This is a genomic window from Ensifer sp. ENS08 (assembly GCF_014852195.1).
GTDB classification, from domain to species: Bacteria; Pseudomonadota; Alphaproteobacteria; order Rhizobiales; family Rhizobiaceae; genus Ensifer; species Ensifer adhaerens.
On sequence record NZ_JACVBF010000011.1, the window covers coordinates 56,367 to 114,037 of the forward strand.

General features: G+C 64.1%; 47 protein-coding genes (2 of these 47 cut by a window edge). 28 read left to right on the top strand and 19 right to left on the bottom strand.

Going from position 1 to position 57,671, the window contains the following annotated elements:
* The 3 genes in view from IB272_RS21910 to IB272_RS21920 are tightly spaced (at most 24 nt apart) and all read left to right on the top strand, a layout consistent with a single transcriptional unit that may run on beyond the window.
* On the top strand, positions 1-695 hold the 3' portion of the coding sequence (locus IB272_RS21910) for a sugar ABC transporter permease (protein ID WP_083523550.1). It extends 268 nt beyond the left edge of the window; only the last 695 of its 963 coding nucleotides appear in the window; its start codon lies off the left edge, out of view; its stop codon occupies positions 693-695.
* Positions 692-1,525: a carbohydrate ABC transporter permease gene (locus IB272_RS21915; RefSeq protein ID WP_192445048.1), complete on the top strand. Its 834-nt coding sequence runs from the start codon at positions 692-694 to the stop codon at positions 1,523-1,525. The genes IB272_RS21910 and IB272_RS21915 overlap by 4 nt, the downstream gene beginning before the upstream one ends.
* 24 nt (positions 1,526-1,549) lie before the next feature.
* Positions 1,550-2,815, top strand: a complete 1,266-nt coding sequence (locus tag IB272_RS21920) for an ABC transporter substrate-binding protein (RefSeq protein WP_134886647.1) — start codon at positions 1,550-1,552, stop codon at positions 2,813-2,815.
* Between the two features lie 64 nt (positions 2,816-2,879).
* On the opposite strand, the gene IB272_RS21925 is transcribed toward IB272_RS21920, so the two are convergent.
* Positions 2,880-3,866 (bottom strand): substrate-binding domain-containing protein, encoded by a 987-nt coding sequence (locus IB272_RS21925; protein WP_060521959.1) that lies wholly within the window; start codon positions 3,864-3,866, stop codon positions 2,880-2,882.
* A gap of 235 nt (positions 3,867-4,101) precedes the next feature.
* Here IB272_RS21925 and IB272_RS21930 point away from each other — a divergent pair, with 235 nt between their 5' ends.
* The 8 genes from IB272_RS21930 to IB272_RS21965 all read left to right on the top strand — a co-directional run bounded on the left by IB272_RS21930 (position 4,102) and on the right by IB272_RS21965 (position 13,979).
* Positions 4,102-5,130: a substrate-binding domain-containing protein gene (locus IB272_RS21930; protein WP_034805587.1), complete on the top strand. Its 1,029-nt coding sequence runs from the start codon at positions 4,102-4,104 to the stop codon at positions 5,128-5,130.
* Between the two features lie 59 nt (positions 5,131-5,189).
* Complete coding sequence (locus tag IB272_RS21935) at positions 5,190-6,731, top strand: sugar ABC transporter ATP-binding protein (RefSeq protein WP_060581047.1); 1,542 nt, start codon at positions 5,190-5,192, stop codon at positions 6,729-6,731.
* Between the two features lie 28 nt (positions 6,732-6,759).
* Positions 6,760-7,749 carry an ABC transporter permease gene (locus IB272_RS21940; RefSeq protein ID WP_060521961.1) on the top strand — a complete coding sequence of 330 codons (990 nt, stop codon included), beginning with the start codon at positions 6,760-6,762 and terminating at the stop codon, positions 7,747-7,749.
* A gap of 2 nt (positions 7,750-7,751) precedes the next feature.
* A complete protein-coding gene (locus tag IB272_RS21945; protein ID WP_034805596.1) occupies positions 7,752-8,762 on the top strand; it encodes a sugar-binding transcriptional regulator in 1,011 nt (336 codons plus the stop codon).
* Entirely contained in the window at positions 8,759-9,754 is a 996-nt protein-coding gene (locus IB272_RS21950) for an aldo/keto reductase (RefSeq protein ID WP_192445050.1), read from the top strand. Before IB272_RS21945 ends, IB272_RS21950 begins: the two co-directional genes overlap by 4 nt.
* A gap of 12 nt (positions 9,755-9,766) precedes the next feature.
* Entirely contained in the window at positions 9,767-11,515 is a 1,749-nt protein-coding gene (locus IB272_RS21955; RefSeq protein ID WP_060581044.1) for a glycerol-3-phosphate dehydrogenase/oxidase, read from the top strand.
* Entirely contained in the window at positions 11,512-12,330 is an 819-nt protein-coding gene (locus tag IB272_RS21960; RefSeq protein WP_180316482.1) for an aldolase, read from the top strand. The genes IB272_RS21955 and IB272_RS21960 overlap by 4 nt, the downstream gene beginning before the upstream one ends.
* 119 nt (positions 12,331-12,449) lie before the next feature.
* A complete protein-coding gene (locus IB272_RS21965; protein WP_060581042.1) occupies positions 12,450-13,979 on the top strand; it encodes an FGGY-family carbohydrate kinase in 1,530 nt (509 codons plus the stop codon).
* A 75-nt stretch (positions 13,980-14,054) separates the two neighbouring features.
* On the opposite strand, the gene IB272_RS21970 is transcribed toward IB272_RS21965, so the two are convergent.
* The 9 genes from IB272_RS21970 to IB272_RS22010 form a co-directional block, all read right to left on the bottom strand.
* Positions 14,055-14,681, bottom strand: a complete 627-nt coding sequence (locus IB272_RS21970; protein ID WP_051659706.1) for an outer membrane protein — start codon at positions 14,679-14,681, stop codon at positions 14,055-14,057.
* A gap of 202 nt (positions 14,682-14,883) precedes the next feature.
* The gene (locus IB272_RS21975) at positions 14,884-16,221 is read right to left on the bottom strand and encodes a HAMP domain-containing sensor histidine kinase (protein WP_060581041.1); all 1,338 of its coding nucleotides are present in this window, start codon (positions 16,219-16,221) and stop codon (positions 14,884-14,886) included.
* Positions 16,218-16,892: a response regulator transcription factor gene (locus IB272_RS21980; protein WP_060521968.1), complete on the bottom strand. Its 675-nt coding sequence runs from the start codon at positions 16,890-16,892 to the stop codon at positions 16,218-16,220. The genes IB272_RS21975 and IB272_RS21980 overlap by 4 nt, the downstream gene beginning before the upstream one ends.
* A 315-nt stretch (positions 16,893-17,207) precedes the next feature.
* Entirely contained in the window at positions 17,208-18,947 is a 1,740-nt protein-coding gene (locus tag IB272_RS21985) for a hypothetical protein (RefSeq protein WP_060581040.1), read from the bottom strand.
* Positions 18,944-19,798 carry an ABC transporter permease gene (locus IB272_RS21990; protein ID WP_060644790.1) on the bottom strand — a complete coding sequence of 285 codons (855 nt, stop codon included), beginning with the start codon at positions 19,796-19,798 and terminating at the stop codon, positions 18,944-18,946. Before IB272_RS21990 ends, IB272_RS21985 begins: the two co-directional genes overlap by 4 nt.
* Before the next feature lie 4 nt (positions 19,799-19,802).
* Positions 19,803-20,726, bottom strand: a complete 924-nt coding sequence (locus IB272_RS21995; RefSeq protein ID WP_060581038.1) for an ABC transporter permease — start codon at positions 20,724-20,726, stop codon at positions 19,803-19,805.
* Between the two features lie 63 nt (positions 20,727-20,789).
* Positions 20,790-22,322, bottom strand: coding sequence for an ABC transporter substrate-binding protein (locus tag IB272_RS22000; protein WP_060521971.1), 1,533 nt, complete (start codon positions 22,320-22,322; stop codon positions 20,790-20,792).
* Between the two features lie 45 nt (positions 22,323-22,367).
* Positions 22,368-24,200 (bottom strand): dipeptide ABC transporter ATP-binding protein, encoded by a 1,833-nt coding sequence (locus tag IB272_RS22005; protein ID WP_034805626.1) that lies wholly within the window; start codon positions 24,198-24,200, stop codon positions 22,368-22,370.
* 13 nt (positions 24,201-24,213) lie between these two features.
* Positions 24,214-24,798: a winged helix DNA-binding protein gene (locus IB272_RS22010; protein WP_043622645.1), complete on the bottom strand. Its 585-nt coding sequence runs from the start codon at positions 24,796-24,798 to the stop codon at positions 24,214-24,216.
* 121 nt (positions 24,799-24,919) lie between these two features.
* Between IB272_RS22010 and IB272_RS22015 the strand changes: the two genes are divergently transcribed.
* The 4 genes from IB272_RS22015 to IB272_RS22030 all read left to right on the top strand — a co-directional run bounded on the left by IB272_RS22015 (position 24,920) and on the right by IB272_RS22030 (position 34,900).
* On the top strand, positions 24,920-28,540 hold the full coding sequence (locus IB272_RS22015) for a hydantoinase B/oxoprolinase family protein (protein WP_112976655.1): 3,621 nt from the start codon (positions 24,920-24,922) through the stop codon (positions 28,538-28,540).
* Positions 28,541-28,832: 292 nt separating this feature from the next.
* Positions 28,833-30,734, top strand: coding sequence for a methyl-accepting chemotaxis protein (locus tag IB272_RS22020; protein ID WP_060644639.1), 1,902 nt, complete (start codon positions 28,833-28,835; stop codon positions 30,732-30,734).
* Positions 30,735-30,986: 252 nt separating this feature from the next.
* Positions 30,987-31,946 carry a 3'-5' exonuclease gene (locus IB272_RS22025; protein ID WP_034805639.1) on the top strand — a complete coding sequence of 320 codons (960 nt, stop codon included), beginning with the start codon at positions 30,987-30,989 and terminating at the stop codon, positions 31,944-31,946.
* A 746-nt stretch (positions 31,947-32,692) separates the two neighbouring features.
* Entirely contained in the window at positions 32,693-34,900 is a 2,208-nt protein-coding gene (locus IB272_RS22030) for a TonB-dependent siderophore receptor (protein ID WP_192445080.1), read from the top strand.
* 75 nt (positions 34,901-34,975) lie between these two features.
* Here IB272_RS22030 and IB272_RS22035 read toward each other — a convergent pair whose 3' ends face one another.
* The 6 genes from IB272_RS22035 to IB272_RS22060 form a co-directional block, all read right to left on the bottom strand.
* Positions 34,976-36,502: an aldehyde dehydrogenase family protein gene (locus IB272_RS22035; RefSeq protein WP_246810403.1), complete on the bottom strand. Its 1,527-nt coding sequence runs from the start codon at positions 36,500-36,502 to the stop codon at positions 34,976-34,978.
* A 33-nt stretch (positions 36,503-36,535) separates the two neighbouring features.
* Positions 36,536-37,420 carry an NAD(P)-dependent oxidoreductase gene (locus IB272_RS22040; RefSeq protein WP_034805645.1) on the bottom strand — a complete coding sequence of 295 codons (885 nt, stop codon included), beginning with the start codon at positions 37,418-37,420 and terminating at the stop codon, positions 36,536-36,538.
* Between the two features lie 178 nt (positions 37,421-37,598).
* Positions 37,599-38,516, bottom strand: coding sequence for a LysR family transcriptional regulator (locus IB272_RS22045; protein WP_234798789.1), 918 nt, complete (start codon positions 38,514-38,516; stop codon positions 37,599-37,601).
* A 24-nt stretch (positions 38,517-38,540) separates the two neighbouring features.
* Positions 38,541-39,698, bottom strand: coding sequence for a M20 aminoacylase family protein (locus tag IB272_RS22050; RefSeq protein WP_034805651.1), 1,158 nt, complete (start codon positions 39,696-39,698; stop codon positions 38,541-38,543).
* A 105-nt stretch (positions 39,699-39,803) separates the two neighbouring features.
* Positions 39,804-40,316, bottom strand: a complete 513-nt coding sequence (locus IB272_RS22055; protein WP_034805654.1) for a hypothetical protein — start codon at positions 40,314-40,316, stop codon at positions 39,804-39,806.
* Between the two features lie 15 nt (positions 40,317-40,331).
* Positions 40,332-41,150 (bottom strand): DUF3100 domain-containing protein, encoded by an 819-nt coding sequence (locus IB272_RS22060; protein ID WP_034805657.1) that lies wholly within the window; start codon positions 41,148-41,150, stop codon positions 40,332-40,334.
* Positions 41,151-41,600: 450 nt separating this feature from the next.
* Between IB272_RS22060 and IB272_RS22065 the strand changes: the two genes are divergently transcribed.
* From IB272_RS22065 to IB272_RS22095, 7 genes are all read left to right on the top strand, one after another.
* Positions 41,601-42,626, top strand: coding sequence for an ABC transporter substrate-binding protein (locus IB272_RS22065; RefSeq protein ID WP_192445053.1), 1,026 nt, complete (start codon positions 41,601-41,603; stop codon positions 42,624-42,626).
* A 164-nt stretch (positions 42,627-42,790) separates the two neighbouring features.
* Positions 42,791-44,284 (top strand): sugar ABC transporter ATP-binding protein, encoded by a 1,494-nt coding sequence (locus IB272_RS22070; RefSeq protein WP_192445055.1) that lies wholly within the window; start codon positions 42,791-42,793, stop codon positions 44,282-44,284.
* Entirely contained in the window at positions 44,284-45,276 is a 993-nt protein-coding gene (locus IB272_RS22075; protein WP_034805955.1) for an ABC transporter permease, read from the top strand. The genes IB272_RS22070 and IB272_RS22075 overlap by 1 nt, the downstream gene beginning before the upstream one ends.
* The gene (locus IB272_RS22080; protein WP_034805661.1) at positions 45,273-46,229 is read left to right on the top strand and encodes an ABC transporter permease; all 957 of its coding nucleotides are present in this window, start codon (positions 45,273-45,275) and stop codon (positions 46,227-46,229) included. Before IB272_RS22075 ends, IB272_RS22080 begins: the two co-directional genes overlap by 4 nt.
* The gene (locus IB272_RS22085; RefSeq protein ID WP_034805663.1) at positions 46,226-47,245 is read left to right on the top strand and encodes a LacI family DNA-binding transcriptional regulator; all 1,020 of its coding nucleotides are present in this window, start codon (positions 46,226-46,228) and stop codon (positions 47,243-47,245) included. The genes IB272_RS22080 and IB272_RS22085 overlap by 4 nt, the downstream gene beginning before the upstream one ends.
* An 81-nt stretch (positions 47,246-47,326) precedes the next feature.
* Complete coding sequence (locus IB272_RS22090) at positions 47,327-48,571, top strand: Gfo/Idh/MocA family oxidoreductase (RefSeq protein WP_034805665.1); 1,245 nt, start codon at positions 47,327-47,329, stop codon at positions 48,569-48,571.
* A gap of 249 nt (positions 48,572-48,820) precedes the next feature.
* Positions 48,821-49,657 carry a universal stress protein gene (locus tag IB272_RS22095; RefSeq protein WP_034805667.1) on the top strand — a complete coding sequence of 279 codons (837 nt, stop codon included), beginning with the start codon at positions 48,821-48,823 and terminating at the stop codon, positions 49,655-49,657.
* A gap of 46 nt (positions 49,658-49,703) precedes the next feature.
* On the opposite strand, the gene IB272_RS22100 is transcribed toward IB272_RS22095, so the two are convergent.
* Complete coding sequence (locus IB272_RS22100) at positions 49,704-50,153, bottom strand: pyridoxamine 5'-phosphate oxidase family protein (RefSeq protein WP_034805669.1); 450 nt, start codon at positions 50,151-50,153, stop codon at positions 49,704-49,706.
* Positions 50,154-50,381: 228 nt separating this feature from the next.
* Between IB272_RS22100 and IB272_RS22105 the strand changes: the two genes are divergently transcribed.
* The 3 genes from IB272_RS22105 (at position 50,382) to IB272_RS22115 (ending at position 54,050) form a co-directional block, all read left to right on the top strand.
* Complete coding sequence (locus IB272_RS22105) at positions 50,382-51,860, top strand: SLC13 family permease (RefSeq protein ID WP_234798788.1); 1,479 nt, start codon at positions 50,382-50,384, stop codon at positions 51,858-51,860.
* 172 nt (positions 51,861-52,032) lie between these two features.
* Positions 52,033-53,205 carry a glycerate kinase gene (locus tag IB272_RS22110; RefSeq protein ID WP_034805670.1) on the top strand — a complete coding sequence of 391 codons (1,173 nt, stop codon included), beginning with the start codon at positions 52,033-52,035 and terminating at the stop codon, positions 53,203-53,205.
* Between the two features lie 137 nt (positions 53,206-53,342).
* Positions 53,343-54,050 (top strand): class I SAM-dependent methyltransferase, encoded by a 708-nt coding sequence (locus tag IB272_RS22115; RefSeq protein ID WP_034805671.1) that lies wholly within the window; start codon positions 53,343-53,345, stop codon positions 54,048-54,050.
* Between the two features lie 24 nt (positions 54,051-54,074).
* On the opposite strand, the gene IB272_RS22120 is transcribed toward IB272_RS22115, so the two are convergent.
* Positions 54,075-55,457: a S8 family serine peptidase gene (locus tag IB272_RS22120; protein ID WP_226020775.1), complete on the bottom strand. Its 1,383-nt coding sequence runs from the start codon at positions 55,455-55,457 to the stop codon at positions 54,075-54,077.
* A 157-nt stretch (positions 55,458-55,614) separates the two neighbouring features.
* Here IB272_RS22120 and IB272_RS22125 point away from each other — a divergent pair, with 157 nt between their 5' ends.
* Together IB272_RS22125 and IB272_RS22130 are read left to right on the top strand one after the other, a co-directional pair.
* Positions 55,615-56,157 (top strand): RNA polymerase sigma factor, encoded by a 543-nt coding sequence (locus IB272_RS22125; protein WP_034805673.1) that lies wholly within the window; start codon positions 55,615-55,617, stop codon positions 56,155-56,157.
* Complete coding sequence (locus IB272_RS22130; RefSeq protein ID WP_192445057.1) at positions 56,154-56,966, top strand: anti-sigma factor; 813 nt, start codon at positions 56,154-56,156, stop codon at positions 56,964-56,966. Before IB272_RS22125 ends, IB272_RS22130 begins: the two co-directional genes overlap by 4 nt.
* A 52-nt stretch (positions 56,967-57,018) precedes the next feature.
* Here the strand turns inward: IB272_RS22130 and IB272_RS22135 are convergent, their stop codons facing one another.
* Entirely contained in the window at positions 57,019-57,501 is a 483-nt protein-coding gene (locus IB272_RS22135) for an Lrp/AsnC family transcriptional regulator (protein WP_034805679.1), read from the bottom strand.
* A 156-nt stretch (positions 57,502-57,657) separates the two neighbouring features.
* Between IB272_RS22135 and IB272_RS22140 the strand changes: the two genes are divergently transcribed.
* On the top strand, positions 57,658-57,671 hold the start of the coding sequence (locus IB272_RS22140; RefSeq protein ID WP_060644651.1) for a diaminopropionate ammonia-lyase. The gene runs 1,192 nt beyond the window's last position; 14 of the gene's 1,206 nt are visible here — the first part of the coding sequence; it begins with the start codon at positions 57,658-57,660; its stop codon lies off the right edge, out of view.

Below are 57,671 nucleotides of genomic sequence, written 5' to 3' on the forward strand. Positions count from 1 at the left end.
GCACCTTCCGGCGCTCGCTCTGGAATACCACCATCTACACCGCGATCGTCACGCCGGTTTCGATCGTGCTGGCGCTGGCGATCGCCATGCTGATCGAGGCGGAAACCAAGGGCCGGGCGTTCTTCCGCACGGTCTATTTCCTGCCGGTGGCCTCGCTGCTCGTCGCCATGGCGACGGTCTGGCAATTCCTGTTTCACCCAACCATCGGCCCGATCAACACCTTCTTGGCCGTTTTCGGCATTGCCGGCCCCAACTGGCTCGGCGCCTCCGGCACGGTGCTCTACGGCCTGTCGATCATCGGCATCTGGCAGTCGGTCGGCTTCAACATGGTGCTGTTCCTCGCCGGTCTCACCGCCATCCCGCGCGAGCTCTATGCCGCAGCGGAAGTCGACGGCGCCAAGACCTGGTTCGATCGTTTCCGGCTGGTGACCTGGCCGATGCTCGGGCCGACGACGCTGTTCGTCACCACCATCAGCATCATCAACTCGGTTAAGGTGTTCGAGACGGTGAAGACGCTGACCGAGGGCGGTCCGAACAAGGCGTCGGAGGTGCTGCTCTTCACCATCTACCAGGAGGGCTTCGTCTATCTGCGCGTCGGCTATGCCTCGGCCATGACCGTCGTCTTCCTCGCCATCCTCGTCGTCCTGATGTTCCTGCAGTACCGCGTGCTCGACCGGAAGGTGCACTACGCATGACCAACACCATCTCCGTCACCCGCCTCATTCGCCTCGCCGTTCTCTCGTTTGGCGCGCTCATCTTCCTCGCGCCCTACATCTTCATGGTCTCGACCGCCGGCAAGGCTCAGAGCGAGATCTTCTCCTCGTCGCTGTCGCTGATCCCTGAGCAGTGGTCCTATGTCGAGAACTTTTCCAAGGCGCTGTCGCGCGTCTCGATGACGACCCTGCTCTTCAACGGCGTTGTCGTCTGCGCGCTGATCTTCGTCATCCAGATCGTCGTCGCCATCCCTTGCGCCTATGCCATGGCGAAGCTGAAGTTTCGGGCGTCCCGCACCATGATGGTGCTGGTCATGCTCGGCCTCCTGGTACCGATCCACGCAACCGCGCTGCCCATTTACGTGGCCTTCGACAGGTTGTCGGTGCTGAACAGCTACGCAGCGCTAGTGGCGCCGTTCTCGATCTCGGTATTCGCGATCTTCCTCTTCCTGCAGTTTTTCCGCGCCATGCCCGACGATCTGATCCATGCGGCACGCCTCGACGGTATGTCTGAAGCCGGCATCGTCGCGCGCGTCATCGTGCCAAACGCCTGGCCGGCGATCACCGCCTTTGCAATCTTCTCCGTCGTCGCCCACTGGAACGATCTCTTCTGGCCGCTGATCGTCGTCACCAACCAGGACTATGCGACCCCGCCACTCGGCCTTCTCTACTTCCGCGCCGCGGAAGCCGGCGACGACTACGGCGCGCTGATGGCCGCGACCCTCATCATCACCCTTCCCCTCGTGACCGCGTTTTTGCTGGCGCAGAAGCGTTTTGTCGAGGGCATCACCATGACCGGTCTCAAAGGCTGAACGGTCCAACCTGGAGCGCAACCCATGACACATCTGAGACAGCTTTTCACCGCGGCTGCCGCATCGCTGATGCTCGCAGCCCCCGCCGACGCCGAGACCCAGCTGACGGTGCATTATCCGATGCCCGGCTTCTTCAAGGACGTGATGGATACGATCTCGAAGAAGTTCATGGAAGAAAACCCGGATATCAAGATCACCTTCGCCAATCCGTCGGCGACTTATGAGGAAGGCATCCAGACGATCATGCGTCAGGCCGGAACGGCCGAGATGCCCGATCTCACCTTCATCGGCCTCAACCGCCTGCGCATGGTCAACGAGCGCGACGTCCCCGTTGATCTCGGCCCGTTCATCGCCAAGGACGGCAACATGGCCGAGCAGGGCTTTTCCGAAAACATCCTGAAGCTCGCCCAGGTGGGCGGCAAGCAGGTGGGCCTTGCCTTCGCCACCTCCAACCCGATCATGTATTACAACGCCGATCTCGTGCGCAAAGCCGGCGGCGACCCGGAAAACCCGCCGAAGACCTGGGACGAGGTCATTGCGCTCGGCGGCAAGATCAAGGCGCTTGGCGACGGCAACGAGGGCATCGATTTCCGCTGGCAGGGCGATGACTGGATGTTCTCCGCGCTGCTCTTCGGCGCCGGCGGCGAGATGCTGAGCGAAGACGAAAGCAAGGTTGCCTTCAACGGTCCCGAAGGTGAGAAGGCCGTCGAAGTGCTGGACCGCATGGTCAAGGAAGGCGGTCTGCCGGTTTTGACCAAGCAGGCCGGCGAGCAGGCCTTCGTTGCCGGCAAGGTCGGTTTCGCCTTCCAGACGACGGGCGCGCTGCGCAACACCATCAAGAATGTCGGCGACAAGTTCGACCTGCGCACTGCCCATATCCCGCTCATTGACCCGGCAAAGGGCAAGCTGCCGACCGGCGGCAACGCCGTCGTTATCCTGACGCGCGACGTCGAAAAGCAGGAAGCCGCCTGGAAGTTCGCGAAGTTCGCAGCCGGCCCCTATGGCGCCTCGGTTGTCGTTCCCGGCACCGGCTATGTGCCGAACAACGAGCTGGCCGCCAAGTCGCCTGAGTATCTCGCCAACTTCTACAAGGAAAACCCGCTGTTCCGCGCTGGTCTCGAGCAGATGGCGCTGATGCGCCCCTGGTATGCCTTCCCCGGTAGCAACGGGGTGAAGGTGACGCAGACGATCGTCGAGAACCTGTCGCGCATCGTCGAGCAGCAGGCCTCGCCGAAGGAAGCGCTGGACGAGGCCGCGGCCGAAGTCGAAAGCCTGCTGCCGCGCAGCTGATCCTGTAACCAAATCGATCGACGCCGCCCCGAAGGAAACTTCGAGGCGGTGTTTTCGTGTTTGCTCACGCGAGGTGGCGAACAGTCCCGCCTGCGTAGAGTCGGCAGTCGAGATTGAGATGGCGGCAGCCCGACGCATTCTCGGCCATATCGAGCAGCAGCGCCGCCGCTGCGAGCCCCATGTCGCCGTCGGGCATCGAGATGGTGGTGAGTGTTGGCGTCATCAGCCGGCCAAGCGCGATGCCGTCGAAGCCGGCGACGGAGACATCGTCAGGCACGGAAAGGCCTTCACGCCGCAGCGCTGCTATCACGCCGAGCGCCAGCAGATCGTTGGAAGCAATGATTGCGGTCGGGCGGTGCTGCGCAAGAACCGTCGCGAGGTCGAGGTTTTCATAGCCGTCGACGAAGGGGATCTCGACCGCCTCCATCGGCCGGGCGCCGGCTTCCTGCATAGCGGCCAAATAGCCGTCATAGCGCAGGCGCGCCCGGTCGGATGAACGGAAGTGGCCGGAGACGACGAGGATGCGGCGGTGACCGTGGTCGAGGATGTGGCGGGTGAGATCGAAACCGGCCCGGTAATTGTCGACGGTGACGGCGGCAGCGAAGCGTGCAACCGGCCGGTTGTTGAGAAGCACCGTCGGCGGCAGCGCCGCCGAAAGCGCCTCGCTGGTCTTGGCGTCGCAGAGCGTCAGGATCAGACCGGTCGGCCGCTGTTCGAGCAGCGAGCGCACGGCGCGCGCCTCGAGTGCGGGATCATAATTGGATTGGGCGATCAGCACGCCATGGTTCGCCGCCTGCAAACGGTGCTGGATGCCGCCGAGCGAGGCGGCAAACACCGGGTTGGTGACGCTTGGCACCAGCACGCCGACGACGGGCTGGCTGCGGTTGGTGGCGCGTCCCGTGGCCGGCGACGGCCGGTAGCCGAGTTCGGCCGCCGCCCGGCGCACGCGACGCACCATCTCGTCGCTGACGGGACCTTCGCCCTTGAGCGCCCGCGATACGGTTGCCAGCGAGCAGCCGGCATGAAAGGCGATCTGTTGCAGGGTAACCATGATCGCGCTCTAACGGGTCTGCGTGACAGCTGATTGAAGGACCGGACCCGAGGTTTTCCACGTCGCGCGTGAATTATTATTCATGCTGTGAATTATATTGACATAAGCCGAGTCCGCGGCTTAAATCGCAATCGTCGGAAGTCGAGGAGGAGTTCCGGCGAACTCATACATTCAGCGGCCGCAAACAAACGGCCCTATCGGTTTTTGGGAGGGGCTTCGGCCTCGAGGAGGACGCGTGCGCAAATTTCTCAGCACGACCGCTCTGGCGGTCATTGCAGCTTCGTTTTGGGCAGGTTCGGCAAGCGCCGAAACGGCGAACCCGTTTCGCTGCCAGCCCGGCGAAAAATACGTCATGAACGTCATGGTATCCGGCGTCGAATACTGGTTCCCGGTCTATGAAATGTTCAAGCAGGCCGGCCAGCAGTTCGGCTGCGAGACCGAATATACCGGCACGCCGGAATATGACGTCAACAAGCAGATCGCCACTTTCGACCAGGCGCTTGCCCAGAACCCGGCCGGCATTCTGGTGCACCCGATGAACTCCGATCCGTTCATCGAGCCGATCAACCGGGCGATCGATCAGGGCACGGCAGTCGTCACCTTCGCTGCGGACTCGCCGCTGTCGAAGCGCGTCTCCTTCATCACCTCGGACAACACCCGCGAAGGCATCTATGCCGCCGACGCGATCGCCGAGAAGATGGGCGGCAAGGGCGAATATGCCGTTCTTGAAAACCCCGGCCAGGACAACCACGACAAGCGCATTACCGCCTTCGTCAATCGCATGGCCGAGAAGTGGCCCGACATGAAACTCGTCGGTCGCGCCGCCTCGAACCAGGATCCGAACAAGGCCTATCAGGGTCTGATGAGCCTCATCCAGGCCAATCCGAACCTCGGCGCCGTGTTCATGCCGGAAGCCAACTCCGCGATCGGTGCGGCCCAGGCCAGCAAGGAAAGCGGCGGCAAGGTCCTCGTCATGTGCGCCGACGTGAACGCCAACATCCTCGACATGATCAAGGCCGGCGAAGTCTTCGGTTCGATCAACCCGAACCAGGGCATGCAGGGCTATATGGGCTTCATGCTCCTGTGGATGGCCAAGCACCCGGAACTGATCGACCCGATGAACGACGCCAAGCGTTCCGGCTTCAACCCGATGAGCATCCCCTTCGTCGACAACGGCCTTTCGATCGTTACCGCCGAAAATGCCGATGACTTCTACTGGGACAAGTACCTGAAGCGTCGTGGCACCAAGGGCATCGACGAGTAAGATTGTGAATTGGCTGCCCGGTCGTTTCCGGGCAGCCAGGACTGCGGGTGGAGGACAGCATGACAGCACAACCGGTTCTGGAGGTCCGGCGCGTCACCAAGCATTTCGGTGCGGTGAAGGCGCTGACGGAGGTGGATTTTCGCCTCGAGCGGGGAGAGATCCACGCACTCTGCGGCGAAAACGGCGCAGGCAAATCCACGCTGATGAACATCATTGCCGGTGTGCTGCAGCCGAATGACGGCGAGGTGCTGGTGGATGGAGCGCCCGTGAAAATCGCCTCGCCGGCGACCGCCCAGACGCTCGGCATCGGCCTCGTCCACCAGGAAATCGCGCTCTGCCCGGATGCGACGGTGGCGGAAAACATGTTCATGGCGGCCACCAACCGCCGGCGCTCGCCGCTGATGAATTACGGCGCGCTCGAACGCGAAGCCCAGGTAGTGATGAACCGGCTGGCGCCGATCGACGTCCGCCGCAAGGTCGCCGACCTCGCCATTTCCAGCCAGCAGCTGGTCGAGATTGCCAAGGCGCTGACGCTCGACTGCCGCGTACTGATCCTCGATGAGCCGACCGCGGCGCTGACGGAAGCAGAAGCGCAGGCGCTGTTCGCCATCATCCGCGACCTGAAGGCCGCGGGCATATCGATCATCTATATCAGCCACCGCATGGCCGAGATTTTTTCGCTCTGCGACCGCGTCACCGTGTTTCGTGATGGCCGCCATGTGGTCACCGAGAAGATCGCCGACGTGACTGCTGACGATGTCGTGCGCCGCATGGTCGGCCGCGAGATCAGCCAGCTCTATCCGCAAAAGCAGGCGCCGGAGGCGCGGACGGACGAGACCATTCTCTCTGTGCGTGGCTTGAGCGATGACGACCGCATCGACACCGTTTCCTTCGATCTGAAGCGGGGCGAAATTCTTGGCATCGGCGGTCTGATCGGCTCCGGTCGTACCGAGATCGCCGAAGCGATCTGCGGTCTGAGGGCCAAGTCGAAGGGCGACATTACGCTGCGCGGAAAGCCGCAGCGCATCGGCAACTACCGCGACGCGGTCGATGCCGGCATCGTCTATCTCTCGGAGGATCGCAAGGGCTCCGGCGTCTTCGTCGACCTGTCGATCGCGCAGAATATTTCGGTGCTTGATCTGAAGACGCTGACCGGGCCGCTCGGATTGCTGAATTCCAGGGCCGAGGCCGATCTCGCCCGCGATTTCGTCCGCCGGCTCGGCGTGCGCATGGGCGGCATCGATATGCCGGTCTCGTCGCTCTCGGGCGGCAACCAGCAGAAGGTGGCGATTGCCAAGCAGCTCGCCGTTCGCCCGCAAGTGATCCTGATGGACGAGCCGACGCGCGGCATCGATGTCGGCGCCAAATCCGAAATCCACCGGCTGCTGCGCGAGCTTGCAGAAACCGGCATCGGCATTGTCGTGATCTCGTCGGAACTGCCGGAGCTGCTCGGGCTTTGCGACCGGGTTCTGGTCGTGCGCGAAGGCGCGATCGCCGGCGAGCTTGATGACAGAGAAATGAGCGAGGAGGCGGTGATCCGCCTGGCCTCAGGGGTGACGCAAACGGCCGAGGCTGGCCGGATGGTGGATCATGTCGCCTGAAAGAACTGATAGAGCCGGGGAGGCGGAAATGGCTGTTGATACGATGGTTGCAACGCATGCGCAGGCGCCCGCCTGGAAACGCATCGGCACGATGCGTGAGGCGGGGCTGATCGCGATCATCCTGGCGCTCGGTATCATCATGAGCTTTGCCTCGCCGCATTTTCTCACCTTCGGCAACATGCGCGCCATGCTGATGAGCTTTTCGGTCGAAGGCATCGTCGTCGTCGGCATGACGATCCTGCTCATTGTCGGCGGCATCGACCTCGCCGTCGGCTCGGTCGTCTGCTTTGCCATGGTGCTGGCCGGTTCGCTGTTTCTCGCCGGTGTCGATCCCTGGACGGCCTCGCTGGTCGGCATCCTCGCCAGCAGCATGATCGGCATGATCATGGGCTTCTTCGTCACCGTCGTCGGGCTCAATCATTTCATCACGTCGCTGGCGGCGATGGTGATCGTGCGCGGCCTCTGCCTCGTCATCACCAAGGGCACGCCGCTGTCGCTCTTCACGCTGCCGGCGTCGTTCAAGGCGGTCGGGCAGGGCACGTTCCACGGCGTGCCCTATGTCATCCTGATCTTCGTCGCCGTCGTCGTGCTCTTCGACTTCCTGCTGCGCCGGGCGACCGCCTTCCGCAAGGTCTTCTATACCGGCAGCAACGAGAAGGCGGCGCTCTATTCGGGCATCAAGACCAAGCAGGTGAAGTTCTGGGTGACGGTGCTTTGCTCGACGCTCGCAGGTGTCGCCGGCGTCATCTACATGTCGCGCTTCGGCGCCGCGACGCCCACCTTCGGGGTCGGTATGGAGCTCAACATCATCGCTGCGGCGGTCATCGGCGGCGCCTCGCTCAACGGTGGCTCGGGCACCATCCTCGGCGCCATCCTCGGTATCGCTCTTCTCTCGGTCGTCACCAGCTCGTTGATCCTGCTCGACGTCTCCGTCTATTGGCAGGACATGATCAAGGGGTGCATTCTCTTGGCTGCCGTTTCCATCGACCACCTGCTGCACAAGCGGAAGGCAGCCTGACCATGCCGATTGCCAAACCCATTTTGTCCCAGGCCTCAAGTGCGCGAGAAGAACTCGTCGTCGCGCGGCAGATGCACCAGGCGCTCGTCCTGCATTTCCTCGAAGGACTGACCCAGTCGCAGATCGCCGATCGGCTCGGCATCTCGCAGCCGACCGTTAACCGGCTGATCAAGCGCGGCCGTCAGCTTGGCCTGGTAGAGATCAAGATCAAGTCGCCGATCGAGCCCTTGGTCGACATGGAAGAGCAGTTGCTTGCGATCGGCGGCATCCGCCGGGCGATCGTCGTGCCGACCGTTTCCGACAATCAGCAGACCGCACTCCAGGCGGTCGGCGAGGCGGCAGCCCGGCTGCTGCTCGAGGAGATCGGCGATGGCGACACGATCTGCATCACCGGCGGCAAGGGTGTCAGTGCCGTCGTCGCGGGGCTGCAGGCGCCGCGCCGCTTCGATGTCGAGGTTATCCCCGGCACCGGCTGCGTCCAGGGCAAGCACTATACGGATGTGAACCACGTCTCGACGATGATGGCCGACCGGCTCGGCGGGCGGTCTTTCCAGATCCACGCGCCGCTCTTTGCCGACAGTGCCGCCGAGCGGGCGATGCTGATCAACATGCGCTCGGTGGCGGATGTCTTCGGGAGGGCGCGCGAAGCGAAGGTGGCGGTGGTCGGCATCGGTTCGATCCTTTCGGACGATTCGAGCTACTACGACCTGCATCCGTCTTCGAGCACCGACCGAGCGGCAATCGAGCGCTCTGGCGCAAGCTGCGAACTTCTCGCCCATCTGCTCGATGATGAGGGACGTGTCTGTGACTACAGCCTCAACCGGTCGCTGGTGTCACTGACGCTCGAGGAGTTCGCCTCGATCCCGACGAAGATCGGCGTGGCAAGTGGACCGAACAAGGCCGGACCGATCCTCAGCGTCATGCGGGGACACCACCTCGACACGCTGGTGACGGACGAGGCGACCGGCGAGCGCGTGCTCGCCATGGCAAGCGAAAAGGGACTTCTGGCATGAGCGGGGATCAATTGATGCGGGAGATCGGCCGATCGGGCGTGAAGGCTTCGGCCGTCGGGCTCGGCACCTGGGCGATCGGCGGCTGGATGTGGGGCGGCACGGACGAGCGGGAGTCGATTGCCGCGATCCAGGCTTCGCTCGACGCCGGTGTGACGCTGATCGATACGGCGCCGGCCTATGGCCTCGGCCGCTCGGAAGAGATCGTCGGCAAGGCATTGGCCGGACGCCGCGACAAGGCAATCATCGCCACCAAGTGCGGGCTCGTGTGGCATACGGACAAGGGCAAGCACTTCTTCGACCAGGACGGCAAGCCGGTGCACCGCTACCTCGGCCGAGATGCGATCCATCACGAGGTCGAGCAGAGCCTGAAGCGGCTCGACACCGATTACATCGACCTCTACATCACCCATTGGCAGGACCCGACGACGCCAATCGAGGAGACCATGGCCGCGCTCGAAGAGTTGCGCCAGGCGGGCAAGATCCGGGCGATCGGCGCCAGCAATGTCGGCCGTAGCGAACTGGAACAGTGCATCGCGATCGGGGGGCTCGACGCGATCCAGGAACGCTTCAGCATGATCGATCGCGAGATCGAGTCGGAGCTTCTGCCGCTGACGCGGCGCAACGGCGTCGCCACGCTCAGCTACTCTTCGTTGGCGCTCGGCCTTCTCTCCGGCGGCATCGGACCGGAGCGGGTGTTTTCAGGCGACGACCAGCGGCGCGACAATCCGCGCTTCTCGGTCGGCAACCGCGAAAAGGTCGCGGCCTTTGCCAAGGCCATCCAGCCGGTCGCAGAAAAGCATGGCGCGACAATCGCCCAGATCGTCATTGCCTGGACGCTCTGCCAGGAGGGCGTGACTTTCGCGCTCTGCGGCGCACGCAATCCGGCGCAAGCGCTCGACAATGCAAGGGCCGGGACGATCCGGCTCGATCACGATGATCTCGCGGGGATCGACGCGGCCATCGCGGCGACGCTCGTCAACATGGACAGCTAACGGACTGCCATCATGAACCGGGAAGAGATTTTCAACGGGCTCCCCAAGAGCCCGAAGGTGGACGTGTGCGTCCTCGGCGGCGGCATCAACGGCCTCAGCGTCTTTCGTGAACTGGCGCTGCAGGGGGTGAACGTGCTGCTCGTCGAGAAGCACGACTACTGTTCGGGCGCGAGTGCGGCGCTGTCACGCATGGTGCATGGCGGTCTTCGCTATCTCGAAAATGGCGAGTTCAGCCTGGTCAGGGAATCGCTGGTCGAACGCGATCGGCTGCTGAAGAACGCGCCGCATTACGTGGCGCCGCTGCCCACGACCGTGCCGATCTTCGACATCTTCTCGGGCCTTGCCAATGGCGCGGTTCGCTTCCTGGGATTGACGCGGCGGCCAAGCCGCCGTGGCGCCGTCGCCGTCAAGATGGGCCTTGGCATCTATGATTTCCTGACGCGCAAGCGGGCGCTGATGCCGAAGCATGCCTTCCGCGGGCGGCGCACGACGCTTGCACGCTGGCCGGCGCTCAATCCCGACATCAAGAGTTCCGCGACCTATTACGACGCCTGGGTCAGCCAGCCGGAACGTCTCGGAATCGAGCTGTTGAAGGATGGGCTTGCCGCCGGTTCTCACGCGCAGGCGCTGAACTACGCCGAACTGACGCTGGCCGCACCCGGACGCTACGAACTGAAGGACGATGTCACCGGCGCGGTCGCTGCGATCGAGCCCGGCCTCATCATCAACGCCACCGGCGGCTGGATCGATATCGCCAACGGCGCACTGTTTCCCGCAACGTCGAAACCGGCCCCGTTGATGGGCGGCACCAAGGGCTCGCATCTGATCATCGACAATGCCCAACTCATGGAAGCGCTTAACGGCCACATGATCTATTACGAGAACGAGGATGGCCGCATCTGCATCCTCTTTCCATATCTCGGCAAGGTGCTGGTGGGCTCGACGGACATTCGTGTCGATGATCCCGAAACCGTGCGCTGCGAAGCCGACGAGCGCGACTACATCCTGCAGTCGCTCGCCTTCGTCCTGCCAGACATCCGGATCAGGCCGGAAGAGGTGGTGTTCCAGTTCTCGGGCGTACGGCCGCTGCCGGCGAGCCAGGACAGCTTCACCGGTCGCATCCCGCGCGACCATTTCTGCACCTTCGTGGAGGGTGTTGAGGGCGGTCCGCCGGTGCTCTGCATGATCGGCGGCAAATGGACGACGTTCCGCTCCTTCGGCGAAATGGCGGCCGACCTCACCCTGGAACGGCTCGCAAAACAGCGCCATGTCAGCACCGGAGAACGTGCCATCGGTGGCGGGCAAGACTATCCCTCCGATCGCGACCGATGGGTCGATGATGTTGCGGCAGCCACCGGGCTTTCGCGGGAGCGCATGCAAGTGCTTTTCGTCCGCTATGGAACGGGCGCGCGAGACGTTGCCGATCTCATCGCCGCCGGCGCTGACCATGCCTTGCCGCATCCGGATTACTCCGCGCGCGAGCTGCAATACCTGATCCGCAGCGAAGCCGTCGAACATCTCGAGGACCTGCTGCTGCGCCGCACGACGCTTGCAATCACCGGCGAGCTCTCGCTCGACATGGTGGATGCGGTGCTCGCCGTGCTTGCCATCGAAAAGCAATGGTTGCCGCCGCGTGTCGCGGTCGAGCGTAAGCGATTTCTTGCCCTTCTCGTCGAGCGCCATGGCGTCGACGAGGAAACCCTATCCGTACGGAACGAACAAAGGAGTGCATTATGCGAAACAACAGCAAGGTCCGGATGAACCGTCTGTTCGGCGGTGGACGTTGCCTCGACGTCGCGATCGATCATGGCGTCTGCAACGAACCCTCCTTCCTCAATGGTCTTGAAGACATGTCAGCCGTGGTCAAGGCGCTGGTCGCGGCCGCACCGGATGCGATCCAGATGAATTTTGGCCAGGCGGATCTGTTGCAGGAGGTGCCGGGCAAGGACAAGCCGGCGTTGGTCATGCGTCTCGACATGGGCAACCCCTATAACCGCATCCGCCACCGGCACATGTGGGCCGTGTTGCAGAACGAGGCCGAACCGTTGATCGGCGCGCTGGCGATGGACGCGGCCTGCGTCGTCGTCAACCTCTTCATGCTGCCGGACGAGCCCGATCTCTTCCGCCAATGCGTCGCCAACATCTCGCGCGTGCGGGCCGATTGCGACAAGTACGGCATGCCGTTGATGATCGAGCCCTTGGTGATGCAGCCGGTGACCGAGCATGGCGGCTACATGGTCGATGGCGATGCCGAGAAGATCGTGACGCTGACCCGGCTTGCGCGCGAGATGGGCGCTGACATCGTCAAGGCGGACCCGACCACCAATGCCGAGGATTTCCACCGGGTCGTCGAGGCTGCGCGCTGCCCGGTTCTCGTGCGTGGCGGCGGCAAGGAGGACTTGCGCAACGTCTTCGACAAGTCGGCGGCCTTGATGCGTCAGGGCGCAATGGGCATGGTCTATGGGCGCAACATCTACCAGCACGCCAATCCGAGCGCCGTTGTGCGCGGCCTGATGGCGATCATCCATGAGGATGTAAGCGGCGAAGAAGCATACGCGCTCTACCAGCGCGGTTGAAATCGCTCAGCCGGAACCGCTTCACCAGCGATGCTCCGGCGCAAGAGGAACGCTGCCGCTGTGAGGACACCGGCGGCGTTCCGGCAAATGGATTAAGGACCTTGGGGAGGGGTTCGGCAATGGGTAAGTATCTGCTCGGGATCGACGCCGGGAACACCGTGATCAAGACGGTACTTTTCGATCGTGACGGCAACGAGATCGCGATGGCCGCGGAAGAAGGGCACAGCCATGTGCCGATGCCCGGCCATGTCGAGCGTGGGCTTGGCGAACTGTGGAGCCATGCCAAGGTGGTGATCCGCGCCTGCATCGAGCGCGCCGGCATCGATGCCAGCGAGATCGCGGCGATCGGTTGCGCCGGGCACGGCAACGGTCTCTACGCGCTCGATCGAGACGGAGAACCGCTTGTCGGCATACAGTCGCTCGACACTCGCGCCGCCGGCCTCGTCGAGGAGTGGCAGGCCGCAGGCGTCGGCGAGCGAACCTATCCGATCGCCGGGCAGAAGCCCTGGCCATCACAAACGCCGACCCTGCTTGCCTGGCTGAAGCGCCATCGGCCTGAGCAGTTTGAAAAAGTCGGCACGGTGTTTCTCTGCAAGGACTTCGTGATCAATCGCCTGACCGGCGCGCGCGTCAGCGACGTCTCGGACATGAGCGGCGCGGGCCTGCTCGATGTCGCCGGTAGGCGTTACGATGCGGCATTAATGAAGGCCTATGGCCTCGGCGAAGACATGGACCTGCTGCCCGATCTCGCCGAAAGCGCCGATATCGTCGGACGCGTTACCGAGGAAGCGGCGGCGCAGACGGGTCTGGCTGCCGGCACACCCGTTGTCGGTGGGCTCTTCGACGTGGTCGCTTCGGCAATCGGCTCGGGCGTCACCCGCACCGGTGCTGCCTCGATCATCGCCGGCACCTGGAGCATCAACCAGGTGATCATCGACCAGCCTGATCTCTCACGCCCGCTCTTCATGTCCTCGACCTTCGATCGCAAGCGCTACATGGCGATCGAGGCGAGTGCCACGTCGGCGGCCAATCTGGAATGGCTGGTGCGCGAGCTCTTCCCGCACGACGGCAAGGATGGCCGGTCGCCCTTCGATCTCTGCTGCCAGCTGGCAGCCGAGGTCACGCCGGCCTCTGATGACCCGCTCTACCATCCGTTTCTCTATGGCGCTCAGCAGGACGGCAACGCGCGCGCCGGCTTCTACGGCGTCGCCGGCTGGCACGGCAAGGGCCATCTGGTCCGCGCCGTGCTTGAAGGCGTCGCCTTCGGCCATCGCCAACATATCGCGGCGTTGCGCGCGGCTGGGGCTCGCTTCGAGGAGGCGGTGCTTTCGGGTGGCGGATCGCGCAGCCTGATCTGGCCGCAGATCTTCGCTGACGTGCTTGACGTGCCGGTGACGGTCGCCCGTTCACGCGAGACCGGCGCGCTCGGCGCCGCGATTACGGCTGGCGCCGGCATCGGCCTTTTCGCCGATATCTCCGCCGGTGCTGCGGCGATGGTCAAGACCGAGCGCCACTACCGTCCAAACCCTGCACTTGCCGCGCATTATGACAGGCGCTTTGCGCTTTACGGCGAGATCGCCGCTGCCATGGCGCCGATCTGGCGCCGGCTTGCAACGCCCGAGCGATCGGCGCGGGAAGCGGCGGAGTGATCAGGGCAGGGGCATCGGTCTGTCGGGGCGCTGCTGGGAGGAACGTTGCCGCGCCGCCGCAAACCGTCGGACCCGTCAGAAACGCATGTTGATGCCGGCCTTGATGACGTGGCTGTTGATGTCTTTCTCGCTGGAGCCTGAGCTCGTGTGGGTGCGGACATCGGGCGTCGTGATGTAGTTGTATTCGAGCTTGGCGGAGAGGCCGCCGGCAAAGGCCTGTTCCACGCCGGCGCCGAGCAGATAGCCGCCCTTGAAGCCGACGTCGTTACGCACGTCGCCGCCCTTCTTGTAGCTGGTCATGGCGTAACCGGCCGTGCCGTAGACGAGCGTCTGGTCGAAGGTGAGACCCGCCTTCGCCTTGATGGCGCCGCGCCATTTCTCCTTGAGCTTGCCGCCGTTGACCTTGTGCTCGGTGTCGCCGAGATAGGAGCCTTCGATTTCCGCCCCGACGATGCCGGGGCCGGCCTGCATGTTGTAGCCGGCCTGGACGCCGAGCGCGACGCCGTTGCGGTCGGCGAACGGGTTGGGGCTGCCGGTAAAGCCAAGGCCGCCATGGGCACCGACATAGGCGCCGCTCCAGCTGAAGGCCGGCGGGTCCTGATAGGTGGGGGCGGAGAAATCAGCCGCCTGGGACGGCTGTGCGCCGCAGAGGGCGAGAAGGGTAAGACCCGACCAGATGGAAAACTTGCTGGACTGCCGCATTTTCTTGCTCCGTGCATAGGAAACGCGCCTTGATGGCGCTTGCGTCCTCCCATGCGCGCTTCACCTTTGGGGTGGGATGGCGATGTTTGGACGGTACACGGCCTTTGTCGGCCCCACGGATTGCATCAACATTGCGCAACTTATCTAAGTTGCTGATTTTGTTGTTAGTTAACTGTTAACCATACGCCGACTGAGGAAAATCCTAGCCGGCAGGTAAGGTGATGCGGAAGCAGGCGCCGCCCTTGGGATCATCGACCACCGAGATGTGACCCTTGTGGCGGCCGATGATCTCGCTGACCAGATGCAAGCCGAGGCCGGCGCCATGGTCCCGCGGCTGCAGGCGATGGAAGGGCTCGAAGATCCGGGCCCGTTCCCGCTCCGGTATGCCGGGACCTTCGTCGGTAACCTCGATCACGCCACCGCGCTCCACCCGGATCGTGATCAGGCCGCCGGCGTGTTCGATGGCGTTGCGCACGAGGTTGGTGACCGCCCGCTCGATGGCGCCGGTATCGCCGCGCACGACGACGCGCTCCGTGCCCGGAGCGAAGGAAAGGTCGCAGCCGGCCGAAAGCGCAAGCGGGGCGAGGTCGGCCGTCACGTCGCGGCAGAGCGAAACCAGGTCGAGCTGCCCGAAATCCGTGCCGTCGCGATCGATGCGTTCGAGGTCGAGCAACTGTTCGGCAAGCCCGGCAATGCGATTGGAATCGATCAGCAGGCGGTTCCTGAGCGGGCCGGCCTCCATGCTTTCCAGGCGCGTGTGCAGGATCGCAACCGGGGTTCGAAGCTCGTGTGCCGCGTCGAGGATAAAGCGCTGGCGGCGCTCGTACCCCTCATCGAGCCGCTGCAGTGCGCCGTTGAACGCCTCAACGAGCGGTCGCACTTCGCCGGGGATGCGATGATCGGGCAGCCGGGCACCGCGGCGCTCGACATCGATCGTCTTTGCCTGGTCGACAACTTCGGCAAGACCGGCAAAGGCGCGCCTTACGATGATCGGGATCGCGAAGGCCGGGATCAGCACCACGATCAAGACGATCGGCAAAAGCAGAAGGTTTGCCAGGATGAACACCGCGAAGGACGCGCTCCAGAGCCGCCCTCCGCCGGCAAGCACCGTATAGGTGCCGTTGTCCGTGGTTACCGAGCGCACGATCGACGAGAGAGTATAGGGCTCGACGCTGTCACGCATATCGCCAAAGGCGATGCGGTCGAGGTGCTCGCCAATGCTGCGATAGGCGTCCGGCACCGGTCCGCTGCGGATCATGTCACCGCGTTCGTTGCGTGCGACGAACCAGAAATCGGCGGACTCGGCCCGCATGGCAAGCAGTTGCGGCGTCTCAACCAGCGTCAGTCCACCGGCGGGATCCGGCCGGATTGCCCCGGCCGCGATCGACGCGGCGTCGGCGTCGAGGAACTTGCCGCCGAGATCGGCGCGCGTCAGCAAGGCCATGAAGCCGGCGATGACCGCCATCAACAGCAGCACCTGAAAGGTCAGGATCTGCCAGATCAGACGCTTCTTCAGCGAGTTGGTGGAAGCGTTCGTCATGGAGAGGGTCTCAGAAGGTAGCCAACGCCGCGGATGCTGTGAATTTCAACGCCGGCACCGGTTTCCGAGAGCTTGCGGCGCAACCGCGAAACATGCGCGTCGAGAGAATTGGACTGGATCTCGTCGTCATAGCCATAGACGGATTCCTCCAGAGTCGAACGCTGCACCGTGCGCCCCTGCCGGCGCGCCAAAGCCTCCAGCACCAGCAGCTCCCGCCGCGGCAGGTCCAGCACCCGGCCGTCGACACGAGCCTGCCTGCCCTCGAAATCGAAGATCAGCTGGCCGATGCGGGCGGTGATCGGCGCAATATCAGGTGAACGTCGCATCAGGGCACGGATGCGCGCCAGCAATTCCTCCACGGCGAACGGCTTGGCGAGATAGTCGTCGGCGCCCATGTCGAGCCCCCTGACCCGTTCGTCGATGGCGCTGCGCGCCGTCAGCACGATTACCGGGATTCCCGATCGTAGCGCACGCACCCGCGGGATCAGCGACAGGCCATCGCCGTCGGGCAGTTGCCGGTCGAGGATGATGCCGTCGTGAACCTGGTTGGCCAGCGCCGCCATCGCATGGTCGATCGACGGTGCATGGTCGAGGATCATGTCATAGCGGCTGAGTGCGGCACTGAGTGCTGCCGCCATTTCCAGCTCATCCTCGACAAGGAGCAGGCGCATTGAATATCTCCGAATCCGATAGGCGTGTCTCGTTCACGTCTGGTGGACGAGGATTGCAACAACGTTGCGGCCTTTCGCTGCCTTTCTAGCGGCGAGAACGGGAGCCCGGCAATGCAGAGCGGCCGGGGCTTACCGTATTCGGATGGGACGGAGAGAATAGCCGCGCATTTGCGGGGCGAGCGATCGGACAAGAGCCCTCAAAAATCGCCTTGCGCGGCAGCGCCGGGCGGGCGCTGCCGCGCAAGGCGCAGACCGTCAAACGATGTGTCGCTGCGCAAGGGTACGCAGCGGCACGGACCGGCCAAATGACGGAGGTCAGGCGACGGCCATGATCCGCTGGAACGCATCATAGGCCGCAAGCACCGTTTCCTTCTGAGCCTCATGGCCGGCAATGAAGGCATCGCCGTAGATTGTCTCATCCGGGTACTCGGTGATCAGCGTCAGCGGTGCCGTGTGGCGGTCGTCGACGGAGATCATGCAGGGGAAGCCGTTGATGATGCGGAAACCGGTCTCGCCGGCATGCGTCTCGTAAAGCGCGATCTGGGCGTCGTTGTAGGCGAGCAGGCCCGGAACGGCCGCAAGCCGCTCGGTGACTTCCGCGATCAGCTGTTCGGCGCGCGCTTCCCATTCGGCGTGGTGGCGCATGATCAGGAAGAAGCCCTTGGGCAGGGTCCACATGGCAAAACCGCGCGGCACGTAGCCCGAAAGCGGCCGCGTCCACTCATGCGAGGGATAGCCGTGCAGGTTGACGTGCAGCTGCGCGCCGGTCAGCCGCTCGGCCTCCTTACGGATCTCGCGCTCGTTGAGTGCTGCACCGGTGCGGTATTCGAGATCGTCGCCAAGGGCGGTGTAGCGGGCGGCATGGTGCATGTGCAGCGGGTTGTCGACGCGCAGCCGCTGGTGCACGGCATAGCCGTCGGGGTTTTCGAGCGGCGAGATGGTGAAGTGGCTACCGGTGCGGGCGGCGAGCGCCTGGGCGGCGCGGAGCACGCCGACGATGCCGGTCGTCTCGTTCGGATGCTGTCCGCCGCTGATCATGACCGGCGCATCGCTTCCCTTGTGATAGCGGGCCTTCACCGGCCGGCCGGCACGCGACCTGGCCTCGAAGGGCTGGCCGTCGATCGCGGCGAGTTCGGCATGGATCTGCGCCACCGCCAGCGGTGCCTCGGCGGTGTCGAGCGGCAGGGTTTCGCCTTCGACATCCGTCGCCTGCAGCGGCCGCGCCTTGACGACGACGGTGGGCTTGCCGACGCCGAAGACGATCTCCGGCACGATCTGGCCGGGCTTCAGGCCGCGGTCGCCGAGCGGGCGACCGGACTTCTTCTGGAAGACTTCGAGCAGCGAGAAATAGAAGTCCTCGTGCAGCGCTTCGCGAAGGCTGATGACTTCCTCGCCGACGGGCAGGCGGAAGTCGGTGATCGGCAGGGTCACGCGGATGTTGAGCTCTTCGAAATAGGGCTCGCTGTCACCCCAGGCATGATCGGAGATCGCCTGCATCGTGCCGGCAAAAAGCCGCTCATAGTCGGTATCGAGGTGGCATTCGCGATGCTTGTCGCAGCCCTCGTCGAGGCGGATCCAGCCGGTCGGCGACAAAAGCGTCTCGCCGATGAAATCGGTGTGGATGCGGTTCGGTGCGAATACGGCGTGGTTTTCCTGGCGCCCGTCACGGAAGGTCAGCGCGACATCATAGGTGAATGCCTTGGCGCTGCCGGCCTCGAAGCGGATCTCGGCATCGCCGACGAGGGCTGCGAGCGGATAGGCTTCGAGCAGGAAACGGTTCTGAGGCGCGCCCTCATGCTGGGGATAGCGGACGACGACGCTTGCGAGGGCTGCGCGATCCACTTCTTCCAGGAAGAAATGCAGCAGCGGCTTGTAGGCGCTCCTGAGCGCCGCCTTGACGCCGAAGCTTGCCAGTTTCTGTTCGGCGGCCTTACGGCTGGCGGCATCGTCGAACAGCCAGGCTTCGAGCTTGGTTCCGCGGGCGGCCTCCTTGCCGTAGGTGGTCAGAAGCGTGTCGAGGGTGCGCTCGAAGGCGCCTTCGAAAATCGTCGTCATCGTGAAGTTCTACCGGTTGGGTCGAGGCTGTCACGCAGCCAGTCGCCGAGAAGATTGAGGCCGAGAACGGTGAGCAGGATCGCAAGGCCCGGGAAGACGCTGACCCACCAGGCGTTCTGCAGGTAGGTGCGGCCGTCGGCCAGCATGCCGCCCCAGCTCGGGATCAGCGGATCGACGCCGAGGCCGAGGAAGGTGAGGCTGCTTTCGAGCAGGATGTTGTTGGCGACGTTGAGCGTCATCAGCACGATCACCGGGCCGATCAGGTTCGGCAACAGGTGCTGGAACAGGATCCTGTAATCGCGAACGCCGATGGCTCGGGCCGACTGGATGAACTCGCGCTCGCGCAGAGACAGGACCGAGCCGCGCACGAGACGCGCATATTGCACCCACTGCGAGACGATCAGCAGGATGATGGTATTGCCGAGCCCGCCGCCGACGATGGCGATGAAGGTGATCGCCAGCAGGATGAAGGGGAGCGCCAGCTGCACATCGGCAAAGCGCATGACGAGCATGTCCCAGAAGCCGCGATAGTAGCCGGAGACAAGCCCCATGACCACGCCGACGACGACGGCGCCGGCAACCGACGTCAGGCCGACGAGCAGCGAGATCTTGCCGCCGGCAACCACGCGAGCCAGCACGTCGCGGCCAAGCGGGTCGGTGCCGAGCGGATGGGCCCAATTGACGAAGGGCGGCGTCAGCCGCGCCATCAGGTCGATCTTGTCGACGCCGCCGGGAAAGAGCACGCCAGAGAAGAGAACGGCGAGGCAGATGCCCCCGGTGAGCAGCGCTCCGAGGATGAATTCGAGGTTGCGGAAGCGGGCGAAGCGGGTGCTGGAAGCCTTTGACGACATCGGCTCACTCCGTCCGGATGCGCGGATCGACGAGGCCATAGGCGATGTCGACCAGAAGATTGACGAACACGATCATTAGCGAAAGCACGGTTATGACCGCCTGAAGCACGGGGTAATCGCGTGAGGCGACCGCGTCGAAGGCGAGCGTGCCCATGCCCGGCCAGTTGAACACCAGCTCGACGACGACGATGCCGCCGAGCAGGCCGCCGAACTGCAGGCCGAAATAGGTGATCAGCGGGATCGCGCAGTTACGAAGTGCGTGCTTGTAGAGCACTTTGCTTTCGCTGAGGCCCTTGGCGCGCGCGACCATGATGTATTGCGACTGCAAGGTTTCCAGCATCGCGGTGCGCACCAGGCGCACATTGGTCGCCGTCAGGATGATGCCCATGGTCAGCGCCGGCATGATGAAGCTTGCAAAACCGTCCATGCCGCTTGGCGGCAGCCATTTGAGGACGATCGAGAACAACAGGACCAGCATGATCGCAAGCCAGAAGTTCGGGAAGGAAAGCCCAACGAGCGACAGAATGCGGATTGTCTGGTCGGCCCACTTGCCGCGGGCGACGGCGGCGCGGATGCCGAGCGGAATGGAAATCGCGATCGAGACCATCAGCGAGGCGAAGGCGAGCAGCATGGTCGCCGGCAGCGCAGAGGCGATCAGCTGCGAAACAGGCGTACCGCCCATGAAGGAGCGGCCGAAATCGAGCCTGAACATGCCCGTGATGAAATCGGCATATTGCGCCAGGAACGGCTGGTTGAGGCCGAGCCCCTCGCGGATGCGCACGAGGTCGGCCTCGGTGACGCTGCCAGCGCCCTGCGCCAGCATTAGCGCGGGGTCACCGGTGAACCGGATGGCATAGGAGACGGTCAGTGTCACGACGAACACGACGAAGACCGCCTGCAGAAAACGTTTGATCAGAAATCCGGCCAAGTGACCCGCCCTTTTGGAAAAATGGTCCGCCGCCTCAAGCGTGAGGCGACGGACCGGCCTGTATTACTCGACCGTCACGTCCGTCAGCCGCAGGCGGCTATCCGGCACCGGCGTGAAGTTCTTGACGCGCTTGCTCACGCCGAAGATGGCGTTGAGGTTATAGAGCGGCATTTCGAGCGAACGGTCTGCGGCGTAGTTGGCGATCTGCTTGAGGATCTCCTCGCGCTTTGCCTGGTCGGTGATCGAACGCTGCGATTCGAGCAGCTTGTCGAGTTCCGCGTCCTTGTCGTACGGGTTCCACTTTTCGCCCGAGTGGTACATCGAGTAGGCGGTGTTGTCGTAGTCGAGCGTCCAGCCGCCCCAGGACTGCTGGAACAGCGCGCCGGTCTTGCCGGCCGGGATGATGTCGTTCAAGAGAACGTTGGTTTCATAGGGCTTGATCGTCGCGTTGATGCCGATCAGCTGCAGGTAGCTTGCGATAGCCTGCACGACCTCGTTGAAGGTCGCGTCGTTACCGCGAACGTCGATCTGCACGGAAGCGCCCGGCGCAACGCCGGCTTCCTTCAGAAGCGCTTTTGCCTGTTCCGGATCGTACGGCAGCGGCTTCATCGCCGGGTCGAAGCCGAAGGAGAGCTTGCCCTGGAAACTGGCGATCGGATCCGCCTGGCCGGCGAGGATCGACTGGATGATGGTGTCGCGGTCGACGCCGAGGATCAGCGCCTTGCGGACCTTCGGATCCTTGGTGATGCCGTCGCGCGTGTTGAATCGCAGCGCGTAGACCGTCGGGCCGGCGCTGGAGACGATCTCCAGATTGCTATCGCCCTGGATCGTCGGGATCATGCCGATCGGAATGGTCGGCGGGATGACGAGATCGACGCGGCCGGCCTGCAGCTCGGCAACGGCGGTCGCCGGCTCCGAAATGAAGCGGTAGTTGAGGTTGGAAAGCTTCGGCGCGCCGCCCCAATGATCTGCGAAGGCTTCGAGCTTGATGCCGACCTTCGGCTCGTAGGAGACGAACTTGAACGGGCCGGTGCCAACAGGATGGGCGTTGAAGTAGTCCTCACCCTTTTCCTGGATGTACTTCGGCGGCACGATCATCGCGCCATAGCCGGCGAGCTTGGTGAGAAGCACCGGATCCGGCGTCTTCAGGACGAGGTCGACTGTCTTTTCGTCGACGATCTCGACCTTTTCGATCACGGCATAGTTGGACTTCTGCGGACCCTTGGAGCCTTCTTCGCCGAGCAGGCGGTCGAAGGTGAACTTCACTGCTTCTGCATTGAAGGGCTCACCGTTGTGGAACTTGACGCCCTCGCGCAGCGTGAAGCGCAGGCGCTTGCCGCCGTCGAGCTCTTCCCAAGCAGTAGCAAGGCCGGGCACGAGCTTCAGATCCGGACCGCGATAGGTCAGGCCGTCATAGATGTTGGTGGCAACCGACGCCCAGTTGACGAGGAAGGTGTCGACCGGGTCCCAGCTTCCCGGATCCTGCGGCGAAGATACCGTCAGCGTGCCGGCGGCAAAGGCCGGGGCTGCGGTCATGAAACTACCCGCCATCGCAAGGGCGATGAAAGCGGCGTGGATCCCCTTTTTGTTGATCATTTACTCACTCCTGTTTCGACAGCCTTCCTGAGAAGAGAAAGCGGCTCACGCACCCTTGGCCACGTAATGGCCAGGGGCGATTTCTTTGCGCGGCAGCACCGCGGGTTCGTCGCCGACGCGGCGGATCGGGCTCGGGATCTCGCCCTCCAGCATGGCGCGCTCGCGACCCTTGCCGGGCTCGGCGACGGGCACCGCGGAAAGCAGCCGGCGAGTATAGGGATGGGACGGCGTCTCGAAGACCTGCTGGCGGCTGCCGAACTCCATGACCTGGCCGAGATAGAGCACGGCGACGCGGTGGCTCATGCGTTCGACCACCGCCATGTCATGGCTGATGAAGAGATAGGCGAGACCCTCCTGTTCCTGCAGCTCCATGAACAGGTTGATGATCTGCGCCTGGATCGAGACGTCGAGAGCCGAGAGCGCCTCGTCGGCGATGATCAGCTTGGGACGGGAGGCGAGCGCACGCGCAATGCAGACGCGCTGGCGCTGGCCGCCGGAGAATTCGTGCGGGTAACGCTTGGCGTGCGCGGGCGTCAGTCCGACGCGCTCCAGCAATTCATGCACGCGCTTTTCGATGTCCTTTTCACCGAGGATCAGGCCGTGGGTGCGGATAGGTTCGGCGATCGAGAAGCCCACGGTCTTGCGCGGGTCGAGCGAGGCGAAGGGATCCTGGAAGATGTACTGGATTTCCTGCTTCAGCCGCTGCCGCTCGGCATAGCTCATGGCCGAGACCGGGCGACCGCCAAAGAGGATCTCGCCCGAGGTTGCGTTCTGCAGTTGCTGGATCGTGCGACCGATCGTCGACTTGCCCGAGCCGCTCTCGCCGACCAGCGCCAGCGTTTCACCCGGGAAAATGTCGAAGCTGACGTTTTCGATGGCGTGCACGCGGTGCGTCGCCTTGCCGAAAAGGTTCTTGCGCACGTCGAAGCGGGTGACGAGATCACGCACCGAAAGGATCGGTGCCGCGTCGTAGCGGGCGGTGCGCTGGATATGGGTTTCGCCGACGCGCTTCGGTTCGCCGTCGATCATCATGGTCAGAGGCAGGCGCTTCGGGAATTCCTCGCCGGTCATGCTGCCGAGTTTCGGCACGGCGGAAAGCAGCGTCTGGGTATAGGGGTGCTTGGGGCTTGCGAAGATCTCGCCGACCGGACCTTCCTCGACCTTGCGGCCCTTCCACATGACGACGACGTCGTCGGCCATTTCGGCGACGACACCCATGTCATGGGTGATGAAGATCACCGCCATGCCGAGTTCTTTCTGGAGGTCGCGGATGATCGTCAGGATCTGCGCCTGGATGGTGACGTCGAGCGCCGTCGTCGGCTCGTCGGCGATCAGCAGTTTCGGCCGGCAGGCAAGCGCCATGGCGATCATGACGCGCTGGCGCATGCCGCCGGAAAGCTGGTGCGGATAGCGGCCGATCAGTTCTGCAGAATCAGGAAGGCGCACCATGTCGAGCAGGCGGCGCGTCTCGACGAGCGCTTCGGCCTTGGTCATCTTCTCGTGCAGCATCAACACTTCGGCGACCTGGTCGCCGATGGTAAAGACCGGGTTCAAGGACGTCATCGGCTCCTGGAAGATCATGGCGATCTCCTTGCCGCGGATCGCGCGCATGGTCTTCTGCGGGGCGCTCGTCAGATCGATTTCGCCGTCCTTGCCGCGAAACAGGATGCGGCCGGTCGGAAACTGGCCGCCCATCATGTCCGAGAGCCGCATGATCGACAGCGACGTCACCGATTTGCCGGAGCCGGATTCGCCGACGATTGCGAGCGTCCGGCCGGGCGTCACCGTGAAGCTCAGGTCTTCGACGACAGGATTGCCGTTGAAGGCGACGGAAAGCTTCTCAACGGCGAGCAGGGGCGCAGGCGTATCGACGGTCACGCGGTCTTCCTTGTTACAATGTGGTCGCGGCGCGCGCGGACTGTTCATAGGCGCCCGACATGAAACGCAGGACGGCGGCGATCTCGGAAAGCGTCTCCTCGGAAGGACGCGCTTTGGCGGTGGAGGAGACCAGCAGCCGCTCGCGAATTTTTGCGTAGCGCGTGCAGGCGTCCGACCCCTTGTCGGTGATGAGGATGGTCTTTTCCTTGCCTTCCTTGCCCGTCGTCACGAGGCCTGCGGCTTCGAGCTTGCGGATGGCATAGGTCGCGACATGGGTGTCCTCGATGTCGAGCACGAGACAGATGTCGGCGAGTTTCTTGCCGCGATCGCGGTGGCGGATCGTGTGCAGGATCAGGATCTCGATCGGGGAAAGACCGGGTACGCCGGCGGCCGCCATGCAGCGCATCATCCAGCGGTGAAAGGCATGCGACGCGAGGATCAACCCGTATTCGACCTCGGAGAGGCCGGGAGAGCCGCCTTCAGCAAGGTGCGCGGAGGAAACGATCGGGCCGATGGCCGCGACCGGCTTTAGATGTTCGGGCAGGGCATTTTCGGCCCATTCCCGTCCTTCGAAGCTATCCTCCGACTTCTTCGTCATTCAGCTCTTCCTCATCTTGACGATTTTATGTCATCATTTTATCGACATTTTGTCAACGAACTGCTTTGATGAATTTCCGGGCTTGCACAATGAAGCGGCTCGCGAATGAGAGGGATGGACAATGAGCGCACGCGAAACCGGCAGCTGGGACTTCTGGATCGACCGTGGCGGCACCTTCACCGATGTCATCGGTCGCGACCCGCACGGGAACCTGCATGCCCGCAAGGTGCTGTCCGAAAATCCGGAAGCCTATCGCGACGCCGCTGTGCAAGGCATCCGCCTGCATCTCGGCCTTGCGACCGGTGCACCGATCCCGACCGGCCTCATCGGCGAAGTGCGCATGGGCACGACGGTCGCCACCAACGCGCTGCTCGAGCGCAAGGGCGAGCCCCTGGCTCTCGTGACGACCAAGGGCTTTCGCGATGCGCTGAAGATCGGCTACCAGGAACGCAAGAAGATCTTCGCGACCGAAATCATCAAGCCGGAAGCGCTCTACCAGGATATCGTCGAACTCGACGAGCGCGTGCTGGCCGACGGTATTGTCGAGCAGCCGCTCGACGAGGCGAAGGCGCGCTTTGCCCTCGAAGACCTGAAGGGCAAGGGCTACAAGGCCGTCGCCATCGTCTTCATGCATGCCTACAAGTATCCGGAGCACGAGGCGGCCGTTGCCCGCATCGCCCGCGAACTCGGCTTCGAGCAGGTCTCCGTCAGCCACGAAGTCTCGCCGCTGATCAAATATGTCGGCCGCGGTGATACCACCGTCATCGACGCCTATCTCTCCCCGGTTCTGCGCCGCTACGTCGCCCAGGTCTCCGGCGAACTCGATATTGCCCGTACCGGCGCACGCGTCATGTTCATGATGTCCTCCGGCGGCCTGACGGCGGCTGAAATGTTCCAGGGCAAGGATGCGATCCTCTCCGGCCCGGCCGGCGGTGTCGTCGGCCTCGCCAAGACCGGCGAAGCCGCGGGCTTCGATCGCGTCATCGGCTTTGACATGGGTGGTACCTCGACCGACGTCGCCCATTTCGATGGTGAATATGAGCGGGCGTTCGAGACCGAAGTTGCAGGCGTGCGCGTGCGCGCACCGATGATGCTGATCCACACGGTTGCCGCCGGCGGCGGATCGATCCTGCACTTCGACGGCGAACGTTTCCGCGTCGGCCCGGATTCGGCCGGCGCCAACCCGGGCCCCGCCTGCTACCGCAATGGCGGTCCGCTTGCTGTCACCGATGCGAATGTCATGCTCGGCAAGCTGATGCCGGATTTCTTCCCGGCGCTGTTCGGTCCGAACCAGGACGAACGTCTCGACGTCGAGACCGTGCGCGGCCGTTTTGTTGCCATGGCGACCGAGATCGGCGATGGCCGCAGCCCCGAGGATGTGGCCGACGGCTTCATCCGCATCGCCGTTGCCAACATGGTCGAGGCGATCAAGAAGATTTCCGTGCAGCGCGGTTATGACGTGACGCGCTATGCGCTGAGCTGCTTCGGCGGCGCCGGCGGCCAGCACGCGTGCCTCGTTGCCGACCAGCTCGGCATGAAGAGCATTCTCGTGCATCCGATGTCCGGCCTGCTTTCGGCCTATGGCATGGGACTTGCCGATATCCGCTCGACTCGCCAGAAGGCGCTCGGCGTCGCGCTCGACGACAAGGCGCCGGCAGCCCTCAGCACGCTGGGCGCCGAGCTGGAAGTCGATTGCCTCGGCGAACTGGAAGCACAAGGAATTGCCCGCGACGAAATTCGCACCCATCTGCGCGCCCATATCCGCTATGCCGGCACCGACACGGTGCTTGCGGTCGACGCGACCTTCCCGGCGCATGACGACATCGCCCGCCTGCGCGCCGAGTTCGAAGAGCTGCACAAGCGCCGCTTCGGCTTCGTCGCCGACAACAAGGCGCTGGTGATCGACGCCGTCGAAGTCGAGACGGTCGGCGGCGGTGCTGCCCAGATGGAGCGCGAAGGCGCATCCGTCACCTCGGGCACGCCCGACGTTTCACGCCGCACTCAGTTCTATTCGCAAGGCCAGTTCCACGATGCGCCGGTCCTGCTGCGCGCCGAACTCAGCCCCGGCCAGCGGCTCGACGGTCCGGCGATCATCATCGAACCGAACCAGACCGTCGTCGTCGAGGACGGCTGGCAGGCGGAACTGACGGCGAAAGACCATATCGTGCTGCGCCGCGTGAAGGCGCTGCAGCAGCAGAGCGCGATCGGTACCCATGCCGATCCGGTCATGCTGGAGATCTTCAACAATCTCTTCATGTCGATCGCCGAGCAGATGGGCGTGACGCTGCAGAACACCGCCTATTCGGTCAACATCAAGGAGCGGCTCGACTTCTCCTGCGCCGTCTTCGACAACCGCGGCAACCTCGTCGCCAATGCGCCGCACATGCCGGTGCATCTGGGTTCCATGGACGCCTCGGTCGCAACCGCGATCCGCGAGAACCCGGTGATCAAGCCCGGCGACGTGTTCCTGATCAACGCGCCCTATAACGGCGGCACGCACCTGCCTGACCTCACCGTCTGCACGCCCGTCTTCGACGATGCCGGACAAGAGATCCGCTTCTGGGTCGCCAGCCGCGGCCACCATGCGGATATCGGCGGCATTTCGCCGGGCTCGATGTCACCGCTTGCCACCAACATCGAGGAGGAGGGCGTCTACATCGACAACTTCAAGCTCATCGATGCAGGTCGCTTCTGCGAGGCCGAGCTTGAAGCGCTTCTGAATGGCGCGCGCTATCCGGTGCGCAACATCCTTCAGAACGTCAACGACCTGAAGGCTCAAGTGGCGGCCAACGAAAAGGGCGTCGCCGAACTCAAGAAGATGATCGCCCAGTTCGGCGAAGACGTGGTCGAGGCCTATATGGGCCACGTCCAGGACAATGCTGCTGAGAGCGTGCGCCGTGTGCTTGACCAGTTGCCAGACGGCGAATTCTCCTACGAGATGGACCAGGGCTGCAGCATCGTCGTCAAGATCACGGTCGACCGCGACAAGCGCGAGGCGACCGTCGATTTCACCGGCACGTCGGAGCAGCGCGGCGACAACTTCAATGCGCCGGCGCCTGTCACCCGCGCCGCCGTACTCTATGTCTTCCGCGTGCTGGTCGAGGCCGACATTCCGATGAATGCCGGGTGCCTGCGGCCGATCCACATCGTCATCCCCGAGGGTACGATGCTGACGCCGCGCTATCCGGCGGCCGTCGTTGCCGGCAACGTCGAGGTCAGCCAGGCCGTGACGAACTGCCTGTTCGGCGCGGTCCAGAGCCAGGCCGGCGCGCAAGGGACGATGAACAACCTGACCTTCGGCAACGACAATTATCAGTATTACGAGACGATCTGCTCCGGCGCGCCGGCGGGTCCCGGCTACAACGGTGCCGATGCGGTTCATACGCACATGACCAACTCGCGGCTCACCGATCCGGAAATCCTCGAAACCCGCTTCCCGGTGGTGCTCGAAGACTTCCACATTCGCGTCGGTTCCGGTGGCCGCGGCCAGTGGCACGCCGGAAACGGCACGAAGCGCACGATCCGGGCGCGGGAAACGCTCGACTTCGCGATCCTCTCCGGCCATCGCCGCGTCGCACCCTTCGGCATCAAGGGCGGCAGCCCGGGTGAACTCGGCCGCAACCTCGTGCGCCGCAATGACGGCCGGACGGAGGAACTGTCGGGCTGCGCCCATACGGTTCTCGAAGCTGGCGAAGCCTTTACCGTCGTGACGCCGACCGGCGGTGGATACGGCCGGTCATAGGCCGGAAAGACTGAAATCTCCCAAGACTGCTGCGGTGGTCTGCGGGCGGGCGAGCGATCGTCCGCCCGTTTTTCGTTCCGGCATATGCACAACAACTATTGCTGCATATGCGAAAAGACGCGATCGCTTTTTTAACCCGAATTTAAATTCGAAATTACTAAGTACTTATTGGTCAGTGCGCGCCCCAGTTCCTCCCCTTGCGGGGCCGCAAACATCCGGTCCTCCTCCCGCCGGTTTGGCTGACCATGTCCCCTCCCATCAGCGCGATTGCGACATCACAGGAGTCACGGCAGTGACGTTCAAGAACCTTTCGATTTTGACCAAGGTCGGCCTTGTGGTCGTGGTCATGGGCATATCCTCCATTCTGATCGCGCTTGCCGGTGCGCGTGGTCTTTCCTCGCTCGGTGCGACGATCGTCGATGTCGGCGCGCGTGAGGAAGCAGCGCGCGAGGCAATGGACCTGCGCGTCGACATCATCGCCATCAGCCGCATGACCTATCAGCTCGCCGCCGCCCCGGAGAACGCCGCCGACTTCGGCGCGGAAACCGAAAAGCGTGCGACCGAAATGCTCGGCCGCCTGACCAAGATCGAGGCGGTCGCCGACGATGCCGAAGACAAGCTGCTGAATGACATCCGCCTGACGCTCAACAGCTACTTCGACGAGATCCGCGCCATGGTCGCCGTCGCCGCCGAGAAGGGCGGAGATGCCGGTGCCGTCAAGGCCGCACTCGACAAGGCGCTCGAAGCGCAAAAGACCGTGACGGCAACAGTCAAGACCTACAGCACCTATTCCGGCGAAGCGCTTTCCGCCGCTCGTGAAGAGGCGCTGAATTCCTCGTCCGTCGCCATGACAATCCTCGCCGCGGCCGCTGCGGCCTGCGTGCTCTTCGGCGTCGGCGTCAGCCTCGTCGTTGCCCGCCGCGGCATCGTCATGCCGGTCCGTGACCTGACCTCGACCATGAGCGAACTTGCCGACGGAAAACTGGATGGAGATGCGACGGACGTTTCCCGCCAGGACGAGATCGGCGAGATGGCCCGTGCCGTCGAAGTCTTCCGCAAGAACGGCATCGCCATGCGCGCGATGAAGGCGCAGGAAGCGGCCCTCCATGCGCGCAGCAGCGACCTGCAGTCCAACATCAGCGTCGTCGTCGCCTCTGCCGTTGCCGGCGATTTCACCGGCCGCATCAACAAGGACTATGAAAACGACGACCTCAACCGCTTCGCATGGAGCGTCAACGAGCTCGTCTCCAGCGTCGACCAGACCGTCACCGAAGTCCGCCGCGTGATTGCGGCGCTTGCCGACGCCGACCTGACGCAGAACATGCGCGGCGAATTCCACGGTGCCTTCGCCGAGCTGCAGACGAACGTCAACCAGACGATGGTGACGCTGCGGTCGACCATGCAGAACGTGCGCACCGCGGCCAGCACCATCAACGACAACTCCGCCGAACTGAGCTCGGCTGCCAATGATCTGTCGAAGCGCACGGAACAGCAGGCGGCAGCGCTTGAGGAAACCGCAGCGGCGCTCGACGAAATCACCTCGACCGTGCGCACCGCCTCGGAGCGGGCGAATGAGGCGCATGAGATGGTGCGCGCCACCAAGGAAAGCGCCGGCCGTTCCGGCGCGATCGTGCGCAGCGCCGTCGATGCCATGGGCCGCATCGAGGGTTCGTCCAACCGCATCAACCAGATCATCTCGGTCATCGACGAAATCGCCTTCCAGACGAACCTGCTGGCGCTCAATGCCGGCGTCGAAGCGGCACGCGCGGGCGAAGCCGGCCGCGGTTTTGCCGTCGTCGCCCAGGAAGTGCGCGAGCTGGCGCAACGCTCGGCCAACGCGGCCAAGGAAATCAAGACGCTGATCCACAGCTCGGCGTCGGAAGTCGAAAACGGCGTGGCGCTGGTGCGCTCGACCGGCGAGGCGCTGCTGGAGATCGAGACACTGGTCAACAATGTCAGCGGCCACGTCAACACGATCGCGACGGCGGCGCGCGAGCAGGCGACCGCACTGCAGGAGATCAACACCTCCGTCAACCACATGGACCAGATGACCCAGCAGAACGCGGCGATGGTGGAAGAGACGACAGCCGCCAGCGGCACGCTCGCCGAAGAGAGCCGTCAGTTGCGCACGATGCTGGCGAAGTTCAAGCTGGAAGGTGCTGCAGCCCGCGAAGGCTGGAGCCGCGCCGCCTGATCGAGCGGCGTAATCGCCACGACTTCAAGTGAAGTTCTTGCTGCGGCGGCACTGTCGTTTCTGCACCCCGTGTTGACGGGGACGGGGACAACAGTGCCGCCGAGCATATTGAAGCGCGAGACCGTTTCCCCATCTTTTGCGCCTGAAAATCCAGGCGCTCCTGCGCCTTCTTCCCGATTTGCTGGGAAGCATGCCTGTTAGCCGCTATTCTGGAACGCAGACGTGTGAGTCGTTAATTTGCGGGACAACCGAATGACGCAGCAGTTCGACCTCTTTGTTTCGGACGAGGCAACTTCCAAAAAGGCGGGCGGTGGACCGGCGGTCAAGCGGGCATCGCTGACCGAGGACGATATGGTCCGTCACCTTCAGGCGACGGGTCGCTATCGCCTGTTGCAGCGGCTTGTGCCGCGCGCTGTGGTGCCTGTTGCGCGTCCCGGCTTCCCCCTGCATGGCGTCATTCTCGATACCGAAACCACAGGGCTCAACCATCGCAAGGATGAGATCATCGAGATCGGCCTGATCGCCTTTACCTTCGATGAGAAGGGAAACCTGGGAGACGTGACTGGCGTTTTCGGCGGCTTGCGCCAGCCGTCCAATCCGATCCCTGCGGAAATCACTCGTCTTACCGGCATCACCAACGAGATGGTCGCGGGAAAGACGATCGACCTCGACGAAGTGCGGGCGCTGATGGAAAAGGCCGACCTTGTCATCGCCCACAATGCCGGCTTCGACCGTCCCTTCTGCGAGGCCTTCTCGCCCGTTTTTGCAGGAAAGGCATGGGCCTGTTCCGTCTCCGAGATCGATTGGTCTTCCCGCGGCTTCGAAGGCACCAAGCTCGGTTACCTGATCGGGCAGGCCGGTTACTTCCACGACGGCCACCGGGCGGTCGACGACTGTTTCGCTTTGCTCGAAGTCCTTGCCAAGGATGGCGGCTCCGGCAGCACGCCCTTTGCCGAACTCTACGAGGCGAGCCAGCGATCACGCGTCCGCATTTTTGCGGAAAACAGCCCCTTCGACATGAAGGATCATCTGAAAGCTCGCGGCTACCGCTGGTCTGACGGAAGTGACGGCCGTCCGAAATCCTGGTGGGTCGAAGTCGCCGAAACCGCACTTGAAGACGAACTCGGCTACCTCCGCTCGGAGATCTATCGCTGGAAGGAAGCCGATCCGCCGATCAAGCGCTTGACCGCTTTCGACCGCTTCCGGGCCTGACACGCGAACGAGCCGCTGCGGCCGACAGGGCAAGCCCTTCGGTGACGCGGGCGTCGCTCGATTAAAACATCCTTTTCCCGCCGATCTTTGCATGACGCGGCCCACCGATCGTAGCGCAGGCGCCAGGCTGAGGCTGTCCTGCGCCGGACGCGGGCTGACGGCCCGCTACGCCCCGATTTGCCTGTCTTTCCACATCTGGCAAACAACGCCCGGTTTACCGTTAACCGCTGAATTCACGCACAAAAAGCGTGGACGCCCGACCGAATCCGACTATACGTGCGCAGACTTGACTTAGAAATTCAAGTTTTATGCTATTGTTATAGTTGATGTTTCAATGTCGATGTTCGCAATCTCGTCCAGTTTTGAGAGTGCTCCCAAGCGTGGGATGACCCGCGATCGCCGACACTTTGTCTGGCAGCCAGTCTGCATGGGCGCAACCGAACGCGCCGTGACCGAAGGGCCGGTTACGCACCCGCTTTGCCGAAGCGAGCTGCTGCGCACGAGACCCGTCTGTCGGTCGAAATAGCCGCAACTGAACGCAATGTCCGGGGCTCGCCCTGCACCGTTGTTCAACGGGCAAGGCGCGTGCGTCGCGTTCTGAGCGGCTGGGTTCGGCCGGCGACAGTGGCGGATACGGAATTCACCTTAATCGAAGTTACAGGGGTAAGAGAATGGCAAGGGGCAGGTTCAATTCGGTTTCGCGTCGGCGAGCCAAAGTCGTGCTGGCGGGCGTGTCGCTGCTGGCAATGTCCGCCGTGGCGGCGTCGGCCCAGGAGGCACGCAAGACCAACCGGGTCGAAAGCCTGGCCCAGGCTGAACGCAGTTCGGGCGGCGCGACGCAGCTGGCCCCCATCGTGGCCGTCGGGCAAGCGGGCGGTCAGCCGCCTGAGACCGGCACCATCGGCCAGCCGTCAGCTCCCTATGCGGGCGGTCAGATGGCGACCGGTGCGCGGCTTGGCGCGCTCGGCAACCGTCCTGTCAAGGAAACCCCGTTCAGCGTCACCAGCTACACGGATAAGCTGATCCGCGATCAGCAGGCGCGAACGGTCGCCGATGTCACCCTCAACGATCCCTCGGTACGCATGGATGCGCCGGCGTTCAGCGAGCGTGATTCGTTCTTCATTCGCGGCTTCTCGGTCACCAATCTGGATACGGCCTATGACGGCCTCTTCTACATCACCAACCCGCGCCGCAGCCCCCTTGAGGGTATCGAGCGCGTCGAGGTCCTGAAAGGCCCGAGCGCGCTGGTCAACGGCGGCGTCGGCCGCGTCGGTGGGACTATCAATCTGGTGCCCAAGCGCGCCACCGACGAGCCGCTGACGCGACTGACGACCACCTATATGTCGGACTCGCAATTGTGGTCGCACCTCGATGTCGGTCGCCGTTTCGGGCCCGAGGGCGAATGGGGCGTCCGTTTCAACGGTTCCTATCGTGGCGGCGACACGGCGCTTGACCACAACGAAAACGAGATCGGCGTGCTGTCGCTCGGGCTCGACTATCGCGGCGATCGGGTGCGTGCCTCGCTCGACCTCAATCATTCCAAGCAGAACATCAATGCGCCGGCCTCTCTGTTCAACGCGGCAGCGCCGGGCATCAAGATCCCGGAAGCGCCGGACGGCCGGATCAACACGTCCAACCCGTTCGAATACCATGACAGCGAACACAATATGGTCGCTGGCCGCGTCGAGTTCGACGTGCTGGAGAACACCACTGTTTACGCCGCCGGCGGCATCAGCCGCTACCGCGAGGACTTCCTGAGCACGTCCTACACCATTCAAAATCCCAATGGCGATGCGCTGGCCGAGTTCGGCTACAATCCGCAGGAGATCCAGGGGGTCTCGGGTGAGGTTGGTCTCCGCTCGGAGTTCGATACCGGACCCGTCGGTCATCAGCTCAGCGTTTCTGTGAGCCGAGCGCTCAACGAGAATAACCGCGGCTACTTCCATCCGGGCAGGCTCGGCTTCAGAAGCTACATGACCAACATCTACAATCCGATCTATGTGCCGAGCGATTGGGTCAATACGGGCGGGCTTCCGCGCTCGAACGACCTGCATGCGTTTTCGGACCTGCTCGCGACCAGCGTCGCGATCTCCGATACGCTTTCCTTTGCCGAAGACCGTTTCCAGCTGACGGTCGGCGGGCGCTATCAGGAAATGCGTGTACGAGGGTACAATACGCGTCCCGGCGCCGTGCCGCTCGGTCAACAGACCTACTATTACGAGGAAGGCCGGTTCAGCCCTGCCGTCGCGGCACTCGTAAACGTCACCGACAGCTTCTCTGTCTACGGCAACTACGTGGAAGCCCTAACCGAGGGACCGACGTCGCCGTCCAACGCTCTGAACAGCAACCAGATATTCCCCCCTGTTGTCAGCAAGCAGAAGGAAATCGGCTTCAAATACGACCTCGGCGAAGTAATGCTCGGCGCAGCGCTGTTCGAGATCAGGCAGCCAAACGGTTTGACAACCGGCGGCGTCTTCGCCGTCGACGGCCTGCAGGTGAACCGTGGCATCGAGCTTTCAGCCTATGGCGAACCGGTTGACGGCGTTCGCTTGCTTGGTGGCATCACCTTCATGGACGCCAAGCTCGATAAGGCAGAGAACTCGAGAACAGGAGAGCGGTTCGATGGCAACCGTGTGCCCGGCGTCCCGACGACCGCGATCAGCCTCTATGGTGAATACGACACACCCTGGGTCGAGGACCTGACGCTCACCGGTCGCCTCGTTTATACCGGCAGCACCTACTACGACCAGAGGAACACGCAGAAGGTCTCGGACTGGACGCGGGTCGATCTCGGTGCGCGTTACTCCTTCGAGCGTGAAAACGCTAAGCCGGTGGAAATCCGGGCGACCGTCCAGAACGTGTTCGACGAGAACTACTGGGCCTCGTCCGCCCGTGGCTTCCTTGCCGCCGGCGCGCCGCGCACCTTCATGGTGTCGACTGCGTTTGAATTCTGAGCCAGAGGAGCTTCAGTCACAAAAAGAAACGGCCGGCATTCTGCCGGCCGTTTCTCGTTTCGGGGGGCGTGCCGATCAGGCTTCCGGCGAATAACCGAAGACGACGGCCGGGTTTTCCGCGGTCTCGACCCAGACGCTCTTCGTCTGTGTATAGGCCATCAGTGCATCACGGCCGGAGGAGCGGCCATAGCCGGAGCGGCCGAAGCCGCCGAAGGGCGACATGACACTGATCGTCTTGTAGCCGTTGATCCAGAAGGTCCCGGCCCGCACCCTTGAAGCGACCCGGTGTGCGCGGCCGACATCACGGGTCCAAACGGCGCCTGCCAGGCCGTACGGGTTGTCGTTGGCGAGGGTGACCGCCTCGTCCTCGTCGTCGAAGACGGTGACGCCGACGACCGGGCCGAAGACCTCTTCGCGGGCGATCGTCATGTCCGGCTTGACGTTGTCGAGAATGGTCGGCGCGAAATAGAAGCCGCCGGAGGCTTGAAGAGAAGCCGGCTTGGCGCCGCCGGTTGCAAGCGTTGCACCTTCGGCAACGCCCTGGCGCACCATTTCCGCGATCTTCGCCCATTGTCGTGCATTGTTGATCGGGCCGATCTGCGTGCTGTCGAGATAGGGATCGCCGACGGGGATGCGCGCGGCAGCCTCGGCATAACGCTCGACGAACTGCTGGTGCACCGAGCGATGCACGAGCAGGCGTGAGCCGGCAACGCAGCTCTGGCCGGCGCCAGAGAAGATCGCCGATTGGGCGCCGACGATGGCGCGGTCGATATCGGCATCGGCAAAGACGATGTTGCCGGACTTGCCGCCGAGTTCGAGGATACAGGGCACGACGTTCTTCGCAGCCGCTGCCGCAATGGCCGAACCGGCAAGCGCCGAGCCGACGAAGACGACGAGTGCCGTTTTCGGATGGGCGACCATCGCCTGGCCCGCCGTTACGCCCTGGCCGGCGATGACGTTGACGAGGCCACGGGGCGCGCCGCCCGCCTCGCAGAGCGCACCGAGCACGAGCGTGCTGAGCGGCGTCAGTTCCGACGGCTTGATGACGACGCCGTTGCCGGCGCAGATCGCAGGCGCAATCTGCCATCCGCCGGTAAAGAGCGGCGCGTTCCAAGGGGTGATCTGGGCGACGACGCCAACCGGCTCGTTGCGGGTATAGTTCAGATGCGAGGTCGGGACCGGGATGACCTCGCCGTGCAGCTTGTCGCACCAGCCGGCATAATATTCGAACATCTCGGCGACCCGGACAGCCTCGCCACGGATGTCGCGGATCGGCCGGCCGGCCGAGCGGCTTTCGAGCTCGGCAATCTCGCCGGCGCGCTCGCGGATCTTGCGGGCGATCTCGTTCATCACCCGGCCGCGCGCCGAAGCGGTCATCGAGATCCATTCGCGCTGGGCGCGCGCTGCCGCCTGCATGGCGGCGTCGACGATATCAGCGCCGGCGTCCTTGAAGGTGGCGAAGACTTCGCCGGTCGCCGGATCGGTGAGCGCCTGCTCGTCGCCGGAACCGGGCACCAGCGTGCCGTCGACATAGCTGCCGATCTCGGTGCCGGGAATGATGCCGTGGAACAGCGCCCGGATGCGCTCGGCCTTGGCGGGCATGGTCATGTCGTTCATCGTCGTTCCCTTCAAGTCTCAGTTGTCGTTGGCCACCGGGCGGAAGGCGCCCATGCGGGTGAAGTCCTCGGCGTTTTCGAGCGGGCTCTCGGCCCAGAGCTTGGCGACCGCGCCCGAGAGCGGCAGATCGGCGCCGGTGCGGGCCGCAAGCTCGCTGGCAAGCCGCACGTCCTTGCGCATCAGGCCCATGGTGAAGCCGCTGTCGAAGCGGCCGTTCATCACCCAGGTCGGGAAATGCACTTCGCTGATCATCGATTTGCCGGACGCGGCGTTGAGCACCTTCAGCGCCTCGTCCGCATCGAGCCCGGCGGCAAGCGCCAGCTTCAGCCCTTCGCCCGTCGTCACCATATGGGCGGCGGCGAGCAGGTTGTTGACGAGCTTGGCAACGTTGCCGGCGCCGCTCGGGCCGACATGCAGGGCCTTGGCCGACATCGCGTCGATCACCGGGCCGGCAAGGGCGACGTCCGCATCACTGCCACCGATCATCATCGTCAGCTTGCCGCTTGCGGCACCTGCCGGACCGCCGGAGACCGGCGCGTCGATGAAGCCGTGGCCGAGGCCGGCAAGGGCTGCGGCGAGATCACGCGAGACATCCGGCTCGGAGGTCGAGGTGTCGATGATGACGACGCGGCGGCCGGCCGCCTTCAGCGCTTCGAGATTGGCCTCGACGACGGCTGCCACGTCCTTGGCGGTCGGCAGCGAGAAGACGATGAAGTTGGTGTCGAAGAAGACGTCAGTCAGAGCCTCGACCGGGGTCACCCCGCCTTCGGCGGCAAGCGTGCGCCGGGCCTCGGAGAGGTCGAAGCCCTTGACGGCAAAACCTTTGCCGGCGAGCGTCGTCGCCATGCCGAGACCCATGGCGCCCAAACCCACCACGCCAACTGTCGTTCGTTCCGCCGTCATGATCCGCTTACCCTCGTATGATCAGAATGATCCGGCGAAGGTGGCATGCGGGCTGGCGAGCGGGTAGACGGCGCGCCTGGTACAATGCGTTGCTGGCGTGGCAACGTCTGCTCGACCGCCGGTGATGGGAAAGGCGAGCGTTAGCGCCGCGCGGGTTTCATCGAGCTAGGACGGTCTTCTAAGTCTGGAAGGATTGCATCTCGCGCGCGAGATGCTGGCCGAGTTTTTCGACCGACAGCGGCAGGCGGCGGTGGGCCCGCACCATCAAATGCGCGCTCGCCTCGCTCAGCAGCGGATCGGAGAGGTCGATCGCCTGCATGGACCCGCGCGCGATTTCCACGGTTACGGACGTGCGCGGCAGGAAGGTGACGCCAAGGCTTGCTGCAACGAAGCGGCGGAGCACCTCGATCGAATGGGTTTCGAGCAACGGCGCCAGCGCCAGCCCCGCATCGGCCGCCACCCGCGCCACCAGTTGTGTCACGCCATTGCCCTTGCCGAGCAGCGCGCACGGGAAGGCGAGGCAATCGGCAAGTTTCAGGTCGCTGCGCTCGGACAGGGGATGGCCCGCCGGCACGATGACGCAGAGCGGCTGGCGCGCAATCGCCAGCGCCCGGATGCGCGGTTCGGTCAGGGGATTGTAGGCGATGCCGATGTCGGCGTCGCTGTTGGCGATGGCGTCGACGACGTCTTCGGTGCTGCCGAGTTCGACGATGTAGCGCACATAGGAGTGTGCCTTTGAGAACGACGAGAGCCCGTGCTCCACCAGGTCGGCCATGAAACCTTCGCCGCAGCGAATGCGGATGCGGGTCTGCTGCACGCCGCGGATCTGGTCGAGCTGCTCGGCAAGCAGCCCGTTGTCCTCGAGCACGCGTTTGCCGTGTTCGAGCACCAGTTCACCGGCGTCGGTCAGGACCGTGCCGCGGGCGGTGCGCTCGAAGAGGGACAGGCCGATGTCGCGTTCAGTGTCGGCGATCTGGCGGCTGACGACCGATGGCGCCAGCCCCATATGCTCCGCAGCGCCCCGGATCGAACCGATGCGCGCAACCGCCATAAAGATCCTGAGCGCTTTCGCGTCGAGTACGTCCATGGTGGTCATGGATGCGACGGAATCCCCTTGGGGTCAACGACCAAGCGAGGTCGCGATCAGGCGTGTCCAGAGGTTTACGCCCTGGCCGATGATCGCGTCGTTGAAATCGTAGTGCGGCGAGTGCAGGCCGGGGTTAACGCCCTCGCGTCTTGCGCCGAGCCAGAGATAGCAGCCGGGACGTTCGTCGAGCATGAAGGCGAAGTCCTCGGCCGCCATGCTTGGTGGCGCGTCGATGACCGTCAAGGCCGGGTCTGCCGCGGCGACCGAGCGTGCGAGCGCGGCGGCTGCGGGATCGTTGATCGTCGCCGGATAGCGGCGCTGATAATCGAGCTCGGCCGTGCAGCCGAGCCCTTCGGCAAGGGCCGAAACGAGCGTGCGCATCCGGTTTTCGAGCGTGTCACCGACCGCCTTGTCGAACCAGCGCGTGGTGCCGCGGATCACGGCTTTTTCCGGGATCACGTTCCAGGCGTCGCCGCCGTGGATCTGTGTGACGGAGACGACGGCCGCTTCGAGTGGCGAGACGTTACGGCTGGCAATCGTCTGCAAGGCCGTGACGATCTGGGCGCTAGCGACGAGCGGGTCAGCACCCTCATGCGGCATCGCCCCATGGGCGCCGCGACCGGTGATGGTGATTTCGAAGACCCCGAAGGCGGCCATCATCGCGTCGTCGCGGGCCACCACCGAGCCGACGTCGAGCGCCGGCCAGTTGTGCAGCGCATAGACGGCATCGGCCGGGAAATCACGGAAGAGGCCATCGGCGACCATGACGCGGGCACCGCCCTCGGCCTCTTCGGCCGGCTGGAAGATGAAATGCACGGTGCCGTCGAAGTCCATCTCGCTCGCCTGCCGGGCGGCGGCCAGCAGCATGGCGACGTGGCCGTCGTGGCCGCAGGCGTGCATCTTGCCCGTCGTCTTCGAGGCGTAGGCAGCGCCGCTCGTCTCGATGATCGGCAGCGCGTCCATGTCGGCGCGAATGGCGATCGATCGGTTCGATGTGCCACGCCTGAGCGTGCCGACAAGCCCGGTGCCGCCATAACCGTCCTTCACGGCAATGCCCCATTCGGCAAGCCGGCCGGCGATGAAGGCCGCGGTCTGGCGTTCCTCGAAGGCAAGCTCGGGATGGGCATGCAGGTGATGACGCCAGCGGATCGTTTCCTCGATGCGCTCGGGGCTGATGTCGTGGCGTGTCATGGCGTGCGTCCTGTCGTTTGAGGGGATGGCCGGCCGCAGAGCGGCCGACCTGTTTCTCTTACACAATTCCGGACGGAAAACCGCTTCCTGGAATTGCGTGCCGCGTTACTGGCCGAGACGCAGGAAGAGATCGGCGACGACGACCGAGCCCATATAGGTGCCGACCATCACGCAGATCGCGACGATGACGATCTTCCAGCCCGAGCGGCGGGCGATCGCGAACTCGTTCGCCGTCAAGGCAAGGCCGCCATAGGCAAGCGCCGGGGTCGCCAATGCGAGGAAGTTGAGGTGCTCGACCTGTTCGCTGACCCAGGCTGCACCCGGAACGCCCGGGATGGTGATGAGGATCGCGATCAGCGAAACCCAGGCGACGCTTGGCAGGTAGAAGGGCACGAAGCGGGCGAGCGCCAGGCCGACGATACAGGCGGCATATAGCGTCGCCATGCCCGGCAAAGCGGTGAGCGGCGACGTTCCGGTGCCGACCCAGTTGGCGACAAGGCCGATCGCACAGGCGATGATCAGCAGGCCGGCATGGCCGATCACATCGAGCTTGCGTTCGTCCTCGGGGTTCAGCGGGAGATCGTCGGCGTAGTTGGCGGAGGTGTTCTGGTTGGTCATGGTTCTCTCTCCCGATCAGGCTGCGGTGCGACGCTCGGATGGGCGCGCCTTGTTGTAGAGCCACTCCGTCAACGGCAGCGCCACGAACATGCCGACATAGAGGCCGGTGGCATAGGTCAGGATGTTGCTGGCGGCGGCGAGCGCGAGAATGATGTCCTTCTGGTCCGGCACCGCCGCGACGAGACCGCCGGTGCAGGCCGCCAGCATCGAGCCGGAGCCGACGCCGCAGGACATGGCGAGCGCACGCACGTCGAAGATGCCGAGGCCGTGAACGATCGGCGGCATGATGGCGAAGACGAAGGTGCCGATCAGCGTGCCGGTCGCATAAACGCCCATGGCGCCGGCACCTTCCGGCGAGTTGAGGCCATATTTGTCGGCGATCAGCGCGATGTTCGGCTCGCGGTCGATCGAATAGGTGGCGCCGACGGCTTCACGGCCCATCTTGAGAAGGAACACTGCGACCGGGAAGGCGACGATGATCGTTCCGAGATTGCCGAGTTCCTGCAGAACCAGCGCCGGGCCGGCCTCGATGATCTGCGAAATCTGCGGGCCGACCGTCGTTCCGAACTTGGCGATGAACGGCATGATGGCAACGGTGATCATCGCGCCGGAAAGCTTGACCGCATCGCGCGACAGGAACTTGCCGGTCGCCTTGAAAATGGCCGGATTGAAGGCGATGCCAAGCGCGAAGGCGTAAAGGATCGGCAGGAAGATGACGGTGCCGATACCGATCGGCAGACGCTGAATGCCGATCAGCTCGGAGGCGATGACGATCGCCAGCACAAAGATATGCAGATAGAGCGCGCCCGAGGCGGCTCCGGTTTTCCCGGTCATGATGTTCTCCTCTGGTTGGGAGCCAGTTGTTGTTCTTTGCCCAGCGTTCAGAGTAGGCGGTGAGGGCAAATTGCGGCTAGCCGGCCGGCAAGCAACGAAGTGTTGCGATTTGAGCAACGGGCGGGCCGCTGTTCGGGCGGCCATTGGGATCAATCCCGCAGCGCCTTCATGTCATGGCGTCATTCCTGCAGTTCATTCCAGTTGGCGCAACGACGAATCGTCACCGCCTCTGCCCTTGCTGTCGCACAGCGGGGAGGGGGAACCAAGCACTATTGGCTTCTCTCGGTGAGACACTTTCCGAAGTCTATTCTGCCCGCGCCCGACGCTTTCCGTTATCTCCTTGATCCTCCCGGCGGCGGAAAACGAAACCGCACAAAATTCCCGAAAATGCCCATTGAAATCGATTACATTTTCTGGCTTCATGGTTTTCGCAAGATTTGGGAGGATCTGATGAAGAAATTTATCGCCGCAGCGCTAGGCGCTGTCGCAACCATTGCCATTTCCGCTTCTTTCGCCAATGCCGAGACCTTCAAGATCGGCCTGTCCAACGGCTGGGTCGGCAGCGAATGGCGCACGCAGATGATCGACGAGGCCAAGGAGGCCGCGGCGAAGTGGAAGGAGAAGGGCGTCGACGTCGAAGTCTCCGTCCAGAGTGCCAATGTCGACGTACCCGGGCAGATCGCGCATGTGCGCAACTTCATCGCCGAAGGCGTTAACGCCATCATCATCAACCCCAACAGCCCGACGGCCTTCGATCCGATCTTCGCCCAGGCGAAGGAAGCCGGCATCCTGGTGATCGCGACGGACGCTGAGGTTTCCTCGCCGGATGCGACCTATGTCGGCATCGACCAGACGGCCTGGGGCGCCGCCGGCGCCAAGTGGCTGGCTGACACGCTCGGCGGCAAGGGCAAGGTGGTCGCCATCAACGGCGTCGCCGGCCATCCGGCCAACGAAATGCGCGTTGCCGGCTACAAGAGCGTCTTCAAGGATTATCCAGATCTGCAGGTGGTCAACGAGGTCAACGCCAACTGGGATCAGGCCCAGGGCCAGCAAGCGATGCAGAACATTCTTGCGACCTATCCTGATATCAACGGCGTCGTCGTGCAGGACGGCATGGCGGCTGGCGCCTGGAAGTCGATCATGGATGCGGGCAAGACCAGCCAGATCGCCGCAACCGGCGAAATCCGCAAGGATTTCATCGATCTCTGGGTCAAGGACAAGCTGAATTCCGGCGCGACCGTCAACCCGCCGGGCGTCATGGCAAGCGCGCTCAACGTCGCGGTGCTGATGCTGCAGGGCAAGGAACTGAAGGAGCCGGCGACGGCTGGCCAGTACAAGAACGCCATGTATCTGCCGATCCCGTTCATCGACAGCAAGAACCTCGGCGACGCCGCCAAGCAGCTCGACGGCAAGCCGGGCTACTACTCCTACACCAACGCGCTTTCGATCGAAGACGCCACGGCGTTGTTCAAGTAAGTTCGGGTTTCGCCGGGCGACTCTTGTCTTGAGCCGCCCGGCGACCGATGCCGCCGATGGCCACCGACCAAGGCCGATCGGGCGTGAAAGATTGCTGCAGTGGAGCCGGTGCCGAGCGCGAGCATCCCTGAAGATGCGGCAAGCAACCAAATGGACGACAGCCGATGTCGAAACTGAGACTGAACGGCGTGAGCAAGGCTTACGGCGCAACGCTGGCGCTACGCCGCGGCGACCTTGAGATCGCTGCCGGCGAAGTGCATGTGCTGATGGGCTCCAACGGCTCCGGCAAGAGCACGCTGTGCAAGATCATCGCCGGCAGCGTGCGGCCGGATGGCGGCCAGATCCTGATCAACGACAAGCGCGTGACGATCTCCGGGCCGCAAGCCGCACGCGCCGCCGGCATCGGCATTTTCTACCAGGAACTCAGCCTCGCCAGCCACCGGTCGGTCGAGGAAAACATCTGCCTTTCCGCCCTGCCGGTGAAGGCCGGCCTCTTCATCGACCGGGCGGCAATGAAGGCGCGCGCGGCGCGCTACATCGCCTTGTTCTCGGAGGTCTCCGGCGAAGGTTTCCACGCGGAGGCCCTGGTCGGCAATCTCCGGGCGGACCAGCGGCAACTGGTGGAGATCATGAAGGCGCTCGCCAGCGAAGCGCCGATCCTGATCTTCGACGAGCCGACCTCCGCACTTGACCGCGCCCAGGTCGATCGCTTCTTCGAGATCCTGCGCGATCTCAAAGGCCAGGGTCGCGGCATCATCTTCATCTCGCACCGCATGGACGAAATCACCGCGATCGGCGATCGCGTGACGATCATCCGCGACGGCGAGACCATCGAGACGTTGAAACTCTCCGAGACCGACCCGGCAACGGTCATCCGGCTGATGGTCGGCGGCGCCAGCGACATGCCGGCTGCAAGGTCATCGGCACCAGCGGTGGTGGAAACTGGCGCGCAGACGGCGATCTCCGTACGTAGCCTCTCGGGCAAGGGCTTTCGCGATGTCAGCTTCGAGGTGGCAAAGGGCGAGATCCTCGGGCTCGGCGGGCGGCAATCGGCGCTGCTGCGGGCCATCTTCGGCGCAAGCACCGTTTCATCCGGCGAGGTGACGATCGGCGGCGAACGCTATGATGCCAAAAGCCCGCGCGACGCCATTCGCCGTGGCTGCGCCTATGTCTCCGGCGACCGCGGTCGCGACGGCGTCATCAGCGGCCGTCCGATCATAGAGAACGTCACGCCGATCCATTATCTTCGCGACCGGCTGATGCTCGCGCGGCCCTCGAGCCTCAAAAACAAGGCGATGCCGGCGCTCGAAGCGATGCACACCAAGTTTGCGAGCCTCTTCCATCCGATCAATTCGCTTTCCGGCGGCAACCAGCAGAAAGTGATCATCGCCCGATGGCTGATCGATCGGCCCGACGTGCTGCTGCTCGACGACCCAACCAAGGGCATCGACCTCCAGGCCAAGGCCGATCTCTTTGCGCTCATTCGCCAGCTTGCGGCCGAAGGCCTCGGCATCCTGCTCTATTCGTCCGAGGACGCCGAGCTGCTCGGCAACGCCAACCGTATCCTCGTCTTCAACGGCGGCTCGGTGACACGCGAGCTGATCGGTGACGATCGCACCCGCTACAATCTCTACCAGGCTGCATACGAGGCCGCATGATGACATCGACCGCGACAGACATTTCCTCTCCAAGGAGCGGTGGGCTGCGCTCCTGGCTCGAGCGCTACCCCTTCCTGCCGGCACTGGTCATCCTCATCGTGCTGCTGGCGCTGAACGGCCTCTTTTCGCCCAACAGCCTGAGCTACCGCTCGCTGACGGGTCTGCTCAGCACCTATATGGCGCTGATCATGCTGGCGATCGCGCAGACCTATGTCGTCTCCGCCGGCGATATCGATCTTTCCGCCGGCGCGACGCTGTCGCTGGTCAATGTCGCGATCGTCGTCCTGATGGAGCGCTGGGGCGGCGGCGCCGGTGCCGTGCTGCTCGCACTTGCGCTCGGCGTCCTCATCGGACTTGCCTGCGGGCTGGTCAACGGACTGGTCGTCGCAGCACTTCGGCTGCAGGCGATCGTCGCCACCTTTGCGACCAGCATCTTCTTCACCGGGCTGGCGCTCTATGTCATGCCCGTTGCCGGTACGCCGGCGCCGGCACTGTTCTGGCGCACCTATGGCGGCCGCCTCTTGGGCCTGCCCTTCGTCTTCTACGTGCTCGCGGCGCTGGCTGTCCTGCTTTACTTCCTGTCGCGCACGCGCATCGTCACCGAACTGCTGGCCGTCGGTGACGACCAGCAGGCCGCCTATCAGACCGGGCTTCCGGTCGTCGCCGTCCGCATCAAGGGCTACCTTCTGTGCGGGCTGTTCTCGGCGCTTGCCGCTTTCTGCCTCACGGGTGATACAGCGAGCGGCGATCCGCTGGTCGGCGGCAAGATGACGCTCTACAGCGTCGCCGCCGTCGTGCTTGGCGGCAGTGCGCTTGCCGGCGGCTGGACGACGGTGGTCGGCTCTCTGCTCGGCGCCCTGACGATCGGCCTCGTCAATTCCCTGGTCTTCTTCATGGGCACGCCGTCGGAATGGCAGAACTTCGTCCAGGGCCTCGCCATTCTGATCGTCTTGATGGCCGGCGTGCTCGCCGGTCGGAGGGCACGCGCATGAGCTCGGTTACGTCGTTCTTCAAACAGCCGCTGGTCGTGGCGCTCATCCTCATCGTCGCGCTGCTCTATCTTGGCCAAAGCCTGTCGCCGGGGTTTGCCTCGGCCGATCAGATCCTCCGGCTCTTGATCGTCGCCTCGCTGCTCGGCATCGTCGCCGCCGGCCAGAACGTCGTCATTCTCGGCGGCCGCGAGGGCATCGACCTCTCCGTCGGCGGCGTCGTGTCGCTCTCGGCGATCATCGCCGGCAATGTCATGAACGGTGCCGATGGCGGCATCCTGCCGGCGGTGCTCGCCTGCCTGGCGGCCGGCGCCTTCTTCGGCCTTTTGAACGGCCTCGGCGTCACGCTTCTGCGCATCCCGCCGCTGGTGATGACACTCGGCATGCTGGGCGTGCTGCAGGGCCTGCTGGTGGTCATCCGCCAGGGCATTCCCTCGGGTCGCGCCGCGCCCGGCCTCTCCGCCTTCGTGACCCAGCCGCTGGCGCTCGGCATTCCCGGCATCATCTGGCTCTGGATCGTGATCGGCCTGTTCATGGCCTTCATGCTGAACCGCACCGTCTTCGGTCATCGGATCTACGCGATCGGCTCCAACGAGCACGCGGCCTATATGGCCGGCGTGCCGGTTCGGCTCATGCGCATCGGTCTCTTCATGATCTCGGGCATGTTCGCCGCGATCGCCGGGCTCTGCCTGCTCGGTTATTCCGGATCGTCTTTCGCCAATGTCGGCGAGCAATACATGCTGTCGTCGATCATCGCGGTCGTCTTTGGCGGCACGTCGCTTGCCGGTGGCAAGGGCGGTTACACCGGGACCATGGCCGGCGCGCTGCTGCTTGTCATCCTCCAGGGCATCCTGACGACGGTGAACATCGACGAGTCCGGCCGTCAGATGGTGTTCGGCGCGACGCTGCTGCTGCTCATGCTGTTCTACGGCCGCGGGAGGGCGATGCGCGCATGAGCGAGCGGCCGAAGATCAAGGATATCGCAGAACGCGCCGGTGTCTCGGTTGCGACCGTTTCGCGGGCACTGAGCGGCTCGTCGCTGGTGACGGACGAGACACGCCAGCGCATCAACGCGCTGGCGCGCGAGCTCAACTACCGCCCGAATGTCAGCGCCCGCAACTTGCGAACGCGCCGGTCGATGTCGGTACTGCTTGTCGTGCGCGACGTCGGCAACCCCTTCTACCTCGAGATCCTGAAGGGCGTGGAGGCGACGGCGCGCGAGGCCGGTTACGCCGTCCTCATGGGCAACACCGAGAACGACCCGGACCGCGAGGTCGAGTATTTCAACATGCTGCGCGACGGCCATGCCGACGGCATGATCCTGATGACCGGCAAGCTGCCGCCGCCTGAGCCGGGCGAAAGCGCCGATCTCTCGCATCTGCCTGTCGTTATCGCGCTCGAAATGATCGAGGGGTCCGGCTTCCCGCATGTGCAAATCGACAACGTCGCCGCCGCTGAGGCTGCGGTCGACCATCTGATCGCGCTCGGCCATCGCCGCATCGCCCATATCGCTGGTCCCCTGCCGGAGGTCATGGCGCTCCACCGCCGCGACGGCTACCGGGCCGCCATGAAAGCGGCCGGCCTTGCGGTCCCCGAGGGGTACGAGGTGCGCGGCGACTACCTGCTCGAAAGCGGCGAGGCCTGCGCCTCGGACCTTTTCGCCCTGCCGGAGCCGCCGACCGCGATTTTCGCCGCCAACGACGAGATGGCCTACGGCGCAATCCATGCGCTACGGCGGCTTGGCCGCGAGGTGCCCGGCGACGTCTCGGTCGTCGGCTTCGACGATCTCTATCTCAGCAAGGCCTTCTATCCGCCGCTGACGACCGTCAGCCAGCCGCGCGCCGACATCGGTCGCACGGCGATGTCGCAGCTTCTCAACGTCCTCTCGGATGGTGACGTCGCCGCAGAGCCGGCCATCGTCCTGCCGACCACGCTCAACATCCGTGGCAGCACCGCGCCGCCACGTAAATAGCCGGAGGTGGGACGAGGAAAGCCGCGTGCGGTTTTCCGCCCGCACCCCGCCGTTACCAAAATCGATCAATGGGAGAAGAGAATGACACAGCTACCGAAGCAGACGCTGCGCGTGGGTTTCGTCGGATCGGGCTTCATCGCCCATTTCCATCTGAAATCGATGATCGGCGTGCGTAATGTCGAGGTCACCGGCGTCTTCAGCCGCAAGGCCGAGAACCGCGAGAAATTTGCAAATGAGGTCGAGGCGCTTGGTCTCGGCAGCTGCCGCACGCATGAAAGCCTGGAAGCGCTGCTGACCGCCGATGACGTCGACGCGGTCTGGATCCTTTCGCCCAACTACACCCGCATCGACGTCATGCGTTCGCTGCACAAGGCCGTCAAAGACGGCCGCAGCAAGGTCTTCGCCGTTGCCTGCGAAAAGCCGCTTGCCCGCACGGTTGCCGAAGCCCGCGAGATGCTGTCGCTGGCCGAGGATGCCGGCCTCAACCACGGTTATCTGGAAAACCAGGTTTTCTGCACGCCGGTGCTGCGTGGCAAGGAAATCATCTGGCGGCGCGCGGCGACGACCACCGGGCGCCCCTATCTGGCGCGCGCGGCCGAGGAACATTCCGGCCCGCACGAACCCTGGTTCTGGCAGGGCGACAAGCAGGGCGGCGGCGTGCTTTCGGACATGATGTGCCACAGCGTCGAGGTCGCGCGCTACCTGCTGACGGCGCCCGGTGCGCCGCGCAATTCGCTGAAGATCAAGGCGGTAAACGGCACCGTCGCCAACCTCAAATGGACGCGTCCCCACTATGCCGAACAACTGCGCAATCGCTTCGGCAACGAGGTCGATTATCGCAACCGGCCGTCCGAGGATTTTGCCCGCGCCACGGTGACGCTCGAAGACCAGGACGGCAACGAGCTGATGATCGAGGCGACCACCTCCTGGGCCTATGTCGGCGCCGGCTTGCGCATCCAGCTCGAATTGCTCGGACCGGAATATGCGCTCGAATACAATTCGCTCTCTACCGGCCTGAAGATCTTCATGTCGCGCGAGGTCAAGGGCTCGGAGGGCGAGGATCTCGTCGAAAAGCAGAATGCCGAGCAGGGCCTGATGCCGGTGCTCGAGGACGAGGCCGGCGTCTACGGCTATACCGACGAAAACCGCCACATGGTCGAGTGCTTCCGCAAGGGCGAAAAGCCGCTCGAAACCTTCGAGGACGGCCTTGCTGTCGTCGAGATGCTGATGGGGCTTTACCGGTCGGCAGAAATCAACGCGACGCTCAACTTCCCGGCGCCGGAGCTCGAACATTACGTGCCGGTCGTCGCGCGCCGGGGTGCCTGACGACTGAAGTTCAGGCCCGCGCGGTCGAGGCCGTGAGGCCGAGTTTGCGGAGCAATTGGGCGGCGGAGGCAATGACCGTCTTCGCCGGCCCGCCCGCAACGAGGGCGGTCGGCGTAGACGCCTGCGCGTAGAGCCCCCCATAATTATACGCTTTCCTCCATGATCCCGGTTGACGGGGATCAATGTCGCCGGGTGCGCATTTGCCTAGGCTGACTCAGTTCTTAAGTCCGGTCGCGAGGAGGAAACGCGATGACATACAAGACAATTCTCGCCGTGGTCGGCGTCGATCATTCCGCAGACGATCTGCGTGCCGCGGCACAGGTCTGCGCTTCGGCAAACGCTCACCTCTCCCTGTTGATCGTCAAGCTCGCCGCTTCTCCGCCGATCGGCGATTTTGCCGCCGCCATCTCGATTGACTGGCTGAACGAACGTCAGCGCGAGGTCGACAAGCTCGAATCCTGCGTGGCAAGCGCAACCGACGTTCTCACCCGGGAAGGCATCTCGTTCAGCGTCGAAACGAAATACACCGAGGCTGCCTGGGCCGATGACGAGATCGGCGAGCGCGCACGCTATGCCGACCTGACGCTCGTGGGCGACGGCCTGATGCTGGACCCGGAGCTACGGTCGCGCACCATCGACGGGACGCTGTTCAACTCCGCGCGACCGGTCCTCGTCCTCCCCAAGGGCAAGCCCGCGCGGCTTGATCCGAGGACGGTGGTGCTTGCCTGGAACTCCCGGCTGGAAGCGGCCCGTGCGGTACGCGAAGCGCTCGACCTGCTGAAGGGCGCCAAGATCGTCCACGTGACGATGGTCGACCCGCGTTCCGCCTACGGCAAGAACGGCGAGGAACCCGGTGCCGATATCGCCGGCTACCTTGCCCGGCATGGCGTTTCGGTTTCCGTCGAGCGGCTGCCGAGCGGCGGGCATCGGGTCGATGACGTGATCAATCGCTTCGCTTCCGACGTGGCCGCCGATCTGATCGTCATGGGCGCCTATGGCCACTCCAGAATGCGTGAACGCGTCTTCGGCGGCGTCACCCGCTCGATGCTCGAAAACGCAGTGGTACCCGTGCTGATGGCCCATTGACAGGCACGGCCGAGCGCGCAGCCATCTGACTGCGCGCCGACGGTCATCAACCCACAGTGGCTGCCCGCCCGGTCACCTCATCGATCTCGATTTCGAAGAAGAGATGCGGCGAGGCGCCGGTAATTGCCTGATCGCCGGGCTTCAGACCGCCCGGTTCCCACCAGTTCACGCGCTGTTCGAGAAGCGACCAGGCGTTCATGCGCTCGCGATGCCATTGTTTCGTATCCGGCAGTTCCTGATAGCGGCCGTAGATGACGACGCTTCGCCAGTCCTTCCGGTCCGTTGCCGTGTCCATTTGAATGCAGACGCGGGGAGTGGCCCGCATCCAGTCGATCTTCTGCCCGGGCATCGAAAAGCCGTAGAGCCTGTTGGCGGCAAAAGCATATTGGATGGGCACGACATAGGGCTGGCCATCCCGGACGCACCCGAGGCGGGCGATGTGGTTCTCGGCGACGAGGTCGATGCATTCCTGCCGCGACATTTCCCTGATCAACATGAAACTCTCCTTTTGAAAGAGGTCATCTGGCACCAGTCTCTGCCTGTCAGGAGAACAGGCATTGATCTCGCTCAATTCGGGCTTTCGGGCCTCCAGCGCCGAAAATTGTCGGGCACGAGCGGAATAAACCGCCCGACACCCCGTTTGCCCTCCCACGAAATCAGCCCGGTGGCTTTCGTGCGGCGCGGTTGCCGCGCGAGCCTGGGCCAGCAAAAAGGGAGCGTAGCTATGACCATCAGCCCGGTGATCGCTTCGGAAAAAGACCTCGTCACCCTGAACGCGGCGGTAGCCGAACGCATTGACGGCCATATGCCGGTGAGTCAGGTGCGCCTGCTCGTCGGCGCAATGCTCGTCGCCTTTGCCGCCGTCCTGATCTTTCTCGCGGCCGACGGCCTGGTGCTGCCGATGCGCCTTTCGCTGATGGTGTTTGCGACGACGCTGATCTGCTGGACGATCTTCGACCTGCCGGAAACGCCGGTGGCGCTTGCCGGGGCGGCGGCTTTGGCCGTGACCGGCGCCGTCGGCGAAGAGGCGGTTTATGCCGCGCTTGGCAACGACATCGTCTGGCTGATGATGGCGGCATCGGTGATCGCGGCGGTGCTGCAGGCATCTGGTCTCGTTGAGCGGCTCGCCTTCCGGCTGCTTGCCCGTTTCCGCGATGTCAGCCGGCTGTTCTGGGTGGTGACGCTGACGATCTTCGTGACTGCCTTCGTCATCCCCTCGACCTCGGCGCGGGCGGCGATCTTCATGCCGGTCTTCCTGGGGCTTGCCTCGACCATCGGCCGCCCTGGCGTCACCCGCGCGCTGGCCCTCCTGTTCCCGTCGGTGATCCTGCTTTCGGCGGCCGCCTCGCTGACCGGCGCTGGCGCCCATCTCGTTGCCGTCGATTTCATTCGCCGCAGCGGCGGTGAGGCGCCGGGTTTTCTCGGCTGGGCCTTGCTTGCCGCGCCCTTCGCGCTGCTGACGAGCCTCCTTGCCTGCGGCCTGATCCTGCGCTTCTTCCTCGACGATGCCGACCGGAACTCGCGCTTCGACCTGCCGGCCGCGCCTACGGAGAAACCTCCGTTTTCGGCGCGCGACAAGGCAATCCTTGCCGTGACCGCTGCGATCGTCGCAGCACTCGCGACCTCGGACCTGCACGGCATCGCGCTGCCGGTGGTGGCACTCGTCGGCGCTCTTGTCCTTGCGTCGGAAAAGATCTCCGGCATGCCGTTTCGCAAGGCGCTGAAGGGTGTCGAGTGGAACCTGCTTCTGTTTCTTGCCGGCACGCTCGTCATCGGCGAAGCGCTGCTGTCGACCGGCACGGCGACGGAACTTGCCGATCGCCTGATCGGTGCCTTCGGCCAGATCGGCAAGCCGCCGGCGTGGCTGGTCGTGCTTCTCGCCATTGCGGTCGCGACCTTTGCCCATATCGTCCTTGCCTCGCGAACGGCTCGCGCGACAGTGCTCATTCCGGCCGTTGCGCTGCCACTGGCGGGCTTCGGGGTCAGCCCCGCCAGCCTCATCATGGTCACAGCCATAGGTAGTGGCTTTTGCCAGACGCTGATGGTTTCGGCGAAGCCCGTAGCGCTGTTCGGAGGTATGGAACCACCCGCTTTCAGCCCTTCCGATCTCCTGCGCTTGGCCTTGATGCTGGCGCTCCCGTTCATCGCGTTGCTTGCCCTGTTCGCGCTTGTGATCTGGCCTGCAGTCGGGTTGGAAACATGACGATAAGCATCTGATATAATGTCATTTTAAGAGCCGAAGCGTCTGTCGCTTCGGCTCTTTTCTTTTTCTTTTCGTAAAAGAAAGAATTCTGCATTTCGGCCGGAATAAACGTGGCGAGCTGCCGTTTCTCCCCTGCATCCGCATTGTCACAAAAGTGCAAGGAGATTGTCACATGTCACTTACCATTCTGGTTGCACCGTCCGGTTTCAAGGAAAGCCTGTCGGCGGAAGAAGCTGCCAACTGCATCGAGAAGGGCGTGCTGCGCGCCTGCCCGAGCGCCGAGGTCCTCAAGGTGCCCATGGTCGACGGCGGTGAAGGCTTCACCAAGGCGCTCGTCGCTATCACCGGCGGCAGCCTGCACGAACTGACCGTGACCGGCCCGCTCGGCGAACCCGTCGCCTCGCATTTCGGTTTCCTCGGCGGGCAGTCCGAACGCACGGCCGTCATCGAAATGGCCGCGGCCGCCGGTTTGCGACTGGTCCCGCGCGATCGGCGCAACCCCTGCCTCACCACCAGCTACGGCGTCGGTGAGCTGATCCGGGCGGCCCTCGACGCCGGCGCCCGCCGTATCCTGCTTGGCTGCGGCGACAGCGGCATCAACGATGGCGGCGCCGGCATGGCCGCAGCCTTGGGCGTGAAGCTGCTCGACCGGAAGGGCAAACCGCTTGCGCCCGGCGGTGCGGCACTGGCGTCGCTGGCGCGCATCGACATTTCGGGCCGCGATCCGCGCCTCGCCGAGGTTCGCATCGACGCGGCCGTCAACTGGCACAATGTGCTGCTCGGCGCACGCGGCGTTGCCCGTGTCTTCGGGCCGCAGAAGGGCGCAACGCCGGAGCAGGTGGAACTGCTCGCGGCTGCGATGGAGACCTATGCCGCAGCCATCGAGACGGCAACCGGTATCGCGGTCGGCGACGTAGCGGGAGCGGGCGCGTCCGGTGGTCTCGGGGCGGCGGTCATGGGGCTGCTCGGCGGCGCGCTGCATCCGCGCTACGACATCGTGATGCGCTATCTCGATCTCGACAGCATGATCGCCAGGGCCGATCTGGTGATCACCGCCGAAGGCAGCCTCGACGGGCAGACGCCGTTCGGCAAGGTGCCGGCCGAGGTCGGGCACAGGGCGAAGGAGGCGGGCCGCCCCGTGATCGCTCTCGCCGGTACGATTGGCAAGGGCGTGACCCTCAATTTCGAGCACGGCATCGACGCTTTCGCCTCGATCCTGAAGGCGCCCTGCACCCTCGACGATGCCATCAACGCCGCGCCGAAACTGCTCGTTCGTGCGGCTGAAGATGCCGTGCGCATGGTGCGCGTCGGAATGCTGCTCAACGAACGCGGACTGGCTGCCTGACAAAACGGCCACACTCTGGCGGGACGGCGGCGCTGCCGTCTCCCGCCGGAGCCGCGCGGCGGCTACGTCATGCAATCGCCAAGGTTGTCCTCGCAGTCTTCGTAAACGCAGGACGGATCACGAGGACCAAACGCAAAATGTCAAATGGATGGGAGGAGTCGGCGGCTGCCTGGATTTCCGGGCTGGGCGCCGAGGGGGATTTTGCGCGGCGCTTCGTCCTCGATGCGCCCATGCTCGAAAGGGCGCGGCAAAGCGGGGCAAGGGCTGTCCTCGATGTCGGGTGCGGCGAGGGGCGGTTCTGCCGGCTGCTTACGGCGGAGGGGCTGAGCACCGTCGGCATCGATCCCGCCGGGTCGCTCGTTAGTCAGGCGAGGCGTCTGCATCCCGATGGTGACTATCGCATCGCACAGGCCGAAGGACTGCCTTTCGCGGAGAAGACTTTCGATCTGGTCGTTGCCTATCTCAGCCTCATCGACATCGCCGATCTGGATGCGGCGGTTGGCGAGATGAACCGGGTTCTCCGCCCGGGCGGTCATCTGCTGATCGCGAACCTGACCAGCTTTTACAGCGCCAGCAACCCGACCGGCTGGCGCGATGGCGGCGATGGCAAGCGCAGTTTCATGATCGACCACTACATGGATGAACGGTCCGATTGGATCGGCTGGGGCGATCTTCGGGTCATGAACTGGCACCGGCCGCTCAGCACCTACATGTCGCTGTTGCTGGGAGCGGGCCTGCAGTTGCGCTATTTCGACGAACCATTGCCGCGTGGCGGCGAACCGGAACAAAGGGACCTCTTTAGAAGGGTCCCCTCGTTCCTGGTCATGGATTGGCAAAAGCCGTAGTTCAGTGCTGCCCGCTCGACGCTGCTACGAGCGGCAGAGCTCGCGGGCATTGAGAACGCCCCAGCCGAACACGGGATCCTTGCCCGGCGCGCCGAGGTCCTGCGCCGTCTCCGTGACGAGTTTTGCAACTTCCTGGGCCGACAGCGACGGATGCGAGGCCCTGAGAATGGCGGAGGCAGCCGTGACGAAGGGGGCGGCAAAGGATGTGCCGGTCTTGGGCGCTGCCCCCTCGATCGAGGCTGCCGTCCAGACACTCGTGCCGAGTGCTGCGACATCGATATGGTCGCCGCGCCCGGCGCGGCGATAGGGCTTGAAGTTGCGGTCGACCGCGGTGACCGCGATCATCGCCGGATAGGCGGCGGGATAGACGGGTTTAGCCCGCGGGCCGTCATTGCCTGCCGCCGCCACCTGGATGATGTTTCGCTCGGCTACGAGCGCGACGGTCTTTTCGAGCAGCAGATTGTGTGGCCCGGAGAGGCTCATGTTGATGACCGCGACCTTGCGCGAGGCCAGGAGATCGATGGCGCGTACCAGATCGTAGGTCTCGGCGATATCGCTCTCGCCGCCCTTACGCTGGAAGGCGTCGACGGCGATCAGGTGGGCATTGCCGAGCAGGCCCGGCGCGCGACTGTCCTTCCGCCCGGCAATGAGAGCTGCGACTGCGGTTCCGTGCTGGCGGCCGGATTCCGGTGCCTCTTCCTCCGCCAGCCTGACGATGTCGAGCCTGACGTCTTTCAGTGAGGGATGGGCGGGGTTGATCGCCGTGTCGATCAGCCCGATCGGACCGGCAGCCGGGCACGCGGCGCCGGCGTCGGGCCAGCCGATGGCGGTGCGAACGAGCGCGCAACCGCCGTCGGCACAGGGAGCCGGTGAGGCGGTGCCTTCGTTCGGCTCGAAATAGTGGTTGAGATCGGCGATTGCTCCGGGCGTCGCATCCGCGACCTGCCGGCGGGCATCCTCGAGCGTCATGCCGCGGGGGGCGCCGAGCTTGACGATCTCTGTCGTCGAAAGCCCGAGCGGCTCTCGTGCACGCACTGTGAAGCCGCTTTCCGCAAGGCGCTGGATAGCGGCATCGTTGAGACCGAGCGCGATGATTTCACCGGGAACATGCGTTGCCCGGCGCGCTGCCGGACGCTGGCGCACGACGCGGCGCTCCGACGTCCCGCGGAAGAGATCGAGCAGATTGCCGCCTCCCCGCCAGGTGTTGCTTGAGTCGCGATCGCCTGAGCCGCGGGACGAACCGCCACCGCCACCATCGTCATCGTCGTCGTCCGCCTGGGCCTGACTGATTGAGGCAAAGCGAACGGTTGAATTGCCATCGTTACTACCGCCAAAGGAGAGATCCCCAGCACCGGTTGCCAGGCCGCACAACGACAGGACGGTCAGTCGAAACAGGCGTTTTTTCAAGGTTTTCTCCTTGTGTAGCGGCATCCGAAAACGAAAGCTTACCGTGAACGGACGGACCATAAGTGGTGACTTTCGGGTGTAGTTCCCATAACGCTCAACGGATGAATGGACAAATTATTCCACCGGTGACGAAGGGTAGCGCCAAAAGGAACGCCCGATGACGGATCCGACCATCGTCTTCGGCGAGCGCCTGGTCGCGTTTCTGCCGAACCTGCGCCGCTTTGCCATTTCGCTTTGCCGGTCGCGCGACGTGGCCGACGATCTGGTGCAGGCGGCCTGCGAAAAGGCGCTAGCCGGTTCGGACCGCTTCGAGGAAGGCACGCGCTTTGACGCCTGGATGTTCCGCATCCTGCGCAACCTCTGGATCGACCAGCTGCGCCGGCAGAAGACCGCCGGCCCGACGGAGGAGATCGAGGCGCAGGCCGAACTCGCCGTTCCTTCGGGCGAGGCCGGGAGCGAGGCGCGCATGGCGCTGAAGAGCGTGGCGGCTGCGATCGACGGCCTGGTGCTCGAACAGCGCGAGGTACTGATCCTCACCTGCGTCGAGGAGCTTTCCTACAAGGAGGCAGCCGAAGTTCTCGGCATTCCGATCGGAACCGTCATGAGCAGGCTCGCCCGGGCGCGTAAAAATCTTGCGGAGGCAACGGGAATAGAACCGCCGGTCGCGCGTTCACAGGACATGAGAGGCGGGACAAGATGAGCGACACGGAATTCAGCGATGAGATCTTGATGGCGTTCGCCGACGGCGAACTCGACGAGGCGACAATGCGCCGTGTCGAGGCGGCGCTGGAAACGGACGACGAATTGATGGCGCGCGTGGCGATGTTCATGGAAACGCGCGCCGCCGCAAGCGAGGCGCTGAAGCCGGTGCTCGACGAGCCGGTGCCGGACGAACTGGTCGCTAAGGTGCGGGCCATGGCGGCGGCCGCGGGCGACGCAGCGCGCGCGGCGGACGCACCGGCTGCAGCCGGCGATAATGTCGTGGCCTTCCGGCGCCCTGCGGATCAGCCGGCGTCGCCGAACGGTAGCCCCTCGCGGTTTCTGATGGCGCTGGCAGCGTCGCTGCTGGTGGTCGTCGGCGGCGCTGGCGGCTACCTGCTTCGCGGCGGTGGGCTGGCGGATCCAGGCGGGGTGCCGGGCGCGATGCAGGTGGCCGGCACTGTCGGCCCGGCGCTCTCCGCCATCCTTGACAAGGCGGCTTCGGGAGACGAAGTCGCCGTTGGAGAAGGGCAGGGGACGGTCCGGCTGGTATCGGCCTTCGAGCTCGGCTCGGGGCAGCTCTGCCGCGAATACGAACTCGCCCAGCCCGGTGAGCCCGGTCTGGTGTCGGTCGCCTGCCGCAAGGCGTCGACCTGGCAGACGCGGCTCGCCGTCGCCAAGCCGGAAGGCGGAGACGGCTACGCGCCGGCCTCGTCACTTGAGACCGTCGATGCCTTCCTGACCTCGATCGGCGCCGGGCAGCCGCTCGATGCGGACGCCGAGAAGAAGGCGCTCTCCGGCAGGAAATAGACCGTGAATTCCAACGTCCGTCGGGCAATCGCTGCGCGCTTCCGGCTTTATCCTAGAGCGGAACCGAAAGCCCGACCTTCACCGGGTCCATCGTCACGAAGGTGCGGAAGCGCTTGATGTTCGCATTGCCGAAGAACATGCGCCGGGTGAAGGCCTCGTAGTCGGCCATGGTCGGCACGATGACGACGAGCATGAAGTCGACGTCACCGGTGACATAGTAGCATTGCTGCACCTCGGGTGCCGCCGTGAATGCCGCCTTGGCCGCATCGAGCAGGGCGATCTGCTCGCTTTCGACCTCCACCTCCACCAGGATCGTCAGCGCCTGATTGACGCTGACCGGATCGATCAGCGCGACATTGGCGCGGATGACGCCGGTTTCTTCCATGCGCTTGATCCGCCGCTGGACGGCGGGCGCCGACAGATTGACCGCCTCGCCGATCTGGCGCTGCGGCGTCGTATTGTCCTTCTGCAGGATGGCGAGAATCGCAAGATCGAAGCGATCCAGTTCGACCTGTGGCTTTTTCGACGGTGCCATCCAGTGCCTTTCGGTTCCTGCTCTCCGGGCCCTGAAGGTGGAACCCCACGCCACGGCACCCCATCAATTTTTACAAACTTGCATTCTCGACGGCCATTTAGAGCGCATTTCTCGGCAACGATGAAATAGATTTTCGTGGTCTACGGAGATTGCACCATGTTTCTCGCCAA

Bases quoted from the DNA above. Each gene is read 5' to 3' on its own strand.
- IB272_RS22060 (WP_034805657.1), bottom strand. From the start codon at position 41,150: ATGACCGGGAAAACCGGAGCCGCCTCGGGCGCGCTCTATCTGCATATC.
- IB272_RS22135 (WP_034805679.1), bottom strand. From the start codon at position 57,501: ATGGCACCGTCGAAAAAGCCACAGGTCGAACTGGATCGCTTCGATCTT.
- IB272_RS21985 (WP_060581040.1), bottom strand. From the start codon at position 18,947: ATGACGACGATTTTCGAAGGCGCCTTCGAGCGCACCCTCGACACGCTT.
- IB272_RS22055 (WP_034805654.1), bottom strand. From the start codon at position 40,316: ATGACCAACCAGAACACCTCCGCCAACTACGCCGACGATCTCCCGCTG.
- IB272_RS21945 (WP_034805596.1), top strand. From the start codon at position 7,752: ATGCCGATTGCCAAACCCATTTTGTCCCAGGCCTCAAGTGCGCGAGAA.
- IB272_RS22080 (WP_034805661.1), top strand. From the start codon at position 45,273: ATGAGCTCGGTTACGTCGTTCTTCAAACAGCCGCTGGTCGTGGCGCTC.
- IB272_RS22015 (WP_112976655.1), top strand. From the start codon at position 24,920: ATGAGCGCACGCGAAACCGGCAGCTGGGACTTCTGGATCGACCGTGGC.
- IB272_RS22025 (WP_034805639.1), top strand. From the start codon at position 30,987: ATGACGCAGCAGTTCGACCTCTTTGTTTCGGACGAGGCAACTTCCAAA.
- IB272_RS21915 (WP_192445048.1), top strand. From the start codon at position 692: ATGACCAACACCATCTCCGTCACCCGCCTCATTCGCCTCGCCGTTCTC.
- IB272_RS21990 (WP_060644790.1), bottom strand. From the start codon at position 19,798: ATGTCGTCAAAGGCTTCCAGCACCCGCTTCGCCCGCTTCCGCAACCTC.
- IB272_RS22125 (WP_034805673.1), top strand. From the start codon at position 55,615: ATGACGGATCCGACCATCGTCTTCGGCGAGCGCCTGGTCGCGTTTCTG.
- IB272_RS22035 (WP_246810403.1), bottom strand. From the start codon at position 36,502: ATGCCCGCCAAGGCCGAGCGCATCCGGGCGCTGTTCCACGGCATCATT.
- IB272_RS21975 (WP_060581041.1), bottom strand. From the start codon at position 16,221: ATGACGAACGCTTCCACCAACTCGCTGAAGAAGCGTCTGATCTGGCAG.
- IB272_RS21980 (WP_060521968.1), bottom strand. From the start codon at position 16,892: ATGCGCCTGCTCCTTGTCGAGGATGAGCTGGAAATGGCGGCAGCACTC.
- IB272_RS22110 (WP_034805670.1), top strand. From the start codon at position 52,033: ATGTCACTTACCATTCTGGTTGCACCGTCCGGTTTCAAGGAAAGCCTG.
- IB272_RS21920 (WP_134886647.1), top strand. From the start codon at position 1,550: ATGACACATCTGAGACAGCTTTTCACCGCGGCTGCCGCATCGCTGATG.
- IB272_RS22050 (WP_034805651.1), bottom strand. From the start codon at position 39,698: ATGACACGCCACGACATCAGCCCCGAGCGCATCGAGGAAACGATCCGC.
- IB272_RS22115 (WP_034805671.1), top strand. From the start codon at position 53,343: ATGTCAAATGGATGGGAGGAGTCGGCGGCTGCCTGGATTTCCGGGCTG.
- IB272_RS22065 (WP_192445053.1), top strand. From the start codon at position 41,601: ATGAAGAAATTTATCGCCGCAGCGCTAGGCGCTGTCGCAACCATTGCC.
- IB272_RS22030 (WP_192445080.1), top strand. From the start codon at position 32,693: ATGTCCGCCGTGGCGGCGTCGGCCCAGGAGGCACGCAAGACCAACCGG.
- IB272_RS22040 (WP_034805645.1), bottom strand. From the start codon at position 37,420: ATGACGGCGGAACGAACGACAGTTGGCGTGGTGGGTTTGGGCGCCATG.
- IB272_RS21950 (WP_192445050.1), top strand. From the start codon at position 8,759: ATGAGCGGGGATCAATTGATGCGGGAGATCGGCCGATCGGGCGTGAAG.
- IB272_RS22130 (WP_192445057.1), top strand. From the start codon at position 56,154: ATGAGCGACACGGAATTCAGCGATGAGATCTTGATGGCGTTCGCCGAC.
- IB272_RS21935 (WP_060581047.1), top strand. From the start codon at position 5,190: ATGACAGCACAACCGGTTCTGGAGGTCCGGCGCGTCACCAAGCATTTC.
- IB272_RS22070 (WP_192445055.1), top strand. From the start codon at position 42,791: ATGTCGAAACTGAGACTGAACGGCGTGAGCAAGGCTTACGGCGCAACG.
- IB272_RS22090 (WP_034805665.1), top strand. From the start codon at position 47,327: ATGACACAGCTACCGAAGCAGACGCTGCGCGTGGGTTTCGTCGGATCG.
- IB272_RS21965 (WP_060581042.1), top strand. From the start codon at position 12,450: ATGGGTAAGTATCTGCTCGGGATCGACGCCGGGAACACCGTGATCAAG.
- IB272_RS22100 (WP_034805669.1), bottom strand. From the start codon at position 50,153: ATGTTGATCAGGGAAATGTCGCGGCAGGAATGCATCGACCTCGTCGCC.
- IB272_RS21925 (WP_060521959.1), bottom strand. From the start codon at position 3,866: ATGGTTACCCTGCAACAGATCGCCTTTCATGCCGGCTGCTCGCTGGCA.
- IB272_RS21960 (WP_180316482.1), top strand. From the start codon at position 11,512: ATGAACCGTCTGTTCGGCGGTGGACGTTGCCTCGACGTCGCGATCGAT.
- IB272_RS22105 (WP_234798788.1), top strand. From the start codon at position 50,382: ATGACCATCAGCCCGGTGATCGCTTCGGAAAAAGACCTCGTCACCCTG.
- IB272_RS22095 (WP_034805667.1), top strand. From the start codon at position 48,821: ATGACATACAAGACAATTCTCGCCGTGGTCGGCGTCGATCATTCCGCA.
- IB272_RS22010 (WP_043622645.1), bottom strand. From the start codon at position 24,798: ATGACGAAGAAGTCGGAGGATAGCTTCGAAGGACGGGAATGGGCCGAA.
- IB272_RS21940 (WP_060521961.1), top strand. From the start codon at position 6,760: ATGGCTGTTGATACGATGGTTGCAACGCATGCGCAGGCGCCCGCCTGG.
- IB272_RS22045 (WP_234798789.1), bottom strand. From the start codon at position 38,516: ATGACCACCATGGACGTACTCGACGCGAAAGCGCTCAGGATCTTTATG.
- IB272_RS21970 (WP_051659706.1), bottom strand. From the start codon at position 14,681: ATGCGGCAGTCCAGCAAGTTTTCCATCTGGTCGGGTCTTACCCTTCTC.
- IB272_RS22000 (WP_060521971.1), bottom strand. From the start codon at position 22,322: ATGATCAACAAAAAGGGGATCCACGCCGCTTTCATCGCCCTTGCGATG.
- IB272_RS21955 (WP_060581044.1), top strand. From the start codon at position 9,767: ATGAACCGGGAAGAGATTTTCAACGGGCTCCCCAAGAGCCCGAAGGTG.
- IB272_RS22075 (WP_034805955.1), top strand. From the start codon at position 44,284: ATGACATCGACCGCGACAGACATTTCCTCTCCAAGGAGCGGTGGGCTG.
- IB272_RS22085 (WP_034805663.1), top strand. From the start codon at position 46,226: ATGAGCGAGCGGCCGAAGATCAAGGATATCGCAGAACGCGCCGGTGTC.